Source organism: Alteribacillus sp. JSM 102045 (assembly GCF_041949975.1).
GTDB lineage: Bacteria > Bacillota > Bacilli > Bacillales > Marinococcaceae > Alteribacillus.
Window position 1 is genome coordinate 57476 of record NZ_JBHFQG010000002.1, and the last position, 57671, is coordinate 115146.

The window sequence follows — 57671 nt, forward strand, 5'->3', positions numbered from 1 at the left end:
AGAAAGAACATGGACATGCTTTTATTGATGAAGCTTCTGATGAAGTGACATTTGAAATGAAAACGATAGGCAATGAAAACACGGAAGAATATTCCCAATATGAAATTGCTCATATTATCGAGCCGCGTTTAGAAGAGATATTAGAGCTGGTTGATGATGAAGTATATAAAATGGGTTTTTCTGATCTTCCTGGAGGTTATATACTCACGGGAGGTTCTGTCATGGTGCCGGGAGCCCTGGAACTAGCCAGGGATGTGCTCCGGCATAGTGTGCGGATGGCTGTTCCTGATTATATTGGAGTTAGAGAACCGGTGTATACAACAGGAATCGGTCTGATTGAATTTGCTCACCGAAATGTTAAAATTCAGGGTAAGGAAACAGCTGCTTCGGTTACTCCTGCTAAAAATAACGAACCAGAAGAGAAGCCAAGTCAGCAAAAAGCACCAAATAAAGAGAAAAACCCTGAAGATCCAGGCATGAAAAGCAAGGTGAAGAACTTTTTCAAAGTCTTTTTTGAATAAGAAACTACAATCTGCTGTGCGTTTTGAGCGAAGGCAGAAAGGCAGCGCAAAGTGAACGATACAGCTCAAATGTTATTGATTAGAGCACTTGCCCATCTCTTTTTAGGTGCATGGTTGAATGGATAGATTTGATGAATTAGGAGGACCTTGAATGTTGGAATTTGAAATGGATATGGAACAACTAGCGCAAATTAAAGTAATAGGTGTTGGCGGCGGCGGCTCCAATGCCGTGAATCGTATGATTGAAAATGGACTCCAGGGAGTAGAGTTTATTGCGGTGAACACAGACGCTCAGGCACTCCAACTATCAGAAGCTGAAACAAAACTGCAGCTGGGCGGTAAATTGACGCGGGGCCTTGGTGCAGGGGCTAATCCTGAAATTGGAAAGAAAGCAGCAGAAGAAAGCAAAGAACAAATTGAAGAAGCTTTAACTGGTGCAGATATGGTATTTATTACTGCTGGAATGGGAGGCGGAACAGGTACTGGTGCTGCTCCTGTTATTGCTGAAGTAGCAAAAGAAATCGGCGCATTAACTGTTGGTGTGGTAACCAGACCATTTACCTTTGAAGGAAGAAAGCGTTCCGGACAGGCATCTACTGGGATCACATCGTTAAAAGAAAAAGTAGATACGTTAATTGTTATACCTAACGACCGCTTACTTGAAATCGTAGATAAAAATACACCAATGCTGGAAGCTTTCCGTGAAGCTGATAATGTTCTCCGCCAAGGTGTACAAGGTATTTCAGACTTGATTGCTGTACCGGGTCTTATTAACCTGGACTTTGCTGACGTAAAAACAATTATGAGTGAAAAAGGCTCCGCTTTAATGGGTATCGGTATAGCAACTGGTGAAAACAGGGCGGCTGAAGCTGCGAAGAAAGCGATATCCAGCCCGCTGCTTGAAACATCAGTTGACGGAGCGCAAGGCGTCCTGATGAACATTACAGGCGGAACCAACCTGAGCTTGTTTGAAGTTCATGAAGCAGCAGAGATTGTTTCAGATGCCTCTGATCACGAAGTGAATATGATATTTGGTTCAGTAATTAACGAGAATTTGAACGATGAAATTGTCGTGACAGTTATTGCAACTGGTTTTGAAGACAACGAAGAAAAACAGCAAAAACAGCCTCAGCGCCAGGCAGGCATACAGCAAAGACGAAGCCAGCCAACAGCCGGGGTAACACCGCGAATGAATCAGCCTCAGCAAGAACGACCAGTACAAGAAGAAGTTAACGAACCAACCAAAGAACAGCAATCGCAAGAAGAAGAACCAGAAACCCTGGATATACCAACTTTCCTGCGCAATCGCCGTAGAAGGAAATAACAACTGTAAAAAGCAGCAAGGGGCTGTCCCGTAAGCCGATGTTTCGGTTTAGAGGACAGCCCCTTCTTCGTATTATAAGGAGGATATCACCCATAACAGAGGAGAACCCACAGACTCTCAGAAATATATGGTATGACGCAAGGCACCAAAGCAGGGTTGTTGTATCCCAATAAGAAGAAACCGTATTACCGGTCTCTAAGAAAGGGTGTTGGAACCTGAATAAGAGGAATCAAAGGAGGGACGGTAACCAAGCTGGGGTATTGGACACTGGAAAAGAGATAAAAAAAAAGTCGGCGCGGTAATCAAGCGAGAAAGTTGGACCCCGGTAAAGAGAAATTCAAGCTCAAACGGGCTCCAATAGAAGAATGCTGAGACTACATTTAACACTGCAGCACTTTTAGCCGAACATCGGCCTTCCTGCTGCACTTGATCAAGACGCTTCCTTTTTTCTTGTGACAAAATAAGTGAAAAGAAGAGAAAAAAGCTGTCATGAATTGACAGACTTCTAAATAGATTACATATATAATTGGAAATACTCTATTAAAGATGAATGTAAGAAGGTGATATAAATATACTATCTCGATTTACTATGGGGATTAAATGTCATCATTCATCTTGTATTATTTGCCGGTACCGCCCGGTTAATCAAACGGAAACTACCAATAAAGCGATTGTGCGCTGTTTCTATTATCGGATCTTGCAGTATTTTTATTGTATTAACACCGTTTGAAGCATGGCTGGTACACCCGGCAGGGAAATTTTTTCTATCTGTTCTTTTAGTACTCATTGCTTTTGGTTTTCCATCACTCCTTGTTTTCCTACAAAGTTTATTTATGTTCTATATTATGAGCTTTTTAGCAGCAGGAGCCATTACAGCAATAGAAACGATGCGTTTTTCCATGCAGCTCAGAGAAGGTTTTTTATCTGAATATGCATCTTCTATGTACAGCAGTTTCTCCATCATACTTATCGTATTTTCTATTCCTTTATTATGGCTGATGTTTAAATGGACCGATGTCGTTACGTATGCTCGTAAGATGCAATGGTCCAAGTTAGCGACTGTTACCGTGCAGGTAGAAAATGCACTTTGGAAAGGGGAGGCATTGATTGACACCGGCAACCAATTGAAGGATCCGATTACGAGGGCGCCTGTTATGGTAATGCAAGCTTCTTTGTTGAAAAATGAGCTGCCTGATGAAGAATATAAACAGCTTCAGGCTATGCTTCATTACAAACGTGTCGAAGACTTAGAGCATATAAACTGGTGGGAAGGGAGATGGAGGCTCATCCCTTATAAAACCGCCGGTCAGAATATGCAGATGATGTTTGCCTTTAAACCAGATAACATAACCGTAAATTATGATGAAAAACAAATCAGCTTTGATTCTGTGTTGGTCGGCCTTGAAGAAAATTCCTTATCGTCAAATGAAGATTTTCAAATGATATTCCCATCTGATCCTCTGCAGGCTTCTGCCAATGCTAGTGCATAAAAATTTTCTGGAGGAGGTCGTTGATTTGCTGAAACTAAAATTTAAATTGTTATGGTACAGACTATTACAAAAAATCGGTTTGAAACCGGACGAACTGTATTACATTGGAGGAAGTGAAGCTCTTCCGCCTCCCCTTTCTAAAGAAGAAGAGGCCCATTTAATCAGTTTACTGCCAAAAGATGATGAAGCAGCGCGCTCGGTACTGATTGAACGAAACTTACGGCTTGTCGTATACATTGCCCGCAAGTTTGAAAACACAGGTATTAACATTGAAGATTTGATCAGTATCGGTACGATAGGGCTCATAAAAGCTGTAAATACTTTTAATCCAGAGAAAAAAATAAAGCTTGCCACATATGCATCTCGCTGTATTGAAAATGAAATACTCATGCACTTGCGACGCACAAATAAATTACGCTCAGAAATATCTTTTGATGAACCGCTTAATATTGATTGGGACGGGAATGAACTGCTTCTTTCTGACATTCTCGGTACAGAAGAAGATATCATCACAAAGGGCATTGAAGATAAAGTGGACCGCAGGCTTCTGCGAAGGGCTCTCAGCACTTTGAATCCAAGAGAAAAACAAATCATGGAAATGCGTTTTGGTCTTGCTGGGAAACCGGAGAAAACACAAAAAGATGTTGCTGATTTATTAGGAATATCGCAATCATATATTTCTCGATTAGAAAAAAGAATTATTAAAAGATTACGAAAAGAATTTAATAAAATGGTGTGATTCCTCCTCTTTAGGATAGAGGCTGTCTAAAAAATTTTTTCAGGTCAAATAATAGCGGCCATAAAGGCTTTGTACCACTTATTTGACTCTCGAAAATGGAGGACAGCCTCCTTTTAGGTCATTTGTCACCTGCATAATTTTTCCCTCCTCGGAAATACTGAACATGAACATACAAGAATATCGGGATGTAACACACATCCCTTACATCATTGCTTGGGAGGGACTGATGGTGGCACGTGGCAAGGTGGAGATTTGTGGTGTTGATACTTCGAAACTTCCCGTTTTAAAAAATAAAGAAATGAGAGAGCTCTTTAAACAAATGCAGCAAGGAGATGAACAAGCTCGAGAAGAACTAGTAAATGGAAATCTGCGTCTTGTTCTAAGTGTCATTCAACGATTTAATAACCGCGGTGAACATATGGATGATTTATTTCAGGTTGGCTGCATAGGATTAATGAAGTCTATTGATAACTTTGATCTTTCGCAGAATGTACGGTTTTCTACGTATGCAGTCCCTATGATTATCGGAGAGGTAAGACGTTATCTTAGAGATAATAACCCGATCAGGGTTTCTAGATCCTTAAGGGATACAGCTTACAAAGCTTTGCAAGTTCGCGACCAGTTAATGGCTGAAAGAGCGCGTGAAGAGGAACCTACAGTCCAAGAAATTGCTGCTAAATTGGAAATGCCAAAAGAAGAAGTCGTGTTTGCTCTTGATGCTATTCAGGATCCCGTATCGTTATTTGAGCCGATTTATAATGATGGCGGTGATCCGATCTATGTTATGGATCAAATCAGCGACGATAAAGAACAGGATAAAAAATGGCTGGAACACCTTGCCCTGAAAGAAGCAATGGTACAGCTGACATCGAGAGAAAAAATGATATTAGATTTGAGGTTTTTTCAAGGAAAAACCCAAATGGAAGTTGCAGATGAAATTGGAATTTCTCAGGCTCAAGTTTCTAGACTTGAAAAAGCAGCCATTAAACAAATGAATCGTTCTGCAAGCATTTAAAATGATTCTCCCGTCTAGATGAAGGCGGGGTTTTTTTGTTGTTTAAAAAATTAAAATTTTTTCTATTATGGATAACTATCTCCATATTATTTGATCCGCATCTAGCTTCAGCGCCCAGCCTCTCGGAGGCCCACACGAGGTGGGTTAGTTCGACGTTGTCACAGGACGTGGCGCTCTTAGTCGAACATCTTTAGGAACCTTCTGCTAAATTCGCACACGTCTTGTGTGCAACGCAGAAGTCAGCCCATCCAGGGCAAGCCAGTTCGGCGTAGTCACAGGACGTGACGAACTTAGCCGAACGTCATTTGAAATAGGCGCTTGTGCTTTTGTTCATTAAAAGCTTTTATAAAAGCTAAGTTTTTCAAAGATGAGGATATGTTCTCTGAAGTACCTACATATAATGAATTAATCTACTTTTGCGCAAAGGGGTCGGGAATATGAGAATTTCAGATTTACAAGCAAAAGATATCGTGAACATGCATACCGGTAAAAGGCTTGGTCATGCAGGGGATGTGGATATCAATGTAGAAACTGGTCAAGTGGATGCGATCATTGTAGGCGGGGCGACAAAAATGATGACAATTTTTAATCGTGACAATGAATTTGTCGTTCCTTGGACTCAGATTGTCAAAATAGGTTCTGATGTTATTCTAGTAAATTTATACGAAGGGGACCCAAAGTAAAAAGTATTATCTCAAAGACACCTTAAGCTTAAAGGATTTTCTATGGCAATAACATAAAATATGTTAAAATAAGTAGACTGGTTTTGACGATTTTTTACGAAAGAAGAGGTATAATGAAAAAAATTCCTTTTTCTAGAAAAAGTGAAAGTATTCTCACCGTTAACAGAAAGCCATTTACAGAGGAATCTTCTCTTGTCGCAGGAATGACGACTAGAAAAGGGGGCGAGGGTGTTCAGCCCTTTGATACGTTAAACACAGCTTTTCATGTTGGAGATGATCCTCAAACGGTTGTTGAAAACAGAAAGCATGTCGGAAGGGAAATCGGATTTCCTCTGTCAAGTTGGACAGCTTGTGAACAGATTCATGGAAATGAGATCATAAAAATTAACAATAAAGATAAAGGAAAAGGTGCTCTTTCTCGAGACTCAGCAGCTGGTGAGGCAGACGGCATATATACAAAAGAAAAAGGATTACTTCTCGTAAGTTTTTATGCCGATTGCGTCCCTTTGATTTTTTACGCACCGGCTGCCGGTTATATAGGACTTGCTCATGCAGGCTGGAAAGGAACGGCTCTGAACATTGGAGGCAAGTTCATAAGAACGTGGGCCGGCAAAGAAGGGATAGACCTAGAAGAAATTTATGCAGTCATCGGGCCTTCCATTTCTCAAAATGCTTACGAAGTCGATGATAAGGTGATTTCGAAGATGAAACAAGTTCTACCAGCGAGAGTGCCTGAGCCCTGGTATACTTCGCAGCGTAAAGATAGGTTTCAACTTGATATGAAAGAAATGAACCGGATATTATTAGAACATGAAGGGATTCCACCTGAAAATATTTTTGTCAGCAGTCATTGTACATATAACGAAAACGATTTATTTTTCTCTCATCGAAGAAATAGCGGAGGCACCGGCCGAATGATGACGTTTATCGGTTTTGAAAAAGATCAATAGAAAGGAGACGCAAACATAGTGACCGTAGCAAATAACCTAGCTCAGATTCAGGAGACTATTAAAAAAGCATGCAGCTCCTCCGGCAGAGATCCGGAGAATGTAACAATCATTTCCGTTACAAAATATGTAAGCCTTGAAAAAACAAAAGAAGCGATAGAAGCCGGCATTCATCATATAGGCGAAAACAGGCTGGAAGGAGCACTTGAAAAATGGGAAGCCTTTCAAGGACAGGCCGGCTTTCATTTCATTGGATCACTGCAATCTAAAAAAGTCAAACACCTTGTCGGTAAATATGATTACTATCATTCTTTGGACAGGCTCTCTTTAGCCAAAGAGCTGCAAAAGCGCTGTCCGGAAAATCAAAAACTTCAATGTTTTGTACAGGTTAATGTCTCCGGAGAAGCTTCTAAAGCAGGTCTAGCACCAGAAGAAACAATTGATTTTATAAAACAGCTGAAGAACTACCCCGCTATTCAAGTAATTGGTTTAATGACAATGGCCCCTTTTAAAGAGGATCCAGAAGACACCCGCCCTGTTTTTCGCAGGCTCAGACATTTACGTGATAAAATCCGGGAACTCCGCCTTGAACATGCTCCATGCAATGAATTATCAATGGGAATGTCTAACGACTTTCATGTTGCCGTTGAAGAAGGAGCTACATATATTCGTCTCGGCTCCACACTAGTAGGCCGCGAGTAAAACGGCTAGAGGGAGAAGGAGGGTTAGGATGAGCTTTAAATCTAAATTTAAACGTTTTTTTGAATTGGAAGACGATGTTGTTGAAGAAGAAATAGAGGTTCCAGAGGGAACGCAAACGTATGAAAAAAAAGATGGAAAGAATGTCGTCAGTCTGCAAAGCGTTCAGCAGTCCGCAAAGGTAATGCTTATGGAACCCCGGCAATATGATGAGGCTCAGGATATTGCAGATCATTTAAAAAATAGAAAGTCTGTTATTATTAATGTGCAGCGTATTCAAAGCGACCAAGCCCGCCGAATCGTTGATTTTTTGAGCGGCACCGTTTACGCTATCGGAGGAGACATCCAAAAAGTCGGAACAAATATTTTTCTCTGTACCCCGGATAATGTCGATGTGTCTGGTGCGATTTCAGAGATATTACACGATACCCAGGATTGATTGTAGTAAAGGAGAATGCAGAACATGAACACAATTGGAATGATACTGCTTGCAGGGATGCAGATTTATTCTTATCTTATTATCATTTATATTTTAATGTCGTGGTTTCCAAATGCGCGTGAATCTTCTTTTGGACAAATGTTAGGCTCATTAGTTGAACCATACCTGGAGCCATTTAGAAAGATTATACCACCGCTTGGAATGATAGACATTTCACCTATTGTAGCTATTATTGCTCTTCATTTCGCCCGTTACGGCGTACAAGCATTGTTCTTTTAAGGAGTAATATATGTCTGTATTTGTACATTTCCGAAAAGAAGAACATGCGTTTGTAGAACAAGTAATGGAATGGAAAAAGGCTGTTGAAACAAAGTTTGAGCGAAAGCTGACCGACTTTTTGGACCCGCGTGAACAAGATATTCTTTCCTCTGTTGTTGGAAAAGATGAAACTGTACACCTTTCTTTTTGGGGAGGTGCGGAAGGCTGCGAACGAAAACGTGCGATACTATATCCTTTTTATGAAGAAGTTAATCGAGAAGACTTTGAATTGACTCTGTTTGAAATGACCTATCCTTCTAAATTTGTCACCATCGGCCATCGTGACGTGCTCGGATCACTGACAGGGCTTGGGTTAAAACGAAATAAATATGGTGATATCTTGGAAGGGAGCGGCTGTTTCCAATTTGTTACAGTAGAGGATATAGCCCTATTTATTGAAATGAACCTTCAAAAGATAGGGAAGGCGTCTGTATCTGTGGAGAAAATACCGATGCAAAGCATGCTTCCTATAGAAGATAACTGGGAAGAAGTACAGACAACTGTCTCTTCTTTCCGGCTGGATGTCATGATTGCTGAAATGTATCGTTTATCGAGAAGCAAAGCCGCCCCGTTCATAGAAAAGGGCCGGGTCAAAGTAAACTGGAAAACAGTAGATCAGGCGTCATTTCCTTTACAGGAAGGCGACTATGTTTCTGTACGAGGCTTAGGGCGGAGAAAATTATTAAATTCAGATGGAAAAACCAAAAAAGGACGCTTTAAAATAAGTTATGGAAAAAAACAAGATCCGTAAATAAAAGGCAGGATTTTCAAGTTTGCTGTCGAAATATCATGTTACTGAATAAATAGAAGAATGGAGGTGCGGGATTTGCCTTTAACACCATTAGATATCCATAATAAAGAGTTTACCAGAGGCTTTCGAGGATATGATGAAGACGAAGTTAATGAATTTTTAGATCAAGTCATTAAAGATTACGAAAATGTTATTCGTGAAAAAAATGAGCTGTTTTCCAAAGTAAATGAGTTAGAAGAGCGTTTGGAGCATTTTTCTAATATCGAAGAAACGTTGAACAAATCGATTCTCGTAGCCCAGGAATCTGCAGAAGAAGTACGCCGCAATGCAAAAAAAGAATCACAGCTGATTATTAAAGAGGCTGAGAAAAACGCGGATCGTATTATTAATGATGCTTTAAATAAAGCCCGCAAAATTGAACTTGAAATAGAAGAACTTAAAAAGCAAGCTTCTGTCTACCGGATGCGTTTTAAAATGCTGATTGAAGCCCAGCTTGAAATGTTACATAATGATGATTGGGATACGGTAATAGACACAAAAGAAGAACAAAAGGAAGAAGAGTCAGAAACAGAAAAACAAAGACAGCTTGACTGAGACAGGCTGTTTGTTCTATAATTTTTTCAATCAGAATATTCGAATGCATTCAACCTTACTTTCATCTTGAATGCTAAAGGAATGCACAGTACAAAAGACAATAAAAACGAAGATAGGGACGCGCCGTTTTGTTATTTTTCTATAGCGAGCTGTGGGCGGTGAAAGCACGGTGGAAAATCAAAACAGGACATCACCCTGGAGTTCCGGAACCGAAGTGTGTCACTAGGCTTCCGGCGGTAAATACCGTTAACATAAAAGAGTTGATGCTGTTTTCATGGCAGCATAACTAGGGTGGTACCGCGAGACCTTCTCGTCCCTTGGAGGGATGGGGAGGTCTTTTTTTATACTGAAATATTTCAATGCTTTCACATTTTCAAAATGTGCAGGATATTTGAATGGTTTTAATAAAGGAGGAAGTCAGCTAATGAGTTACAAAGAAACATTATTAATGCCGAAAACCGATTTTCCAATGAGAGGAAACCTTCCCAATCGGGAGCCTGAAAAACAAAAAGAATGGGACGAACAAAACATTTATGAAAAAGTGCAGAAACGCACGAAAGGCCGTCCGCTGTTTGTGCTTCACGATGGTCCTCCATACGCAAATGGAGACATTCATATGGGTCATGCTTTAAATAAAATTTTAAAGGACTTTATCGTACGGTATAAATCGATGAATGGCTATCATGCCCCGTACGTTCCTGGATGGGATACACACGGTCTTCCTATTGAAACAGCTCTTACAAAAAATAAAAAAGTGGATCGTAAAAAAATGACGATCGCAGAGTTTCGAAAAGCATGTGAAGATTATGCTTTAGAACAGCTTGACCGGCAACGTGAACAATTTAAACGTCTTGGGGTACGCGGGGATTGGGATAATCCTTATATTACGCTGACTAAAGAATATGAAGCCCAGCAAATTAAAGTATTTGGGGAAATGGCGAAAAAAGGCTATATCTATAAAGGGAAAAAGCCTGTTTACTGGTCACCATCTTCTGAATCTGCTTTGGCCGAAGCGGAAATTGAATACCACGATAAACGGTCTCCTTCGATTTATGTCAGTTTTGATGTAAAAGAAGGGAAAAATGTGCTTGACGGCGATGAAAAATTCATTATCTGGACCACTACCCCGTGGACCATTCCAGCAAACCTGGCAATTACGGTTCATCCAGAACTTTCTTACGCCGTCGTGGAGGAAGCAAATAAAAAATATGTTGTTGCAGAAGAATTGGTAGAACAGCTGCAAACAGTATTAGAGTGGGAAAATCCAACGGTTGTAAAAACGGTAAAAGGGAAAGACCTTGAGCACATTATGACCTCTCATCCTATTTATGGCCGTGATTCCCTTGTGATTCTTGGAGACCATGTCACCCTTGACGCAGGTACTGGTTGCGTACACACAGCTCCCGGCCACGGGGAAGACGACTATGTTGTCGGTCAGAAGTATGGTCTGGAAACGCTGTGCCCGGTTGATGACAAAGGGCGCTTTACCAAAGAAGCTCCTGGATTTGAAGGGCTTTTTTATGATGAGGCAAACAAACCAATTACACAAAAACTAGAAGAGCTCGGTGCGCTATTAAAGCTTACGTTTATCACGCATTCATATCCACATGACTGGCGGACGAAAAAACCGGTTATTTTCAGAGCAACGGCTCAATGGTTTGCTTCTATTGAGGATTTTCGTGAAGATCTGCTAGAAGCGGTTCGCAATGTTACATGGCTGCCGGAATGGGGCGAAACCCGTCTCTATAACATGGTGCGTGACCGCGGAGACTGGTGTATTTCCCGTCAGCGTGCCTGGGGGGTGCCGATCCCGATTTTTTACGGAGAAGATGGCGAAGAAATTGTAACGGATGAGACGATTAATCATGTTTCAGAGCTATTCCGTAAACACGGCTCCAACATCTGGTTTGAATGGGATACAAAAGATCTTCTACCAGAAGGATATACATCTGTACACAGTCCAAATGGTGAATTCACAAGAGAAATGGACATTATGGACGTATGGTTTGACAGCGGGTCTTCTCATCAAGCTGTACTTGAAGAAAAAGAGCAGCTGCAGCGTCCTGCAGATGTATATCTTGAAGGTTCAGACCAATACAGAGGCTGGTTTAACTCTTCCCTATCGACTAGTGTGGCAACGACCGGAAAAGCACCGTACAAAGCTATCATCAGTCATGGATTTGCTCTTGATGGAGAAGGCCGTAAAATGAGTAAATCCGTCGGAAACGTTGTCGTTCCGAATAAGGTAATGAAACAGCTCGGGGCAGATATTTTGCGTTTATGGGTAGCTTCTGTCGATTACCAGGCTGACGTTCGTATTTCAGATAAAATATTAAAGCAAGTAGCTGAAGCCTATCGAAAACTAAGAAATACTTTCCGTTTTCTGCTTGGTAACCTTCATGACTTTGTTCCGGCAAAAGACCGTGTGGAAGAAAGTGATATGCCTGAACTTGACCGGTATATGCTCGTCAAACTTCAAGATGTGATCAATAAAGCGAAAAAAGGTTATGATGAATATCAGTTTGCTACTGTTTTTCACACGCTTCATAATTTCTGTACCATCGAATTAAGCTCATTTTATATGGACATTGCTAAAGATACGTTATATATTGAAGCGCCGAACAATAAAGGCCGGCGTGCGATCCAGACGGTGATGTATGATACGTTAGTAGCGCTCGTTCGTTTAGTAGCACCAATTATTCCGCACACAGCTGATGAAGTGTGGGCCTTTATTCCAGGCGTTGAAGCAGACAGCGTACAGCTTACTGATATGCCGGAAGAAAAGAATGTCAGCCAGGCGAAGGAATTAAAAGAAAAATGGGATTATGTTATGACGGTTCGAGACGATGTGTTAAAAGCATTAGAGAATGCAAGAAATGAAAAAGTGATAGGAAAATCGTTAACTGCCTCCCTCACTCTTTATCCAGAGCCGGAGCTGAAAAAAGTTTTAGAAGAGGCCGGTGATTTAACGAAATTGTTTATTGTCTCTAGCGCATCGATTGTTGGAGAAAAAGCGGATGCACCGTCTTCTGCAGAAAGCCTGGAACACGTTGCTGTAGAGGTAATGCCTGCAGAAGGAGAAACGTGCGAACGCTGCTGGACCGTTACAGAAACGGTAGGAAAAGATCCGGAACATCCTGGTTTGTGTGATAAATGTACAGATATCGTTAAAGAGCATTACAGCCACGTATAATAAATTCATTAATTATAGTTGTCCGGGGGCCAAGATGTAATATGGTTCCCGGACAGCTTTTACAATGTTTATATTAAGTATGAAGGAGCATATATTTTTGCAGGGTAAGGCAGAAAAGCAGGGTGGATATTAACATGTTAATCATTTATTATATTTTGAGTCTTTTTATTATTGGTCTGGACCAGATAACGAAATTTTTAGTTGTAGAAAATATGGATATTGGTGAAAGTATAGAAGTTATCCCCGGTTTTTTTTATTTAACATCTCACCGTAACGCCGGAGCAGCTTTTGGCATACTCCAGGGGCAGATGTGGCTTTTTTATATTGTCACGGTCATTGTTATTATTGCTGTTCTTTACCATTTACATAAATACGGAAAGGACAGCAAGCTTATAGGTATTCCCCTTGCCCTTATTATGGGCGGTGCCGTTGGAAATTTTATTGATCGTCTCCTTTTTGGTGAAGTCGTTGATTTCTTTAATGTCTATATTTATACGTACAACTATCCCATTTTTAATATTGCCGATTCAGCATTGGTAGTAGGAGTACTTCTCCTCGTAATAAAAATTACAGCAGATGAGTGGAAAGAAAAGAGGAACAAAGCATGAAAGAATTAGAATGGTTTATCGAGGCAGCAGAAGCAGGAGAACGGATTGATAAATATCTTTCTGGAAAACAGGAAGATTGGTCACGAACAACCATTCAAGCATGGATAAAAGAAGGTTTAGTGCTGGTAAATGAAGCCACGATAAAACGTAACTATGTACTGCAGGCAGGCGACAAGATTGCAGTGTATCCGAAAGAACCTGAAGAACCGGAGATAACGGCAGAAAATATTCCTTTAGATATTCGATATGAAGACAGCGATATTGTAGTTGTAAACAAGCCTAGAGGAATGGTCGTTCACCCTGCACCCGGGCATTATTCAGGTACTCTCGTAAATGCGTTAATGTATCATTGCCGTGATTTATCTGGAATCAATGGAGAGTTGCGTCCTGGAATTGTACACAGAATTGACAAAGATACTACAGGGCTGTTGGTAGCGGCGAAGCATGACAATGCTCATGAGAACCTAAGTGTGCAATTACAGGATAAAAAAATAGAACGGTTGTACCGGACCATTGTGCACGGAACGATACCGCACGAGCGCGGCACGATAGAAGCTCCGATAGGAAGAGATCCAAAAGACCGGCAGAAAATGGCTGTCACCGAAAAAAACGCCAAAGATGCTGTAACGCATTTTACTGTTTTAGAACAATGGAAGGACTATACTTTTGTGGAATGCCGGCTTGAAACGGGACGCACCCATCAAATTCGTGTGCATATGGCTTATATCGGCCATCCGGTTGCCGGTGATCCAAAGTATGGAAGAACAAAGACGCTGTCGATAGCAGGACAGGCACTTCATGCAGCGAGACTTGGCTTTGCACATCCTGTAAAGAATGAATATATGGAGTTTGAAACCTCATTACCTGAGGACATGTCAAAAATAATAGAAGATCTTCGAAAAAGGTCTTGACCTTTGAAGCTGGATTTGCCATAATCAATATCAAGAAAACAGCAATAAACAGCAACCTTTAAAGACAGTCCCGTGAGGCTGAGAAGGAGCTTGTGTACAGGCCGCATAATGAAGCGGTATGAGTATGTCTGTATATAGGTACCCCATCCTCTCACCCAGCCGGGCGGGAGGATTTTTTATGGAATACACAATGTAAGAGCCGCATCTCCCTGAAGTTAGCGGCAAGGGTTTTTGGGTAATTAGTTACGCTAGTTAACAAGAAAAAACGATAGGACGGTAGGTTGCCATGGAAACAGAAGAAAGAGTATTACTCGATCAGCAGGCTATACGAAGAGCATTGATTCGAGTTTCTCATGAAATTATTGAAAAAAACAAAGGCATAGATGATTGTATTCTTGTTGGAATTAAAACAAGAGGAATTCATGTAGCCGAACGTCTGGCAGCTAATATTTCTCGCATTGAAGGAAAAGACATTCCAGTAGGGGAAGCCGATATTACGCTGTACCGGGATGACTTAAGCCATCAAACAGAAAGTGCTGACCCAGAACTAAAAGGTACTAATATCCCTGTTACTGTTCATGATAAAAAAATCATTTTAGTAGATGACGTGCTTTACACAGGACGGACAGTCAGAGCGGCAATGGATGCGGTGATGGATCTTGGCAGGCCTTCTCAGATTCAGCTAGCTGTGTTAATTGACAGAGGCCACCGTGAGCTGCCGATCAGGCCAGATTATGTTGGGAAAAATATTCCAACATCCAAAGAAGAAGTGATTGCCGTCAAATTGACGGAAGCAGATAATATTGACGAAGTAACTATTCGACAAAAAAACTAAATGACGCACCTCTTTAAATCAGTCCAGAGAGGCTGAAAAGAGGTATAAATCAAGCGAGGCAGGCCCATGCCTCCCGCGCTTGCGATTTGTACCTCTTTGCCCTCTGCGGCAAGGAGTTTTTTTATACCTTGCTGAGAAAAGGGGCAGCAAAGTGCGATGACAAATCGGGAGGGAAATTATCATGGAAAACGAAGTCAAATTGCATGTAGATGAAGTACCAAAATGGAACCAATGGTTAATATTAAGCTTGCAGCATTTGTTTGCAATGTTTGGAGCTACTATTCTTGTACCGGTTTTAACCGGATTAAGCCCAGCGATCGCCCTTATTTCAAGCGGTCTTGGCACACTAGCGTATTTGATTATAACTAAAGGGCAGATTCCTGCTTATCTCGGCTCTTCTTTCGCTTTCATTATGCCGGTAATTGCAGCTATGTCTATAGGCGGGCCGGAAGGTGTAATGATCGGTTCGTTTACAGCAGGAGTTGTTTACGGTATAACGGCCCTTCTTATTAAATGGACCGGGGTGCAGTGGCTGATGAACCTGCTTCCGCCGATAGTGGTAGGACCGGTCATCATGGTTATCGGTTTGGGGCTTGCCAGTACTGCCATTGAAATGGCAATGAATTTTGATGAAGAAAGCGGAACGTATGTTGAGCCCATGCTTCATTTTAGTGTCGCGCTTGTCACGCTCGCGATAACAATTATAGCGTCTGTCTTTTTTAAAGGATTTTTCAATCTCATTCCTATACTGTTTGGTATTGCCGGCGGTTACACGACAGCAGCATTTATGGGGCTGGTTAACTTTACAGAGATCATCGAAGCACCGTGGCTGCGCGTCCCGGATTTTGTCACACCGTTTGCAACGTTTACCCCGCAATGGTCCTGGAGCATTGTAGCGATCATGGCACCGATTGCCATCGTGACTCTAGCAGAGCATATTGGAGATCAGATGGTGCTAAGTAAAGTGGCAGGGAAGAACTTTGTGAAGAAACCGGGATTGCACCGTTCAATCCTTGGAGACGGTGTAGCAACGATCATCGCTTCTTTTGTCGGCGGTCCGCCTAATACAACCTATGGAGAAAACATCGGTGTTCTCGCTATTACAAGAGTATTCAGCGTATTTGTTATCGGAGGAGCAGCGGTACTTGCCATCATCTTCGGTTTTGTAGGAAAGGTAGAAGCGTTAATAGCAAGCATCCCAGGAGCGGTTATGGGCGGCATTTCGATTCTGCTCTTCGGGATTATCGCTTCATCTGGAATGAGAATGTTAATAGATAACCAAATTGACTTTGGCATTAAACGAAACCTTATTATTGCTTCTGTCATCCTGGTGACAGGAATAGGCGGAGCATTCATTCAAATTAGTGACAATCTAGAAATAGCCGGAATGGCATTGGCTACAATGATCGGTATCTTGCTGAATGCCATCCTGCCTGGGAAAAAATATGGCCAAGGAAACGGTGCGATGTTTGCATCGCTAGAAGAACAATTAAAAGAAAAAGAAAATAACAATGCAGCCTGAACCATCCTTTAAAGAAGTACAGAGAGACTCTCAAGGGTGAACATACAGTGCTAGAAAGGTATCGCTTACGAGAAGCATATGCTTTCTAATATCCTTTTTTAAAAGGGAGCACTGTATCTTTAACCCCTGAATAGAGTTTCAGGGGTTTTATTTTTACCTTTACAGGTCAGCTGCCCAAATGTTTAAGTTTAACCATTTTTTATGAGGAGAATGATGATGGAATGATGATGCAAACGGAGCTTGATAGAAAAAGAAAACAGCTGCAGCCGACACACGTATTAACCATGGAAGACTGGGGAGTAAACGAGATTCATAATCTTCTAGATCATGCGGAGAACTTATCAAGGCGGCCTAAGGTATTTCCATCGCAGCGGCTTTTCGCAGCAAATTTGTTTTTTGAGCCAAGTACGCGTACGAAAATCAGTTTTGAAGCAGCTGAAAAAAAATTAGGTCTTGATGTTTTGCCTTTTGAAGCAGACACATCCAGTGTTAAAAAAGGAGAAACTCTTTATGATACGGTGAAAACATTAGAGAGCATCGGTGCAAACGTAGTGGTCATCCGTCATAGCAAAGAGCGTTATTTCGATGGATTAAGAGATCGAATAAATATACCTATCATCAATGGCGGGGACGGCTGCGGTCATCATCCTACTCAGTCTTTTTTAGATCTATTAACAATAAAACAAGAATTTGGAACGTTTGAAGGTTTAAATATAGTGATCGCAGGGGACATCTTTCACAGCCGTGTAGCAAGATCTAATCTCGAAGTACTCGAACGGCTCGGTGCTAATGTGTTTGTCAGCGGACCGAAAGAGTGGATGTCAAAAGAATTGATGCATCGATATGTAACGATGGATGAAGCGGTAGAAAAAGCAGACGTCATGATGATGCTTCGCATTCAGCATGAACGTCACGCAGTCAAGATGGTAGCCGGTCCAAAAGATTATCATCAGCTATATGGACTCACGGTAAGTCGGGAAAAACGGATGAAACAAAAGAGTATCATTATGCACCCTGCCCCGATTAACAGAGATGTAGAAATAGCTGATGAATTAGTGGAATGTGATCGGTCCAGAATTTTTAAACAGATGAGAAATGGTGTATTTGTACGTATGGCCGTATTAAACCAAGTGCTTGATCAACATAAAGGAGGAGTAATTCAATGAACGGTTGGATTAAAGGTGCAGCAATATATACAGTAGAAGGAAAAGTTGAACATAAGGATGTGGAAATAAAAGATGGGAAAATAGCTGCTATAGGAACTGCACCAGATGAAGCAGCAGTACTTCTAGAAGCGGAAGGAAAATTGTTATCACCTGGATTTGTTGATGTCCATGTTCATTTGCGCGAGCCTGGCGGAGAACATAAAGAAACAATTGAAACCGGTACTGCAGCTGCAGCAAAAGGAGGATTTACAACCATTTGCCCGATGCCCAATACGAGGCCTGTTCCGGATACTCCAGAAGAAATGAAGCGGATGTGGAAACGAATTAATGAGAAGGCGCACGTAAACGTTTTGCCATACGCTTCTATAACGACGCGGCAGCTTGGCAAAGAACTGACAGACTTTGAAGGTCTGAAGAATGCCGGGGCATTTGCATTCACAGATGACGGCGTAGGCATTCAGGACGCATCGATGATGCTTGCAGCTATGAAAGAAGCAGCAAGCGTTGGTAAGGCTATTGTTGCTCACTGTGAGGAAAACACACTGATCAATAAAGGAAGTGTTCATGAAGGAAAATTCTCAGAAAAACATCAATTAAACGGAATACCTTCCGTTTGTGAATCCGTACATATCGCGAGAGACGTCCTGCTTACAGAAGCAGCGGGTGCGCATTATCACGTCTGCCACGTCAGTACAAAGGAATCGGTGCGGGTGATTCGTGATGCGAAAAAGGCAGGCATACACGTAACAGCAGAAGTAACACCGCACCACTTACTTCTTTCAGAAGAGGATATACCCGGCCTTGATGGAAATTTCAAAATGAATCCACCGCTTCGGGCAAAAGAAGACCAGGAAGCTTTGCTCGAAGGCTGGCTTGATGGAACGATTGATTTTATTGCGACCGACCATGCTCCTCATGCAGAAGAAGAAAAAGCACAAGGTATGGAAAAATCTCCATTCGGGATAACCGGTTCAGAAACCGCATTTCCTCTCTTATATAAATATTTGGTCGAAAAAGGAGTTTGCACTCTCGAACAATTACTTGACAGTTTAACTCGAAAACCATCGGCTGTTTTTAACCTTGAAGCAGGTTCGCTTACGGCAGGAGCGGCAGCTGATTTAACTCTCATAGATTTAGATAAAGAAGAAGTAATTGATCCAAAAACATTTGAATCAAAAGGAAAAAATAGTCCATTTACAGGGTGGAAAACAAAAGGAACACCGATATTAACCATGGTCGGCGGCAAGGTTGTATATAAAAAGGAAGGAGCGCGACTTACATGAAAAGAAAATTGATTCTAGAAAACGGCACCGTATTTACTGGCGAGGCACTGGGAAGCTCACGCGATACTTCAGGAGAAGTGGTTTTTAATACGAGTATGACAGGCTATCAGGAAATTTTGTCTGACCCTTCTTATTGCGATCAAATTATTACGCTGACGTATCCGCTTATCGGGAACTACGGCATAAACCGTGATGATTTCGAAACGCTGGATCCAACTGCTGGCGGACTGATTGTAAGAGAATCGGCATCGCATCCAAGCAATTTCCGAAGTGCAGCAACCCTTGACGCCTGGCTGAAAGAAAAAGATATACCTGCTGTTGCAGGAATAGATACGAGAATGCTGACCCGTCTCATTCGCAGCCGCGGAACATTATATGGACGTCTTTGCAATGAAAAGGCAGAGGAAGCAGATGTGATTGAAGAGCTGCAAGCCTTTCAGCCATCAAAAGATAAAGTCAAGAAAGTTTCTACCAAAAATGCTTATCATGCTCCCGGTTCAGGGCGGAGAGTCGTTTTAATGGATTACGGAGCCAAACACGGCATTGCGAGGAATCTCATAGAGCGCGGCTGTGATGTGTTTGTGCTTCCATATAATGCAACAGCAGAAGAGGTAATTAAATTAAATCCAGACGGAGTCATGCTGAGCAACGGTCCTGGAGACCCGACGGATGTACCAGAAGCAGCTGAAACATTAAAATCACTTCTTGGCAGGGTCCCGATTTTTGGAATCTGTCTAGGTCATCAGCTTCTGTGCCTCGCTTGCGGTGCCCGCTCGTCCAAACTGAAATTCGGACACCGCGGCGGAAATCATCCAGTAAAAGATGTAAGAAACGGCCGTGTTGATATAACCTCGCAAAACCATGGCTACACGATAAATAGAGATTCTTTAATGGGAACAGATCTTCAGCTGACCCATGTAAATGTAAACGACGGAACGGTAGAAGGGGTATCTCATCACCATTACCCTGCTTTCAGCGTGCAGTACCACCCGGAAGCATGCCCGGGACCAGCTGATTCGAATGATTTGTTTGACGATTTTATTGCGATGATCGATAAGCATCAAGTTGTATCCATCTAAGGGTTAAAGGAGAGAGGAAAATGCCAAAACGTACAGATATAAAGAAAATACTCGTTATAGGTTCCGGTCCGATTGTTATCGGCCAGGCAGCTGAATTTGACTATGCAGGCACACAGGCCTGTCAAGCGTTGAAGGAAGAAGGTTATGAAGTCATTCTTGTCAACTCCAATCCAGCCACTATTATGACGGATACGAACATGGCAGACAAAGTATATATTGAACCGATTACGCTGGAATTTGTCAGCCGTGTCATAAGAAAAGAAAAGCCTGATGCCCTGCTTCCAACATTAGGCGGACAAACGGGCCTGAATATGGCGATGGAGCTTTATAATGAAGGTGTTTTAGAACAATACGACATTTCTCTTCTAGGAACGGAACTTGAAGCGATTCAAAAAGCAGAAGACAGAGAAGCATTCCGTTCCCTTATGAAACAATTAAATGAACCTGTGGCGGAAAGCGAGATCATTCACAATCTCGAAGAAGCAAAAGCATTTGTAGAAAAAATCGGTTATCCGGTTATTGTACGCCCAGCTTACACGCTTGGCGGAACGGGCGGAGGACTCGTGCATAATGAAAAAGAACTTCATGAAATAATAAGCTCCGGTTTAAAATACAGCCCTGTACATCAATGTCTGCTCGAAAAAAGCATTGCCGGTTTTAAAGAAGTAGAATACGAAGTCATGAGAGATGGATCCGGCCAAAGCATCGTTGTTTGTAACATGGAAAACATTGATCCTGTCGGTATTCACACCGGTGACTCTATTGTTGCAGCTCCAAGTCAAACATTATCTGATCGGGAATATCAAATGCTCCGCGATTCATCGCTTAAAATTATTCGTGCCTTAGAAATTGAAGGCGGCTGTAACGTCCAGTTTGCTCTTTCTCCGCACAGCTTCGAGTATTATATTATCGAAGTGAATCCGCGGGTGAGCCGTTCTTCCGCGTTAGCTTCCAAAGCGACAGGCTATCCGATCGCAAAATTAGCCGCCAAAATTGCGGCAGGCTACCGGCTGGATGAACTGAAAAACCCTATCACCGGAACAACGTATGCAAGCTTTGAACCTGCGTTAGATTATGTGGTTACGAAAATACCGCGCTGGCCGTTTGATAAGTTCGAAGCAGCCAACCGCAGACTCGGTACGCAGATGAAAGCGACCGGAGAAGTAATGGCCATCGGCCGCACGTTTGAGGAATCGATCATGAAAGGGGTTCGTTCCCTGGAAATGAACAAACATCATTTGAGTGATCAAGCTTATATGGAATACACCGACGAACAAATCGAAGAAAAACTAGTAAAAGCAGAAGATGAGAGATTGTTTGTGGTTGGAGAAGCTTTCCGCAGGGGCTGGTCGATTGAAACACTTTACAGTCTTACAAAGATAGACCGCTTCTTCCTTGAGAAATTTTCGGGAATCATTACTGCTGGAGAAGAACTGCCCTATCATCCAGGTAATCCGGACATGCTGAATCTTGCAAAACAAATGGGTCTATCTGATTCATTTATTGCTGCGAAGTGGGAATGGACAGAAAAAGAAGTCTATGAAATGAGGAAACGTAAACAAATAATGCCGGTTTACAAAATGGTGGACACATGTGCCGCTGAATTTGAATCAGAAACACCTTATTATTATTCAACCTATGAGCAGGAAAATGAAAGCGGCCGTACAAATAAGCCTTCCGTGTTAGTGCTTGGCTCAGGCCCGATCCGCATTGGACAGGGAATTGAGTTTGATTATGCTACAGTTCATACCGTTTGGGCGCTGCAGGAAGAAGGCTATGAAGCTATCATCATTAATAATAACCCGGAAACAGTATCTACTGATTTCAGTGTTTCTGACAAACTGTATTTCGAACCCCTCACCCTTGAAGATGTAATGCATGTGGTGGAGCAGGAAAAACCAGAAGGGGTTATCGTGCAGTTTGGCGGACAGACCGCTATTAATTTAGCAGACGGTCTTCACGAACATGGTGTGAAAATTCTTGGTACCACACTTGAAGATATGGACAGAGCAGAAGACCGTGATAAGTTTGAGTACTCCTTGCAGCAATTAGGAATTCCGCAGCCATTAGGAAGAACCGCTGTTTCTTCAAAAGAGGCCGTAGGAATAGCCGCTGACATCGGTTACCCAGTATTAGTGCGCCCATCCTATGTACTAGGCGGAAGAGCAATGGAAATTGTAGATAACGAAAATGAACTGCTGTCTTATATGGAGCGTGCGGTAAAAGTAAATGAAAAACATCCCGTCCTGATCGACCGCTACATGATCGGTAAAGAAATTGAAGTCGATGCAGTAGCAGACGGAGAAACGGTGTTTGTGCCGGGGATTATGGAGCATATCGAACGCGCCGGAGTCCACTCGGGAGATTCGATCGCTGTGTATCCACCGCAGACGCTCTCTGAGGAGATCAAGCAAAAATTGGTGGAACGTACCATTGCCATTGGAAAAGGACTCAATATTAAGGGACTCTTAAATATTCAATTTGTCATTCATGACAACGAAGTATATGTTTTAGAAGTAAATCCGCGTGCAAGCCGGACGGTGCCGTTTTTAAGCAAAATCACAGGAGTGCCGATTGCATCCATTGCCACAAGAGTAATGACTGGAAAAAGTCTTATGACTCAAGGATACAGCGACGGACTGCTGCCGGAGAAAAAAGAAGTCTCTGTGAAAGTGCCGGTATTTTCTTTTGCCAAATTACGAAGAGTAGACATTACGCTTGGACCGGAAATGAAATCAACAGGCGAAGTGATGGGGCGTGACGTATCACTTGAAAAAGCATTATACAAAGGCTTAATTGCTTCTGGGATGAACATACCAGAACACGGATCCGTTCTGTTTACGATCGCAGATAAAAACAAACAAGAAGCGCTGACGCTTGCACGCCGCTTTCATCAGATCGGCTACAATCTGCTTGCAACAAAAGGAACAGCGGATTATTTAAGAAAAGAAAACATTCCTGTAACAGTGGTAAATAAGGTCGAAGAATCTTCTCCGAATTTGTTAGACATTATCCGGGAAGGCAAAGCACAATTTGTTATTAATACGCTCACCAAGGGCAAACAGCCTGCACGGGATGGATTCCGGATCAGACGGGAAGCCGTCGAAAACGAAGTGGTTTGTATGACGTCTATTGATACAGCCGATGCGTTATTAAAAGTACTAGAAATGATCACTTTTTCTGCAGAAGCGATGCCTGCCATGGAAAAAAGAGAAGCGGTTCGAGCGAACGGGGTGACAGTGTGAGAAAAGAAGATATGATCGTGCGCTCCAATAAAGAAATTGCCGAGAATATTTTTGAAATGACCCTTCAGGGAGAAATGGTAAAGGAGATAACCGCACCGGGGCAGTTTCTTCATATAAAACCATCGAATCAGTCCACGCCTTTACTTCGGCGCCCGATCAGCATTTGTGCTCACAACAAGCAAAATAACGAGCTGACGATTATTTATCGAACAGAAGGCGAAGGAACGAATCTTTTCTCACAACGCAAGCAAAATGATTCCGTGGATGTTCTTGGTCCGCTCGGCAACGGCTTTTCTTTGGAAGAAGCCGAGCAAGGTGAAACAGCATTAATTGTCGGCGGAGGGGTCGGCGTTCCTCCGCTTTACTCCCTGGCTCTTTCGCTTGCTGAAAAAGGAGTAAAGGTTGTTACAGTGCTCGGTTTTGCTGACGCTGCTTCTGTCTTTTATGAAGAAAAATTTAAAGAAACGGGCGATGTATATGTGAGCACCATGGATGGAAGTGCCGGACATAAAGGTCTTGTCACCGATGTAATAGATAGAGAATCATTACGTTTTGACCGGTTATATGCCTGCGGCCCAATACCTATGTTAAAAGCACTAGAAGATGAATATCCAAACGCGGCAGGGAGCCTTTCCCTCGAGGAGAGAATGGGATGCGGTATCGGTGCTTGCTTTGCCTGTGTCTGCCATACACAAAATGACCCTAACGGAAGTGAATACCGGAAAGTCTGCAGTGACGGCCCTGTATTTCCATGGAGAGAGGTGGTACTATGACTCAGCTTCAAACAAACCTACCCGGATTACCTATGAATAATCCAATCATGCCTGCATCTGGCTGTTTTGGATTTGGAGAAGAGTTTGCCAAATTATATGACTTAAACCAACTTGGAGCTATTGCGTTAAAAGCAACAACCAATCATCCAAGGTTTGGTAATGAGACACCAAGAGTTGCGGAAACACCAGCTGGAATGTTGAATGCAATCGGTCTGCAAAACCCGGGCCTTGAAAAAGTGATGGAAAAATTAAGTTGGCTCGAAACGTATGACACGCCCCTGCTTGCAAATATTGCCGGAACAACAATGGAAGATTATGAGGAAGTAGCAGCTGAATTGTCTGCAACAAACCAGGTAGGGGCTTTAGAGCTGAATATTTCTTGTCCGAACGTAAACGAAGGCGGGATAGCTTTTGGAACAGATCCTGATCTGGCAGCCGAACTAACAAGACGGGTCAAAAAGGTATCCTCCTGCCCTGTTTATGTCAAGCTTTCTCCAAATGTTATGGATATCACTGTGGTGGCAAAAGCAGTAGAACAAGCCGGCGCCGATGGTTTATCAATGATTAATACTTTGTCGGGGATGAAAATTGATATACAATCAGGCAAACCGCTGCTCGCAAATGAAACCGGCGGTCTATCGGGACCGGCTATTAAGCCAATTGCCATTCGGATGATTCATGAAGTTCGAAAGCAGACAGAACTACCTATTATCGGAATGGGTGGTATTTCTACACTCGATGATGTGATTGAATTTATAATGGCTGGTGCGGATGTGGTGGCTGTTGGAACAGCTAACTTTACGAACCCATTTATTTGTCCCGAACTTATTCGCGAACTAGAAGATTGGGTTCATGCGAAAGGATTGGAAAATGTCCAGGATCTCCGAAAAAAAGGAGTGAGATCCCTGTGAATAAACCATTAATTATAGCAATGGATTTTGCAGACAAGCAAACAGCAAATGCGTTTTTATCTTCCTTCGAAAATGAAAAACTATTTCTCAAAGTGGGCATGGAATTATTTTACCGTGAAGGACCGGCATTGGTAGAAAAGTGGAAGGCAGCAGGTCACCAATTGTTCTTAGACCTTAAACTTCATGATATTCCGAACACCGTAAAAGCGGCAGCCAGGCAACTTGCTTCTTTACAAGTTGATTTAATTACAGTACATGCTGCAGGTGGTATAAAGATGATGGAAGCAGCTAAAGAAGGATTATCGGAAGGAGCTCTATCAAAAACTCCTGATTGCATAGCTGTTACCCAGCTGACCAGTACATCAGAGAAGATGATGAAACACGAACTAGCTATTGAAAAAACACTAAAAGATACTGTCATTCATTATGCAAACAATGCCAAACAGGCGGGACTTCAAGGTGTTGTTTGTTCAGCACTAGAAGCGCCGTTTATTAAGCAGCAGGTAGGATCCGATTTTTCTGCGGTCACACCTGGCATCCGGCTTTCAAACAATAAGTCAAATGATCAACAACGGGTGGTAACACCGCAGGAAGCAAGGGAGCTTGGAAGTGATGCCATTGTTGTAGGAAGAAGCATCACACGTGCTGCTGAAAACCCGTACCAGCAATATATAGAAATAAAAAAGCAGTGGGGGAATGAAGCATGAAACAATGGTTAGCTCAAGAATTATTAAAAATAGAAGCAGTCAGTTTAAAACCAGATAACCCATTCACCTGGTCATCAGGAATTAAATCACCGATATACTGCGATAACAGACTTACCTTATCCTACCCTGCGCTTCGTCAAAGCATTGCAGAAGGGTTAAAGACATTGATTGAAACAAAATATCCGGATGCAGACGTTATCGTAGGTACGGCCACTGCCGGAATCCCTCACGCTGCACTGGTTGCTGATAAGATGGAGCTTCCGATGATTTATGTTCGCAGTTCATCCAAATCACATGGAAAAGGAAATCAAATCGAGGGTGTGTTAAAAGAAGGTGCGAAAGCAGTAATCGTGGAGGATCTTATTTCAACAGGTGGAAGTGTTATTAAGGTCCAGGAAGCATTACAGGCTTATAATGCAGATGTACTCGGAACGGCTGCTATTTTTACGTACGGGCTGCAAAAAGGAGTAGACATGCTGAAAGACGCTGACTTAAAGGCCGAGACTCTTACAGACTATAATACCCTTCTTGAAACTGCCCTCAAGGATAACTATATAACAGAACAGCAATTTAGAAGATTAGAGATGTGGAAGAAGGATCCGGAAAGCAGAAAGTGGCTTGAAACAACCATACACGTCAAGTAATTAGAGGATTCAGTTATTTCATCAGGGTGTGATTTTTGTCTTCACACTCTATTTTTTATATGTGCAACCCCGTTCCCAGTCATTGAATTTTTTTCCTTTATGGTATAAGGTGAAAGAAACAACCGTATTATCAGTAATCTTGCATTTTTCTTCAATTATTATTCCATTCAGCTGTAATAAATTCAGTCGTCACTTCCTTCATACTGTAATGTTATTTGTAAAGTAAAACATAATCGTAAGGAGATAAACCATGCGGAAAATGACAGGAAAAGAATTTAGTGAACAAGTAGAATTTTTTGATACTGTGGCGCAAACGAACTGGCTGTCAGGTCTTCACCAAGCATTGAAAGATAAAAGCGGAACCTGGGAGAAAAAAGACGTACTCGATGTTGGCTGCGGTACAGGAAGGTTATTATTGAAAGGTGCAAAAGAAGCAGCTTCCCTTACTGGTATAGACTTATCAGAAGGAATGATAAAAAAAGCGAGAAAGCTGGAAGCTTTGCAGCCTGGGAAAGCTTCGACCACTTTTATAGTGGGAGACGCATACGCTCTTCCTTTTGTGGACCGCACCTTTGATATCAGCATTTCGACGCTGGTTATGTTTTTATTACCAGAGCCGGAGAAAGGAATAAAAGAAATGGCGAGGGTGACGAAGTCAAATGGGATTAGCATATTGCTTAATCCTACTCCTAAAATGGACCCTGTTGCCGCAGAAGAGTATGCAAACGCCCAAGCTTTAGAGGGGTTTGAAAAAGAATCCTTTCTCAAATGGTCGAATGTTTCACCAAGAAGGCACCGATTTGAAAGTGGACAGTTAAGTGAACTTTTATATGAGCATGGTGCCAGTTATATACACCAAGAAAAAGCTCTCGGAGATCTTGCTCTTTTGACAAAAATCGTTTGGAACTAAGAAATAAGGGGTCCAAGAGTGTCTTGGACCCCGTTCTTCGAATATTTCCCCTGGACCAGTCATCAAACGAGTCTCTTGGCTCCCATTCATCGAAAATAATGACAGTGCAGGTCACTAATCGTGCCTCTTGGTCCCCGCCCAATGTATAAATCCTTTGCTTTGGTTACCAAGGGTGTCCCTTGGTGACCGTTTATCCTTTCTTGCACTTGTTTTAGTCATCAAGCCTCTTATGAGAAGAATACTGTCTTTCTTTTAAAAGAAATCGGTTTAATTTCTGGAAGCCCGCAGCTTTAAAACCAAATCCTCATCCGGTGTCACAAAGACCGTAGACTGCTGTTCATAGGTGACAAAGCCGGGTTTTGCACCGTTCGGTTTGCGGACATGCTTTATTTTTGTATAGTCTACCGGAACAGAAGCAGAGTCTTTTGCTTTAGAATAGTACGCTGCGATATTGGCTGCTTCTAGGAGAGTTTGTTCGCTAAACGATTCTCCTCGAATGACGACATGAGAGCCGGGAATATCTTTTGTATGCAGCCACGTATCTTCTTTATGAGCGACCCGGTTGGTAAGGTACTCATTTTGTTTGTTGTTCTTTCCTACCAATATTTCGGTGCCGTCGCTGGAAACATATTTTTCGAGCACTGGCTTTACTGGCTTATTCTTTTTCCTGCCTTTGCCAGGCCTTTTTTTCACATACCCTTGTTCGGATAATTCTTCGCGGATTTCATCAATATCAGACGGAGAAGCAGACTCCAGCTGCTGGATTAGTTGTTCTAAGTAAGTCATTTCTTCCTCGGTCTGTCTGATTTGTTCTTTTCCCATTTCAAGAGATGTTTTGGCTTTATTATATTTACGGAAAAAAGACTGGGCATTTTCTGAAGGAGTCTTCTCAGGGTCAAGCGGAATCATGATCGTACCGCCGTTTTCATCATAATAATCTATTACCTCAATTTCTTTTTCTCCGCCTTTGATCAAGTGCAGATTTGCGGTAAGCAGTTCTCCAAATTTTTGAGCTTCATGTGCTTTTTCTGCTTGCTGTACTGTTTTTTCAAGTTTTTTAATCTTTTTCTTATTTTTTTGCCATTCGTTTCGTAATAGTCGTTCTAAGTCATGGGCCTGCTGTTTTACCCGGTCCCTTTCAGCTTTGCCGGAATGAAAGCGGTCAAGCAGCTCACTGACAGAATCAAATTTTTTCGCGCGGCCTTTTATATGAGTTAACTCTATGACTGAATAAAATTCTTTATCATTTGTTGCTGCTATTTGGGGGTAGTAGCTATGCTCTTTCACATCATTCATTATCTCTAAAAATGAAGCAGCAATGTTTTCAGCGCTTCCCAAACCGGCCCGGTGTACGATTTCCTTTGTTGTTTGCGGCGAAAGACCAGTGAATGCTTGAACAAGCTGTCGGTCGATTTTTCCCTGGTTCGTATCTAATTTACGAAGCACGTCCTCCTTATCTACTTCTAATGGATTGGCTTTATGCTGCTGAGGAGGTCCTACATATTCTCTTCCGGGTAATATCGTTCGATGCCGGTTCACGGATGGAGGCAAATGTTTCATGCTGTCTAAAATTTGGTTGGTTTCTTTATCGACGAGCAAAACATTGCTGTGTTTCCCCATAATTTCTATAATCAGGTACTTAATCGATACATCTCCGATTTCATTTTTTCCTTCAATTACTAACGTGACGATACGCTCCATTCCATCTTGCTTTATTTCCCTGATAAAGCCGCCTTCTATGTGCTTGCGAAGCAGCATGCAGAACATAGGCGGCTCGGGAGGATTATCAAAGGAAGCATTCGTTAAATTCATTCGTGAAAAACTGGGGTTTGCTGATATAAGGAGCTGGTGATTTTTCCGGTTGGCTCGAATCGTTAAAAGAAGATCCATTTTATAAGGTTGTTTGATTTTCGTTACTCTGCCGTTTAATAAGTGCTGTTCACATTCATGGATGACAGCTCGTGTCATAATTCCGTCAAAAGACATATGTGTAGTACATCCTCTCTATTGCTGTAAAACATTTCTTTCAATCAATATAGCCAGGGGCCCTCACTTTTGCTTTTCTTAATAAGTATAGCATGAATTGCGGCTTGTCTGAATATGATGTGATGATACGTTTAACCAGGGGTGAGGGATGGAATGAACTGGCATCAGCAACCAAAAGAAAAACTTGAAAACATATTACAAGTCACTGCTGGGACAGGGCTCGGTGATGGACAGGCTAAAGCTCGTCTGAAACAAGTAGGACCAAATACGCTCGAAGAAAAGAAAAAAGTACCGGGCTGGCTTCTGTTTTTGAACCAGTTCCAGGATACGATGATTCTCATCCTGTTAGGTGCGACTGTGATTTCTGCTGCATTAGGAGAATATATTGATGCCATCACAATTATTTTCATAGTTATAATGAACGGGATACTTGGCTTTATTCAAGAAAATAAAGCAGAAAAATCTCTCGATGCGTTAAAAGAACTAGCCTCACCAACAATAACGGTGAGAAGAAACGGGCAATGGATCACTATACCTTCCATAGAAGTAGTTCCTGGAGATGTAGTAAAACTAGCAGGCGGTGACAAAGTAAGCGCAGATATCCGGCTGTTAGAAGCTAATGGTTTAACTGCAGAAGAATCAGCACTGACGGGCGAATCATACCCCGTTCAAAAAACAGCTGATGTTCTAAAAGAGAGTGACGTTTCTATTGGAGAAAAGCAAAATATGGTGTTTGCAGGTACATTAATTACAAAAGGGTATGCGACCGGGGTTGTTGTTGCTACAGGAATGAAAACAGAAATGGGAAAAATCGCTCATTTGCTTACCTCATCTGAGAAAAATGAAACCCCTCTCCAAAGAAGACTTGCCCACCTAGGGACGATGTTAATTACAGGTGCTCTCTTGCTTACAGGATTAGTCGTTGTACTCGGTATATGGCAGGGACAACCTATGTATAAAATGTTTCTCTCCGGTGTATCGCTTGCTGTAGCAGCTATTCCAGAAGGACTTCCGGCTATCGTTACTGTTGTATTAGCACTTGGTGTCCAGCGCATGATTAAAAGAAATACCATTGTACGACAGCTCCCCGCGGTCGAAACGCTTGGCTGCGCCTCTGTCATTTGTTCGGACAAGACAGGTACCTTAACGCAGAATAAAATGAAAGTCACCGCATTGTGGAATGGAAGCGGGTTATCTCTTCGCAAGCCGAAAAAAGCTTTTCAAAAAACGAAAAATGAAAAACTATTAACCTATGGTGCGCTTTGTACTCAAATTGCTATAGATTCCATTCATTCACCAAATCAACAAAAAAGTGATATGAAAGGAGATCCGACAGAAAATGCTTTACTTGAAGCTGCTTCCTCTTCGGGAATTGAGCCAAGCGAGCTTTTTTCTAACTACACCGTAGTGCGGAATTTCCCGTTTGATTCGGAGAGAAAACGAATGTCGGTGTTAGTTAAAAACAAAAAAGGCGAAGCTTTTATCATTACAAAGGGAGCGCCCGATATTCTGCTAGAAAGAACTTCTCATATTGATTCAAACAACCGAATAGAAAGGCTGTCTTCCTATAAAAAAAATGAAGTCAAACAGACGATTGGCTATATGGCAAATAAAGCATTGCGGACCATTGCCGTGGGGTATCGTCCAGTGCGAACAGGTGAAGTCATAAACAGTGCAGAAGCTGCGGAAAGGCATCTTATTTTACTTGGGGTACAAGGAATGATTGATCCGCCTCGACAGGAAGCAAAAGATGCGATTATGGAATGCCGGCACGCAGGCATTAAAACGATCATGATTACCGGCGATCATAAAGATACCGCTGCAGCAATAGCAAGAGATATAGGGCTGCTGCCCGAATATGGTCTCGTTATTACTGGAAAAGAGTGGAATCAGGCTTCTGATAAGGAAAAACAAAGCCTTATCCAGCGAGCATATGTATTTGCCCGGGTAAGCCCGGAAGATAAATTAAACATTGTAAAAGTGTTAAAAAGTCAAGGCCATATTGTTGCGATGACAGGGGATGGGGTGAATGATGCTCCGGCACTAAAAGCAGCCGATATCGGCATTGCTATGGGGAAAACTGGAACAGATGTGGCGAAAGAAGCCTCTGCTCTCATATTACGGGATGATAATTTTTCTACTATTCGCTCTGCCATAAAAGAAGGGCGTAATATATATGAAAATATCAGAAAGTTTATCCGCTATATGCTTGCTTCCAACGTTGGAGAAATGTTAGTCATGCTGTTTGCGGTTATGTTAGGAATGCCGCTTCCATTAGTAGCTATACAAATATTATGGATCAATCTCATTACTGATGGGCTGCCGGCAATGGCGCTTGGTCTTGACCAGCCAGAAAATGATGTGATGAAACGGCCGCCCCGTTCCTCATCGGAGAGTATTTTTGCACGGGGAATGGGATGGAAGATTATCTCCAGAGGATTTCTGATTGGATGTGTTACATTACTTGGCTTTATGACTGCTCTCTACGAACAGCCGGATGACTTAATTAGAGCCCAGACGATTGCTTTTTCCACTCTTGTGATGGCACAGCTTATTCACGTGTTTGACTGCCGAACGAATCAAACGATTTTTGACAGAAATCCCTTTGAAAATAAATATTTAACAGCAGCCGTTTTATCTTCTGTCATGCTGCTGCTGCTTGTTATTTACACGCCGATACTGCAGCCAATTTTCCACACCACTCCACTGAGTGTTTTGGAATGGGCGCTTGTACTTGCGCTGGCTTCTATTCCTACTTTTGCTCTGGCAGGAAAAACAATGTTCCGTCAAGCGAATGTAAGAAGAGCAAAAGCATAAACAGCCGCAGTACAATGAATAAATTTCAGATTCAGCCGCTTCCCCCTTTTCATTGGCTTGTGGCAGGTGGTAAAATTGGATAGAATAGGAGAAGCGGATGTGATAGACATGTCAGTAAGTATGACAGGATTTGGCCGTTCCATCGTCGAACAGGACGGCGGTCGGATACTCGTTGAAATGAAGTCGGTTAATCACCGTTTTTGTGATATTCAATTCCGGATGCCCAGACAGCTGCTGCCGCTTGAAGGCCGTCTGCGCAAGCTAGTTTTAGAGAAGGTGGAACGTGGGAAGGTCGATGTCTTTATATCGTTGGAAGGAATTTCACCATCTGCAAAACAAGCAAGAGTAGATTGGCCGCTGTTAACGCAAATGATCGATCAGGCGGAAGAACTTGATAAATTAAATGTATTTGATTCCCGTCTTAAGCTGCAGGATTTTTTGCTTCACCCTGACATTGTGGTGATTGAAGAAAGCTCAAATATGGAAAAAGGGTGGCAGGAAGCGATTGAACAAGCTGTTACAAAAGCTGCAAACGGCCTTCATGAAATGAGAACAGAGGAAGGGAAAAGGCTGGAAGCGGATGTGAAAAAACGAATTAATACTATCCACTACCTGACTTCAAGACTGCAGGACCAGGCACCAGCAGTTGTTTCGGCATACAGAGAACGTTTGCATGACAGGATTCGTGAATTAATGGACGGTGAATATGAGCCAGATGAAAGCCGACTATTAACAGAAGCTGCAGTGTTTGCCGATAAAACAAATATTGATGAAGAATTGACCAGACTTTTTTCTCATTGTGATCAATTTATTATCTCTTTGGAAGCTGAAGGAGCCAAAGGAAGAAAATTGGATTTTTTAATCCAGGAAATGAACAGAGAAATGAACACAATAGGATCTAAGGCAAATAATACATCACTAAGCCATCTTGTTGTAGATTTAAAGAGTGAACTTGAAAAAGTAAAAGAACAAGTACAGAATATAGAGTAGTCAGCGAACGCATTTTCGTATATATTTATAGTAATGTGGTAAAAATAGAGCGTAGCTGTCGCTCCTGATGAAGTGAGGGATACTAGTGAACATTAAACTTATAAACATCGGTTTTGGAAATATCGTTTCGGCTAATCGTATTATTTCTATTGTCAGCCCCGAATCTGCACCTATTAAACGAATCATTCAGGAAGCAAGAGATAGAAATATGCTTGTTGATGCGACATACGGCAGAAGAACGCGGGCAGTTATTATTGCAGACAGCGATCATGTCATTTTATCTGCTGTGCAGCCTGAAACGGTAGCTCAGCGTTTAAATACGAAAGATGACGTTTCTGATGATTAAAACTTCTCATAGGATTTTTGGCAAGAAAGGCGTTGGAAAGAATGAAAGATGAAAAAGGGCTGCTGATTGTATTGTCTGGACCGGCTGGAGTGGGAAAAGGAACAGTATGCAACGCCCTCCGAGGTATAGATACCGGAATTGAATATTCTGTTTCTGCTACTACTAGACAGCCTAGAGAAGGAGAAGTTCATGGTGTGAACTACTTCTTTAAAACAAAGCAGGAGTTTGAGCAAATGATTGAAGAAAACAGACTGCTTGAATGGGCCAAATATGTAGACAATTATTATGGCACTCCTCTAGACTATGTGGAAGAGACAATTGAAAAAGGGAAAGACATTATTCTGGAAATTGAAGTGCAAGGTGCCAAAAAAGTCAAAGAAAGATATCCAGAAGGTGTTTTTATCTTTTTAATGCCGCCGAGCCTTGCTGAATTAAGGAGCCGCATCGTTGGCAGAGGAACAGAAAACGAGGACCTCATTAATAAACGGATGACCGTGGCTCGTGAAGAAATTGATATGATGGAAAACTATGATTATGTTGTGGAAAATGATGAAGTTGATAAAGCAGTCGGGAGAATTCAAGCGATTGTCACAGCAGAACACTGCAAAAAAGAACGTTTAATAGAAAAATATAAACAACTTGCGGAGGTTGAATAGCCCATGTTATACCCTTCCATTGACAGTTTAATGAAACATATTGATTCAAAGTACACGCTTGTTACCATTTCAGCGCGGCGCGCCCGCGACTTAAAAGAAGTAGAAGAGACAGATCCTCTTATTGACGATTATGAATCGTCCAAACTAGTCGGTGTGGCTCTAGAAGAAATCGAGCATAGAAAGTTAGGCTATAAACATACAGAGTGAACCGAAGACGACAACAACCTATAAAAGTTATAGGTTGTTGTTTTACTTAAAGAAATCCTTTAGGGAACTTTAAAAGATTCCATAAAACATAGATGGAGAGGAATAAATATGCTGCAAAATAAACATATTTTATTAGGTGTAAGCGGCGGCATTGCAGCTTTTAAAGCAGCAGCGCTCGCAAGTAAACTAACCCAGGCAGGCGCCACAGTGAAGGTTATTATGACGGAGCATGCCAAAGAATTTGTCACACCGTTAACATTTCAGGCTTTAACAAGAGAAAGAGTTTATGACGATACTTTTGCTGAAAAAGATCCAGAAAAAGTGGCTCATATTGATATTGCCGATTGGGCAGATCTAGTTATTATTGCTCCGGCCACCGCGAATCTGTTGGGTAAAGCTGCAAATGGAATAGCAGATGACATGCTTTCCACCACACTGCTTGCCGCCACCTGTCCCGTTTATATGGCACCTGCCATGAACGTAAATATGTATAACCAGCCAGCAGTACAGCAAAATATGGAGACGCTCAAAGGCAGGGGCTGCCGTTTTATTGAACCGGGAGATGGATATCTTGCCTGCGGATGGGTAGGAAAAGGACGCTTAGCTGAACCGGAAGAAATAGTAGCTTTTTTAGAAGCAGAGGAAAAAGTTCACACTTCTTTAGCAGGTAAAAAGATTTTGGTCACAGCTGGTCCCACCTATGAATATGTAGATCCTGTCCGTGTTTTCACCAATCCTTCAACCGGGAAAATGGGTTTTGCTATAGCTGCAGAAGCAGCCGCCCTTGAAGCGGAGGTTACTCTTATTGCAGGTCCGGTGCAGCTCGATGACCCTCCAGGGGTAAAAAGAATCAATGTTACCACTGCAGAAGAAATGTATAACGAAGTCATGAATTTATATCCCTCAACGGATATTGTAGTGAAAACAGCTGCTGTTGCCGATTACAAACCTAAAAATATTCTTTCTCAAAAAGCAAAAAAGCAGGACGGCGATATGGATATTCCTATGGAGCGGACAATCGACATTCTAGCTGAACTAGGCAGGCAGAAAGCTGCTCATCAACTATTAATTGGCTTTGCGGCAGAATCTAATAATATAGCTAATTATGCAGTAGACAAATTAGAACGAAAAAACCTTGATATGGTAGTAGGAAATAATATTACAGCAGAAGATGCAGGATTTCGCTCGGAAACCAATAGAGTCATCATTGTGCAAAAAGGACAGGAACCAGAAGACCTGCCGTTAATGACAAAAACAGAAACAGCAAAAGAAATTCTCCGCCGTGTGGAAATACTTATAAAAAGGGACGCTTAACGATGTATGCCAAAGTAATAGTAGACGTCGCTTCCGGACAGACAAATAGAGCATTTGATTACCGTATTCCAGAAGAACTCCAACGTTTAATACTGCCGGGTATGCGGGTGATTGTTCCTTTTGGGTCGAGAAAAATCCAGGGCTTTGTGTGGGATATTACAGAAGAATCAGATCTTGATAGAGTAAAGCCTATTTCTGAAATGCTGGATCCATATCCCGTTTTAACGAAAGAAATGCTAGAGCTTGGGGATTGGCTTGCAGAAGAGACAGTCTGTTTTCTTATAACTGCTTTACAGTCTATGATTCCCTCAGCGATAAGAGCCAAGCCGAAAAAAATCCTGCAGCTGCGTACAGAAAAACATTACCTGCCACCTGCGCTTCAGGCAGTTTTTGCCGGAAAAAAAGCAGTGGACTGGGCCGAGCTTCCGAACGAAAAAGGAATCTTCTCATTAATAAAACAATCTGTCGAAAAAGGTGAAATCGAAGTAGAGTACCTGGTAAAAGATAAAACCAAAAAGAAAACGATCCAATCCATTAGAATCAACCCAAAATACCAGGGTGCAGCATTTGCTGATATTCTAGGAAACAGAGCTAAAAAACAAATAGCTGTTATGGAATGGCTTTCGGATAACTATCCAGATAAATCGGTACCTATAAAAGACCTGACAGAAACCTTACAAACTTCTAAACAAACCATTCAGCAATTAATAAGTAAAGAAATCTTATTATTAGAATCTATAGAAGAATACCGCGACCCATATAGTGACCGTTCTTTTTCCCCGGCTCCACGTCCCGAACTTACTGGTCAGCAAAGAAATGTACTAGGTCCCGTTCGATCAGCGATTGACTCAAACCAGGATACAACCTTTTTACTGCGGGGAGTAACGGGGAGCGGTAAAACAGAAGTTTATCTTCAAGCAATTGAGAAAGTCCTTGCAAAAGACGAAGAAGCTATTGTTCTCGTGCCTGAAATATCCTTGACTCCGCAGATGGTCGAAAGGTTCAAAGGACGGTTCGGTTCGAAAGTAGCTGTACTTCACAGCGCTTTGTCTGCTGGAGAAAAATATGATGAATGGAGAAAAATTCACCGAAAAGAAGTGCAAGTGGCGGTAGGAGCACGCTCGGCTGTATTTGCACCGTTTGAAAAATTAGGACTGATTATTATAGATGAAGAACATGAAGGAAGCTACAAACAAGAAGACCACCCCAGGTACCATGCCCGCCAGATTGCGATCTGGAGAGGAAGCTATCATAATTGTCCTATCATTTTAGGAAGTGCCACTCCTTCTTTAGAATCTTATGCCAGAGCAAAACGGGGAGTATATAAACTTCTTGAACTGAAAGATCGTGTGAACAAAACGGCTATGCCTGAAGTGAATGTAATAGATATGCGCGAGGAATTAAAAAAAGGCAACCGCTCTGTTTTTTCAGAACTTCTTTTACAAAAGCTGCGAGAAAGACTGGAGTGTAATGAACAAGCTGTTTTGTTTTTAAACAGAAGAGGGTACTCGACATTTGTTATGTGCCGTAATTGCGGCTATACTGCGGAATGCCCTCATTGTGAAATTACGTTAACTTATCATCATACGCAGAGAAAACTGAAATGTCATTACTGCGGGTATGAAGAACCTATGCTGACTACCTGTCCTGCATGTGAGAGTGAGCATATCCGGTTTTTCGGTACAGGGACACAAAAGGTGGAAGAAGAACTGACTAAGCTTCTTCCTGAAGCAAGGGTAATTAGAATGGATGTAGATACGACGTCTAAAAAAGGGTCACATGAAAAATTACTCCAGGCATTTGGCAGAGGAGAAGCAGATATTTTACTTGGAACACAAATGATAGCAAAAGGTCTTGATTTTCCAAGAATTACTTTAGCAGGAGTGTTAGCAGCTGATACGATGCTTCATTTACCCGATTTCAGAGCATCAGAGCGAACGTTTCAGCTTTTAACACAAGTGAGTGGAAGAGCCGGACGGGATAAATTAACTGGAGAAGTTGTCATACAAACGTATACCCCGGACCATTACAGTATCCAGCATGCCAAAACCCACAATTACGAATCTTTCAGCTTAGAAGAAATGGGGCACCGAAAAAGAAGCGGTTATCCACCTTATTATTATTTAGCTCTGGTTACTATTTCTAATGAGGATGCGGTGAAGGTGATGCAGACGGCAGAAAAAATTGCAGCCTTTCTAAGAGAATCGTTTTCTCCTGAAACAAAAGTGCTGGGACCGACTGTTTCACCAATTGCCCGTATAAAAGATAGATATCGTTATCAATGCATGATAAAATACAGAAATGAGCCCAATTTAACTTATGTTTTAAATCAAATAGCCAGCCGGTATCAAAAGGAAATGGCAACTGATAAATTATTTATTTCCATCGATATGAACCCGCAAATGTTCATGTAGTTTCAGCCCCGCTGCCAACCATAACTGCGGGGCTCCTTTTATGAATGAATGAAGGAAGGAAAGGACGGATACGATGAGAGTCATTTTTATGGGAACTCCCGATTTTTCTGTTCCTATTTTGAGAGGATTAGTGGAAGAAGGTTATAACATTGAAGCGGTCGTTACACAGCCGGACCGCCCTAAAGGAAGAAAAAAAACACTGACTCCGCCGCCGGTAAAGGAAGAAGCACTGAAACAAGGTTTAAGAGTTCTGCAGCCGGAAACACTAAAAAAGAAAGAAAACGTGCAAGAAATTTTAAATATACAACCAGATCTAATTATTACAGCTGCTTTTGGGAAGATCCTGCCGGAATCTATTCTAAAAGCTCCGACCTATGGAGCAGTCAATGTACATGCTTCTCTGCTTCCTAAATACAGAGGCGGGGCACCGATTCATCAGGCAGTCATCGACGGAGAAAAAAAGACAGGCATCACCATCATGTATATGGCGAAACAGCTGGACGCAGGAGATATTTTAACTCAACAAGAAGTAGACATTACAGACACCGACACAACAGGAAGTCTTCATGATAAATTAAGCGTAACCGGACGAGATTTATTATTACAAACACTGCCTGATCTTATACAAGGTAAACTGACACCTAAAGCTCAAAATGAGGAAGAAGCAACCTTTGCCCCTAATATTCAGCGCGGGCAGGAAAAAATTGATTGGTCGAAGCCGGGACAGGCTGTTTATGACCACATCCGCGGAATGAATCCGTGGCCGGTGGCTTATTCAACCTACCACGGTAAAGCTTTTAAAATATGGAAGGCAGAAAAAGCAGCATCTTCAAATGATCTGCTTCCTCCTGGGACGATTGAAGCAATAAACGAAGACGGCATCGTAGTAAAAACGGGAGATCATCTATCGATTGAAATTAAAGAAATCCAGCCATCAGGAAAGAAACGAATGAAAGCTGCCGATTTCCTGAGAGGAAATCACGGTTTTAAAACAGGAGAGCAATTTAATAATGGCCAATAAACCTTTTAGCAATGTAAGAGAAAAGGCAATGGATCTCCTGCAAAGGATTGAAAAAGAAGGAGCATACAGCCATTTGCTTTTAAATCATGTTTTAAGCCAGGAAGAAGTATCCAAAAAAGACGAACCCCTGTTGACAGAGCTTGTCTATGGCACGATAAAGCGGAAGAATACGCTAGATTATTATCTTACTCCGTTTATCAAAAAAGGACTGAGTTCTCTTGATCCATGGGTACTGCAGCTGCTCCGCCTTTCTGTGTATCAAATGGTATATCTTGATAGAGTACCAGAGAGAGCTGCTATTCATGAAGCGGTCAATATTGCAAAAAAGCGGGGGCATAAAGGGATCAGCGGTATGATTAATGGCGTGCTTCGTTCTATCCAGCGAAAAGGTCTGCCTCGTACTGATAAACTGACTGGTATAAAAAAATTTGCCGTGGAGACAAGTCATCCCGAATGGCTTCTCGAAGACTGGATAGATTCATATGGAGAAGAAAAAACGAGGGCGATGGCTCTTACAAATTTAGAACCGCCGCCTTTAACTGTCCGGGTAAATCTGTCAAAATCTACAAAAGAAGAAGTAAGAAACAGATTGCTAGAAGAAGGCTGCCAAATAAAAGAAGGTGCTCTGTCTCCGGATGCATTAATCATTGCTTCAGGGCATGTCATCAATACGGAAACGTATAAAAAAGGATATGTTACGATTCAGGATGAAAGTTCTATGCTGGTGGCAAGATTACTTGATCCTGCTCCGGGAATGAATGTCCTTGATGCATGTGCAGCTCCTGGCGGAAAAACAACACATCTGGCTGAACGAATGGAAAATAAAGGCACTGTGAAAGCATTTGACCTTCATAAGAAAAAAGTAAAATTAATAGAAGAACAAGCAGAGCGGCTCGGCATTTCTATCATTGAAGCAAACGCATTGGATGCTAGAGAACTTACCGCTCAAGTAGAAAAAGAGCAATTTGACAGGGTGCTTGTTGATGCTCCGTGCAGCGGTCTTGGAGTTATAAGACGGAAACCTGAATTAAAATGGCAGAAGCAAAGAGCGGATTTAGAGCGTTTTCCTGCTATCCAGGCAGAAATTTTAGCAGAAGCTTCTAAGATGGTGAAGCCAGGCGGCCAGCTCGTATACAGTACGTGTACCGTAAGAAGAGAAGAAAATGAAAATGTAGTGGAGGCTTTTTTAAACCGGAACCCAGCGTTTAAAAGAAAGCCGGATGAATTTTTATCGAACATGTTCCAGGCGGAAAATGGACAGGTAACTATTTTGCCGCAGCAATTTGGAACAGATGGTTTTTTTATGGCACTCTTAAAGAAAGAGGATTCTTAAACATTAGAAAGGAAGAAAATCATGCAGCAATTAAAGAAAAAGGTGAAAGCGGAGGCGCCGGGGAAGACTTCGATATTTACGCTGCAATATGAGCAGCTTCAAAATTGGTTGAAAGAGAAGAATGAACCAGCTTTTCGTGCTGATCAGATATTCGAGTGGCTGTATCAAAAAAGAGTAGAGAGCTTCGAGGAGATGACCAATTTATCGAAAAATCTTCGCCAAAAATTGAAAGGAGAATTTTCGCTCACCGTATTAAAAGAAGCAGCGAGACAGGAATCTGCAGACGGCACGGTAAAATTGTTATTCGAATTGCAGGACGGCTATACGATTGAAACGGTTGTTATGAAACATAATTATGGAAATAGTGTATGTGTCACCACTCAAGTAGGGTGCCGGCTTGGATGTACATTTTGTGCCTCTACGCTTGGAGGATTAAAGCGTAACTTAGAAGCAGGAGAAATTACGGCTCAAGTATTGGAAGCACAGCGCGCTTTAGATGAAACAGGAGAACGAGTAGATTCAGTAGTGGTAATGGGGATCGGGGAACCGTTTGACAACTATGATGAATTAATTTCTTTTCTAAAAGTCATCAATCACGACAAAGGGTTGAACATCGGCGCCCGCCATATCACGGTATCTACAAGCGGCGTAGTTCCTCGTATTTATGATTTTGCCGATGAAAACATGCAGATTAATTTTGCCATATCTCTTCATGCACCTAATACAGAAATCCGCAACCGTCTCATGCCTGTAAACCGGGCCTGGCCGCTTGATAAACTAATGGATTCTATTCGCTACTATCAGAGCAAAACGAACCGCCGGATTACGTTTGAATACGGCTTATTTGGCGGCGTTAATGATCAAGTGGAACATGCAGAAGAGCTGGCAGAATTGATCAAAGGGTTGAGATGTCATGTGAACTTAATTCCTGTGAATTACGTTCCTGAACGTGACTATGTAAGGACGAGCAAAAATGATATTTTTGCATTTGAGCGTACATTAAAAGCGCATGACGTCAATGTAACGATCCGCAGAGAACAAGGCCATGATATTGAGGCGGCATGCGGACAGCTCCGTGCAAAAGAACGTAAACAAGAAACGAGGTGAACCCTATCTGTGGATAGCATATTTTTAACCGATGTTGGAAAGGTTCGCGAGCATAATGAAGATGCAGGCGGCATTTTTCTCAATAAAGCTGGTGAATACCTGGCAGTGGTGGCTGACGGAATGGGAGGCCACCAGGCTGGGGATGTAGCTAGTGGAATGACAACGGAATTGCTGCGCCAGGCATGGGAATCTATGGAAAAATCTTTTACTCCAGAGGAAGCCGGCAACTGGCTGAGCAATAAGATTGCAGAAGTCAATCAAAAAGTATTTGAAAAAGCAAGCGAAAACAGTGGTCTGCAAGGAATGGGAACGACATTAGTTACGGCTGTCTGCACCCCTTCTTTTGTAGTCATTGCCCATGTGGGTGACAGCAGGGCTTATCTTTTAACAGATAAAGAGCTGCAATTAAAAACCCAGGATCATTCTCTTGTTAATGAATTAAGAAAAAGCGGCCAGCTGACAGAAGAAGAAGCAGAGAATCACCCTCGTAAAAATATATTGACAAGAGCGTTAGGTACAGAAATGCATATTAAGAGTGAAGAAATAGCATTAGAATGGAAAGCTGGAGATGCTGTGGTGCTCTGTTCTGATGGATTATCGAATAAAATCACAAATGAAGAAATAAAAAATGAGCTGTTAAGTGATCATTCCCTTCATGAAAGTGCTCAAATTCTTATACATACAGCAAACGGAAGAGGGGGAGAAGATAACATCACGCTCGCTGTTGTTATAAACACCCCGCTTGAAGAGGGGATGATGTAATGTCTGACCTGATTGGCAAAAGAATTAGTGAACGCTATGAAATCCAGGAGATGATTGGCGGGGGCGGCATGGCTCACGTCTATAAAGGACAGGACATTATATTAGAGCGGTCTGTTGCTGTGAAAGTGCTGCAGCCTCAATATAATACAGACGAGGAATTCATACGACGTTTTCACAGGGAAGCTCAAGCGGCGACCAGCTTAGCCCACCCTAATATCGTCAATATTTATGATGTGGGAGAAGAAGAAAATCTCTATTATATTGTAATGGAGTATATTGAAGGGGAAACCTTGAAAGAAAAAATCCAAAAACAAGGTCCACTTCCCTTAGAGCACGCAGTTCAATTGATGGAGCAGATTCTTGGTGCTATCGGACATGCCCATGCTAATGGCATCGTCCACAGAGATATAAAACCGCATAACATATTGCTAAATCATAGCGGAGACGCAAAGGTCACGGATTTTGGCATTGCCCGTGCAGCTTCTGCAGCAACGATTACACATACAAATTCAGTTATGGGTTCTGTACATTATTTATCTCCAGAACAAGCGAAAGGCGGCAGAATTACAGCACAATCTGATATATACTCGCTTGGAGTGGTTCTGTATGAAATGGTTACAGGCTCGCTTCCTTATACCGGTGATTCGGCTGTCAGTATAGCACTAAAGCATTTACAGGAGCCTCTCCCGCTTCCATCTGAAAAAAGGCCCGGCCTGCCGCAAAGTCTTGAAAATGTTATATTAAAAGCAACAGTAAAAGATCCACACGAACGGTACGAAAGTGTTTACGCCATGCAGCACGATTTGAAAACGGTCCTGTCGATGGAGCGCAGAAACGAAGCTCCATATATTATCCCGGCAGATGAAGATGCAACAAAAGCCGTACCAATTATTAAAGACGATAATGGAAATGAAGATGAAACAAAAGTTACGAAAGCGGACACCACGGTTCATAATGAGCCAGTAAACACGCAAAATGCTGCGGCACCCCCCCCTCCTCCTAAAAAGAAAAGAAAGCGCTGGAGGTGGATTCTGCTATTCGTTTTACTCTTCTTCATTGGAGCAGCTGCAGCGGCTTTTACAGTCCTGCCAAACCTGCTTAAAGTGGACGAAGCCGAAGTACCTGACGTACAAAATATGTCAGAAGATGAGGCATTACAAGAGATAGAAGAAGCTCGTTTGGACGGAGAAGTAGAAACAGTTTACGACGATGAGGTAGAGGAAAACCATGTCGTTGGCCAAGATCCGAGAGGCGGTACATCTGTAAAGGTGGATAGTACGGTAACTTTATATATAAGTGAAGGCCAAGAGGAAGTAGAAATGCCTGATCTTGAAGGGGTAAGCCGTGATCGAGCAGAAGAGATGTTAAATGATTACGAAAGCGTAGAGTATTCAGCGTCGGAAACATCTGAGTATCCTCCCGGCCAAATTATTGAACAGACACCAAAAGCAGGAGAAAATATAATAGCTGAAGAAACTACAGTTTATTTAACTTACAGCACAGAACGAGAGTTTTCTTTAGGGAATCTTGAAGGAGAATCAAGAGAAGCGGTAGAAAGATATTTAGAAAATAATAATTTAAGTGGCAGCTTTGAAAACAGTCATTCCGATAATGTAGAGAACGGTCGTGTCATAGAGCATTCACCAGGCCCTTACAGCAATGTGAAAGAAGGAGACGAAATAACTTTTGTCATTTCAGAAGGACCTGAAGAAACAGAAGAATCGGAAGAAGAGGAAGAAAATCCTTCTGAGCAAGTAGAGGCAGTTATACCAGTGGAAGTAGCCGAAAATGATGAAGAAGAAGGCCGGACCTTTGATATCCGGATTGTATATGAAGATGCCACAACAGAAGAAGAAGCTACTTTTATAGAAGAGACGATATCAGAAACGAAAACATACCGGGTGCCATTAGAAGTAACACCAGAAACAGATGGATACTATAAGCTTTTCGTAGATGATGAAGAAGTCCAATCTAATACATTTTCCTACGGAGATGAATAGGAGGCTTTATGGAGGAAGGAATCATCGTAAAAGCACTCAGCGGATTTTATTATGTAGAAAATGAAAAGGGTGTTTACCAATGCCGGGGCAGAGGATTGTTCAGGAAACAAAAAATTAAACCCCTTGTCGGTGATAAAGTTCGGTTTGAAGCAGAACAAAAAGAAGAAGGCTATATTTACGAAATTGCTGAACGGCACAATGAGTTAAATCGTCCTCCTGTAGCTAATATAGATCAGGCTTTTGTCGTATTCTCAGCTGAGGAACCTGCTTTCTCCGCTCTATTACTTGATCGATTTCTTGTTCATATGGAAGCGCTGGATATTAAAGCAGTTATCGTTGTGAACAAAATGGACTTAGCCGATGAGAAACGGAAACAGGAATTGTTTTCCTTTCAACAGGATTATGAAAAAATCGGCTATCAATTTTATTTTGTTTCAGGGAAAAACGGAAATGGTATCGAAGAACTTCCTCCACTTTTAGGTGGTGCAGTTTCTATTGTGGCCGGTCAGTCCGGTGTTGGAAAATCGACATTATTGAACAGCCTTGATCCGGCATTAAAGTTGGAAACGGCTGAAATATCGTCCCATTTAGGAAGAGGAAAGCATACAACCAGACACGTAGAGCTTCTTCCAATGCACAATGGATGGGTAGCAGATACACCTGGTTTTAGTTCTCTCGAGTTTCAATTCGTTGATGAAGAAGACCTTGATGTTTGTTTCCCTGAAATGAAAGAAAGGCTTCCTAACTGCAAGTTTCGCGGCTGCACCCACCGGAGGGAGCCCGGCTGTGCTGTAAAGGATGCATTGGAGAATGGAGATATTCCTTCTTACCGTTATGAACACTATATTTTATTCTATAAAGAAATATCGGAACAACGGAGGTATTAAAAATATGATAAAAATAGCACCATCGATTCTGTCAGCTGATTTTGCTCATCTAAAGGAAGAGATTAAAGATGTAGAACAAGGCGGGGCTGATTATATTCATATTGACGTCATGGACGGTCACTTTGTCCCGAATATAACGATTGGACCGCTTATTGTACAAGCAGTCCGCCCCCATACAAAGCTTCCGCTGGATGTCCATTTAATGATTGAAGAACCGGAACGGTATATTCCGGAGTTTGCTAAAGCAGGGGCGGATATTATCTCTGTTCATGTCGAAGCCTGCCCTCATCTCTACCGCACGATCCATCTAATTAAAGAGCAGGGAGCAAAAGCGGGAGTAGTGCTGAATCCAGCAACACCTGTAGAGATGGTTAAACATATATTAAAAGACGTCGATCTCATTTTGTTAATGACTGTAAACCCTGGATTCGGCGGACAATCTTTTATACCAGAAGTCGTCACAAAAATAGAACAAGTAAAAAATATGCTTTCAGAAATCAACCATAATGCTGAGATTGAAGTAGACGGCGGAGTAAATAAAGAAACAGCTGAAACTTGCAGAAATGCAGGAGCTAACGTATTAGTCGCTGGTTCAGCAATATACAATCAAAAAGACCGTCAAGCAGCCATTGAAGAAATCCGTGGTCTGTAACCCGGGGAAACTTTTAGAAATTATATACCTCACAAAAGGAAGTTGAAAGAGCCCATCTAAAAGGGCTCTTTTTATTTGATATGAAGATGGAACGAAAGGGCTTAGAAATGCACCAAAGTATTTGTTTTTCATAGGCGCCATCTTCTTGCATGCACTAAAAGAACAACTTTCTTCGCAGAATATAAACCTGTCGCCATAAGGTCTTAGAGATAAGCCAACATTTTATAATCATATTTTTTCAAGATTTTCTATGTACTATTTTAAAGTTCCTGAATATACATATAAAAGAATCTCATTTGGGGGACACGATGCCTGAGAATTACAGGCTTTTACCATGCAGTGAAAAAGAGCGTAAGGGAAGCGGCGCGTGCCGCATTAAAGTAAAGGAAAGAGGAGGAGTTAAAATGAAATTTTATACTATTAAACTGCCTAAATTCCTGGGAGGGTTTGTACGCGCCGTTATCGGAACTATTAAGAAAGAATAGTTTAATATAATAATGTTATGTAAACAAAATAAGTATACAGATGGATGTTGCTTTTTGTTTTTAAACTATGAATAACCCCGGAACCTTTCCACCAATAATAGGAAGAGTTCCGGGGTTATTCTTGCATTTCATTTACATTTAAACGCTTTTTATTACACGCGCTGAACTTTGCCTGATTTAAGAGCGCGGGCAGAAACGTAAACACGCTTTGGTTTTCCGTCAACCATAATACGTACTTTTTGAACATTAGCTCCCCAGCGGCGCTTTGTAGCATTGTTTGCGTGAGATCGGTTGTGACCGGACTTCGGTCCCTTGCCTGTCACGTAGCATTTACGTGCCATGACATGCACCTCCTTATACATTCCATCATTCTATATCAAAGCATACTTGAATATTTTAGCATAGTACCCATACCATTGCAATCATAGGTTGGTTACAATAACAGTCCAAAACGTCTGTCTTTAATATTTTTACCCCACCTTTCAAAAAAACAGGGAGTATAGTAAAATAATCTTAGCTCATTGAAGGAAACGGTAAAGGGAGGCTTAATCATGACCATTGAAATGAATTCACAACTTGGCTCAATTGATGTTTCTAAAGAAGTGGTAGCTACTATTGCTGGAGGTGCAGCCGTTGATTGCTACGGAATTGTCGGCATGGCTTCCCAAAAACAAATAAAAGACGGATTATCCGAAATGTTAGGCCGGGATAATTTTTCTCGGGGAGTCGTCATTCGTGAATTGGATGAAGGCATTCATATAGATATGTACATTATTGTCAGCTACGGCACAAAAATATCTGAAGTAGCTTATAACGTACAAAGTAAAGTAAAATACCAGCTTCAGCAAATGCTTGGTTTAACCGTCGATTCTGTAAACGTATACGTACAGGGTGTACGGGTCACACAGTCGTAGGAAGAGGAAGTTAGGAGGAAAATGGCAGTGAATGAAGCAAAAATAGAAGGAAGGCAGCTTGCTTTAATGTTTGAAGAAGGTGCGGCTGTTCTTGGAAAAAATGTAAAAACAGTAGATGCATTAAACGTATTTCCGGTGCCGGATGGAGATACAGGCACCAATATGAATTTGACCATCCAGTCTGGAATAAAAGAAGTACATTCGAACACAAGCAATCATGCTGGCGAAATAGCGAAATCTTTCTCTAAAGGCCTTTTAATGGGAGCACGAGGGAATTCTGGTGTTATTCTTTCTCAGCTTTTCAGAGGTTTTTCAAAAGCTGTCGAGAAAAAGGCCGAGCTAACTACTGCAGATTTGGAAAAAGCTCTGGAAGAAGGGGTAACAACCGCGTATAAAGCTGTCATGAAGCCTGTAGAGGGTACGATTTTAACCGTAGCAAAAGATGCATCGGTGCTTGACCCGGAACAGGCGGGAAGCCAAAGCCCTGCAGAGTGGATGAAATCTGTGGTGGAAAAAGCCGATGCTTCATTAGAAAAAACTCCAGAGCTTCTTTCTGTTTTAAAAGAAGTGGGAGTAGTGGATTCCGGCGGACAAGGGCTCCTGTATATTTATCAAGGCATGCTAAATGCCCTCGAAGGAAAAACATCGGAAAAAGATACTGCATCTAACACTCCTTCTTTAGATGATCTTGTTAAAGTAGAGCACCATCAAAACGCTCAATCTCATCTGGCAACTGAGGATATAGAGTTTGGCTATTGTACAGAAGTAATGGTGAAATTTGAAGAAGATAAGCTGCAGGAGCACCCATTTGAAGAAAACGCTTTTAAAAATGATTTATCGCAGCTAGGTGACTCTCTTTTAGTTGTAAGCGATGATGATTTAGTTAAAATACATATCCACGCTGAATACCCGGGTGAAGTGCTATCAAAAGCCCAGATTTATGGCAGCCTTGTTCATGTGAAAATTGATAATATGAGAGAACAGCACCAGGCGCTTGCAGGCAGTGCTGAACATCATGATACAGATGAAAAGAAAGTTGTTCCTCCGTCCAACAGCGCTGAAGGCGATAAAGAAAGTGCGCCGGATGTTTACGGTTTTGTAACGGTATCGATGGGAAAAGGCATCGAAGCATTGTTTAAAGGCCTTGGAGTAAATGAAGTCATTGCAGGCGGACAAACGATGAATCCCAGCACAGAAGACATCGTGAAAGCTATCCGTAATGTGCAGGCCGAACACATATTTGTTCTTCCAAATAACGGAAACATTGTTATGGCTGCAGAGCAGGCAGCTGATGTCGTTGGTTCTCACGTAAAGGTAATCCCGACTAAATCAGTACCTCAAGGATTAAGCGCACTTATTGCTTTCAATGAAGAAGCCGGTGCAGAAGAGAACAATGAAGCGATGGAAGCAGCTCGAAAAGAGGTTAAAACAGGACAAGTCACATATGCGGTACGGGATACAGTGATTGATGGCCTTGAAATTAAAGAAGGAGATTATATGTCAATTGCCGAAAAGGAAATAGTGTCATCTGGAGCTGATTTCGAAAAAGTGACAAAAGATCTTCTTGAAAAAATGATCGACGACGATTCAGAGATTGTGACATTAATACGCGGAGAAGACGCAGATGAAAAAATAGAAGAGAACATAGTTTCTTATATTGAAAGCACGTTTAAAGATGTTGAGGTGGAAGTGCATGACGGCGGACAGCCTTTATATTCCTATATTATTTCTGTAGAATAATCAGGGAAATAAAGGCATGGCGGAAACAGAAAGCAGGAGCGATCAATTCGCACAGTCAGCTTGTGCACCTAGGAAGGGGAATTCATGGTGGCACGCGTTAAAATCGTAACAGACAGTACGGCGGATATTCCGTTAGAATTGGTTAAAAAATATAATATTTCGGTGATACCATTAAAAGTAGTTATGGGGAACGAAACATTTCAGGACGGAGTAAATTTATCTCCTGAATCATTTTATAAAAAACTAGAAGAAGCAGACGACCTTCCTTCCACTTCCCAGCCTACGCCGTATGAATTTGAAACCGTGTATCGGCGTATAGCTGAACAAAATGAGGATAACTTCACAACTATACTTTCGATTCATTTATCGTCTGAATTAAGCGGCACTGTCCAGTCAGCAACACTCGCTGCAGAAGAGGTAAATGACCAAATTAACGTAGAAGTGATTGACTCAAAACGTGCTTCTTATGCAATCGGCATCGTTGTTGTAGAAATAGCCAAATTGGCGCAAGAAGGAGCAAGTTTATCTGAATGTAAAGCAAAGCTTGAATTGCTGCTTAAACATACGAATGTTTATTTCCTGGTTGATACCCTTGAATATTTGCAAAAAAACGGTCGAATTGGAAAAGCATCTGCTTTAATTGGTTCCCTTTTAAAAATGAAACCGGTGCTCAGCTTAACGGAAGACGGACAAGTTTATGCGTATCACAAAGCTAGAGGAAGAAAAAAAGCATTAGCTGTTATTCAGGAAGCACTTAAAAATCAGTATCGAAATCAGCCGGTTCACATCGGCGTTTCTCATGCTGAATCTAAAGAAAGCGGAGAAGAACTGCTTCAAATGGCAGAAGAAGTATTAAATACGCAATCCACTGCGATGTCTAAAATTGGAGCTGTTATTGGTGCGCATACCGGCCGCGGAACGGTGGCCATCTCAGTAACTCCGGCAGATTAAGGATGGGACTGCCCTGGAAAAAACAGAACCAGGTCAGTCCCTTATTTCGTTAAACCGTAGATGAAAAGTGTTAGGAGGTTTCTAATGAAATATCAAAAAATGTCTGTTTACCAGAAAGAAAAAGAACAAAAGAAAGGGCGGGAAACAAAATCTGGCGGGATTTCCCCTGATAGAAAATGAATGGATCACTAAATCAGCCGGTGTCTGTGTTAATAGGAATCGGTGAAGAAAAAGAAAAAGAACTTAACCAGATCGGCTTATTTACGATTGCAGATTTGTTTCAGCATTTTCCTTATCGATATGAAAACCATGAAGTCCTTCCGATCGATCAGCTGCGCCATGACGACCGTGTCACTATATCAGGAGTCATTCAAACCGAGCCTGCCGTCAGATTTTACGGAAGAAAGAAATCAAGAATGACCGTACGTCTCATGGTCGAAAATATCCTTGTCACCGCTGTATTTTTTAATCGAGCTTTTTTAAAAAATAGAATAAAAAGAGGGGACACGGTAACGATCTCTGGAAAATGGGACAAATACAAACTAACGATCACTGTGCAGGACTTTAAACAAGGAGCACCTGATCCAACGAAGCAGCTGGAACCGGTTTATTCTACAGGAGGAAATGTGACTGTAAAACAACTGCGCCGTTTTATTACGTCTGCTCTTGCCGCATATGGAGAACACATTGAAGAGAGCCTGCCTTCTTCATTTTTAAATACTTATAAGCTTCCTTCACGAAAAGAATCCTACAAAGCCATTCACCGCCCAGCGAACAAAGAACAATTGAAGCATGCAAGGCGCAGGCTCGTCTATGAAGAACTTCTACTTTTTCAATTGAAAATGCAGGCATTTAAAAGGCAGGAAAGACTTTCGTCAAAAGGATGCATTCATCAGTTTGATGAAGAAAAAATATCAGCGTTTATAAAAGAACTGCCGTTTTCTTTAACACATGCTCAAAAACGCGTAGTCAATGAAATAATGAAAGATATGAAAGATCCTTTAAAAATGAACCGGCTGCTGCAGGGAGATGTCGGTTCAGGAAAAACAGTTGTTGCTTCTATTACAATGTATGCAGCTTACTTAGCGAAAGCTCAATCCGCGTTAATGGTACCAACAGAAATTTTGGCCGAACAGCATTACCAGGGCATGAAAGAACTGTTTAAAGATACGGGTGTAGTGATTTCTCTTTTAACCGGGTCTACTAAAGGGAAGGCAAGAAAGGAAGTAAACGCTGCTGTGGAGAGCGGCGACTCCCATATTGTTGTTGGCACACACGCCCTTATTCAAGAGGATGTTACGTTTCATAATTTAGGTTTAGTGATTACGGATGAGCAGCACCGGTTTGGAGTGGAGCAAAGACGAGTTCTGCGGGATAAAGGCTACGAACCGGATGTATTGTTTATGACAGCCACTCCGATTCCTCGAACTCTTGCAATAACCGTTTTCGGTGATATGGATGTATCCATCATTGATGAGCTGCCGGCTGGACGAAAGCCCATTGAGACCTATTGGGTGAAACATCAAATGCTTGAAAGAGTATTAAGATTCATTCATAAGGAAATAAACCAGGGCAGGCAGGCGTATGTTATTTGTCCGCTGATTGAAGAGTCAGAAAAACTCGATGTACAAAATGCGATCGATGTACATGCTCAGCTGCAGCAATATTTCACAGACAAACATGTAGGGTTAATGCACGGCAGACTCAGTGCCGAAGAAAAAGACCAGATTATGGAGGCTTTCTCCGAATGTAAGATTCACATTCTTGTTTCTACGACTGTTGTAGAAGTGGGAGTTAATGTTCCTAATGCCACGGTGATGCTTATTTATGATGCAGACCGTTTCGGACTTTCACAGCTTCATCAGTTAAGAGGAAGAGTGGGACGGGGGGCGCATCAGTCCTATTGTATTTTACTCGCTGACCCAAAAGGAGAAACAGGGAAAGAACGAATGCAAATTATGCAGGAAACAGAGGATGGTTTTGCTTTATCCGAAAAAGACCTGGAGTTAAGAGGACCGGGTGATTTTTTCGGCAGTAAACAAAGCGGTCTTCCTGACTTTAAAATAGCTGATGTTGTCCATGACTACAGAGCATTAGAAACAGCACGGCAGGATGCAGCCAGCTTAATAAAAAGCAAGGATTTTTGGACTGCAGAAGAGTTTCAATATCTGCGGAATTATTTAAAACAAAGCGGTGTATTAAGCGGTCAAAAACTAGATTAGGAAAGTGAATCCCTTGAAATTAAAAAAACAGGATTATATACTACTTTTAGTACCTAGTCATAGAAGCGGATGGTGGCGGAGGCGTGAAAAGAAATAAAAAGGAAAGACAACAATTATTAAAAGAAAAAATAGAAGCGGATCCTTTTATAACAGACGAATCTTTGGCTGAAACATTTGGTGTAAGTGTGCAAACAATCCGGTTGGACCGGCTCGAATTATCGATTCCGGAGCTGCGTGAGCGTATTAAACACGTAGCAAGAGAGCATCTCGATGAAGTAAAAGCTCTTCCTTTAGAAGAAGTGATTGGTGAAATTGTTGATTTAAGATTAGATGAAGAAGCCATTTCTATTTTAGATATTGGACAAGAGCATGTGTTTTCACGTACCGGCATTGCTCGTGGCCACTATTTATTTGCTCAGGCCAATTCATTGGCTGTAGCGATCATAAACGATGAATTAGCGCTCACCACAAAGGCATCCGTGCATTTCAGCAGACAGGTAAAAGCCGGGGAAAGAGTGGTTGCTAAAGCTAATGTGACCGAGCCTGGCAAGAGCAAAACCGTCGTCGAAGTAACTAGCCGGGTGAACCGCGAAACCGTGTTTCATGGTGAATTTGTTATGTATCGATCTAATAGATAAAAACATATTGTTCATTTTTTAGAAAAACACGGCTTATCGCCTTTTAAAAGAAACCGGCTGAAGAAAACTCGTTGATTGACATGCCTGAAAGGTAATAGCAGAGGCGTAGTTGCACTTATACTATTTTCTGATTGATATTTCCATTAGATAGTGTGAAATCGCCACGTCTTGTGGTAACGGCGGCATTAGTACGTCCTGACGTTTAAAGCCGTAGTTTTACTTATACTGTTCACCGTAAAAATTCTATACTTTTTAACAGTGTAAAAAAGGAGAAGACATTCATGAAAATTGTAATTGATGCAATGGGTGGAGATCACGCTCCAAAAGCCCAGGTTGCTGGAGCTATGGCTGCAGTTCGCTCCTTTAAGGATTTAGAAATTCTCTTAGTAGGAAATGAATCGGAAATAGCAAAACATTTAACGAAATCAAAAGGTATTTCTGTTTTACATACAGAGGAAATGATTGAAGATGACGACACACCAACAAAAGCTGTTCGAAGAAAACGCAACGCTTCGATGGTGCTTACCGTTCGTGAAGTGAGGGAAGGACGTGCAGATGCATGTATATCTTCAGGAAATACAGGAGCATTGATGACGGCAGGGCTGCTCCATGTTGGACGTATAGGTGGAATTGAAAGACCAGCACTTGCTCCGATGCTTCCAACCGTGGACGGAGAAGGCTTTTTACTTCTTGATGTAGGTGCCAACGTTGACGCAAAGCCGTCTCATTTACTTCAAAACGCCTACATGGGATCCACCTATATGGAAATGGTAAAAAAAGTAAGTCATCCACGAGTAGGACTGGTAAACGTAGGTACAGAAGAAGGTAAAGGTAATGAGCTCACAAAGGAGGCATTTGATCTGCTGTCTGAGGCTCCCCTGCATTTTGTTGGAAACGTAGAAGCAAGGGACCTTTTAAATGGTGTGTGTGATGTTGCGGTATGTGATGGTTTTTCTGGTAATTTGGTTTTGAAATCCATTGAAGGCACAGCAGGGACATTGTTTACATTATTAAAGCAGGAAATGACTTCAAGTTTCTCGAATAAACTGGCAGCTGGTCTTTTACGCTCTAGTTTCAAAAATATTAAAGAGAAAATGAGTTATTCTCATTATGGTGGAGCTGGGTTATTCGGCCTGAAAGCGCCAGTAATTAAAGCACACGGCTCCTCGGATCATACGGCTGTATTTCATGCTATACGGCAGGCCAGACAAATGGTAAATGAAAACGTAACAGATGTAATTAGTAAGGAAGCTGAGAAACAGGAGGAATAGTTATGGCAAAAATAGCGTTTCTTTTTCCAGGCCAGGGCTCACAGCATGCTGGTATGGGAAAAGACATATACGAAAACAATCCAGGTGCGAAACAAAGAATAGACTCGGTAGATGACACATTAGGACACCCTTTGTCGGGCCTTATGCTGAATGGCCCGGATGAACAATTAAAGCGTACGGAAAATGCGCAGCCGTCCTTACTGACAGTGAGCACAGCTCTATTTGAAATGTTAAAAGAAAATGGACTGAAACCAGATTATACTGCGGGGCACAGTTTAGGGGAATATGCAGCACTTGTGGCAGCTGGAGTGATTCCTTTTTCTGATGCGGTAAAACTCGTGCGGCAGCGCGGATTATTTATGGAAGAAGCAGTCCCTTCCGGTGTTGGTGCAATGGCTGCTGTAATGGGAGTAGAAAGAGAAGAGCTTCAGGCCATAACGGACAGCGTCTCTGAAAGCGGAGATGTAGTGCAGCTGGCCAACTTAAATGCTCCCGGCCAGATTGTTATTTCCGGTGCAAAAGAAGGAGTAGAGAAAGCCGGTGAACTTGCAAAAGAAAAAGGTGCTAAAAGAGTGATCCCTCTGCAGGTAAGCGGGCCTTTTCATTCCAAGCTGATGCAGCCGGCTCAGGATAAATTAGAAAGTGTTTTATCTCCCGTGGCTTTTCACCAAGCCGAAGTGCCGGTAGTAGCTAATGTAAACGCGAAGGAAGAAACTGATCCAGAAGTCTTAAAACAGCAGCTTGTGGACCAGGTAACTTCCCCGGTCTATTGGGAAGACACCATCCGGCGCCTCCTAGAGCTCGATGTAACCACCTTTGTAGAAGCAGGGCCGGGAAATGTTCTGAGCGGCCTTGTCCGCCGGGTGCAGCGCAGAGGTGTGAATGTCTATGCTGTTCAAGATATAGAATCCATGGAAAAAGCACTAGAAAAAATAAAGAAGGAGGAATCATAATTGTTAAAAGGTAAATCAGCACTTGTTACTGGTGCGTCGCGCGGCATCGGGAGAGCTATTGCCCTCGAACTTGCAGCAAGTGGAGCAAATGTAGCAGTTAACTATGCCGGCAGCGCTCAAAAAGCAGAAGAAGTGGTGGCAGCTTGTAAAGATCAAGGGGTCGAAGCATTTTCTATCCAAGCAGACGTCTCCAAAGAAGAGGACGTTAAAGCAATGATAAAAGAAGTAACGAACGTCTTTGGAAGCATAGATATTCTTGTGAACAACGCTGGTATCACCCGGGATAACATTGTTATGCGTTTAAAAGAAGAAGATTGGGATGCCGTGATCGATACGAACTTAAAAGGTGTCTTTCAATGTGCGAAAGCAGCTGCCCGCCCGATGATGAAGCAGCGCGGGGGTAAAATTATAAATATTGCTTCCGTCGTAGGAGTTCTTGGGAACGCAGGGCAAGCAAATTACACAGCAGCTAAAGCCGGCGTTATCGGCCTTACAAAATCATTGGCAAGAGAATTTGCTCCCCGCAGCATTCAAGTAAACGCAGTGGCTCCAGGTTTTATAGCAACAGATATGACAGAGGAGCTTCAAGAAGATTCCAAGGAAACTTTGCTGCAGCAAATACCGCTTGGAACACTTGGAGAACCTGAAGATGTGGCGAAAACGGTTCGTTTTCTTGCATCAGAAGACGCAAAATATATAACAGGACAAACATTACATGTAGACGGCGGCATGGCCATGCCGTAAAATGTTTTTTGGAAAGTGAACCTTCTTGCACTTCAACTGGCAAATGAAGGATACTTCTTCTATAATGGCAAGTAGGCAGGAATGTTGAATCCTTTAAAGGAGGTGAATGATATGGCGGATACACTCGACCGCGTGAAAAAAATTGTCGCTGACCGTCTTGGAGTAGAGGAAGCTGAAGTAACAAAAGAAGCTACTTTTAAAGATGACCTTGGCGCCGATTCTTTAGATGTGGTGGAACTCGTAATGGAACTAGAAGACGAGTTCGACCTCGAAATTTCTGATGAAGAAGCAGAAAAGATTTCTACTGTTGCTGATGTTGTCAATTACATAGAAGCACAGCAATAATAGATGAAGCTGTATGAGGCCGTAAAAAGGCTGATAACTTTTTCTCCTTTGAGCGGTCTCTTTTCTTTGCATTGTTAAGTAAGTCTACGGCGGCAAGCCGGGTTATTCTAACAACGTTAGAGAGCATCAAATGGATGGAATGAATTTTCTTCATAAGAAAATACGGTATCCTCACCTTTTATTATTATGATTCTGGTAGAACAAACGGAGGACCTGCTATGGCACACTCATCACAAAGATCTTCAAAAAAATATTCGTCTTCTCGCAGCCGCAAAGCTAGAAAAAAGTTAGTGCTTACTGAAGAACATCGTCAAAAGCTTACCAATATGCTTGAAAAGCTTGGTTTATCCTTCGAAGACGAAAAGCTTCTCATTCAAGCATTTACCCATTCATCCTATGTGAATGAGCATCGTATTCGATCCGTTCATGATAATGAGCGCCTGGAGTTTCTTGGGGACGCTGTCCTGGAGTTGGCTGTGTCACAGCATCTATTTAAACGCTTTGCAACAATGAGTGAAGGAGATATGACAAAGCTCCGTGCAGCGATAGTATGTGAAGCTTCTCTGGCCAACCTTGCCGAAGAGCTGAGTTTTGGAGAACTTGTTTTTCTTGGCAAAGGAGAAGAGATGACAGGCGGGAGAAATCGTCCGGCCTTATTGGCAGATGTATTTGAAGCTTTTGTTGGGGCTTTATATCTTGATCAAGGACTTGAACGGGTATATACCTTTTTGAACCAAACGGTGTATCCAAAGATTGATAACGGTGCTTTTTCGCATATGATGGATTTCAAAAGCCAGCTGCAAGAGCACATTCAAAGAGATAATCTGGGAACTATTCTCTATGAAATAAAAGACGAAATAGGACCGGCGCACAGCCGGGAATTTGTATCTGCTGTATATTTAAATGAAAAAATTCTCGGAGAAGGACGAGGACGATCTAAAAAAGAAGCAGAACAGCATGCTGCCCAGCAGGCATTATCTAAGCTAGAACCTTCTGGGCCAATCAAAGATAAAGAGGATTAAACGCATACCAGCCTTCTTTTCAAATCAAAAACCACGCGAAACTCAAAGGAGTCAGCGTGGTTTTCTGCATTACTTTTCCTTAAGCCTTTTTCAGCTTGCCAAGCTCTGAGACGATAGCGTCCATTTCACTTACGCTGAAGTTGTCTTTACTTTCAACCATTTCATAAATATCTTTAATATCCTCATAATTTTTCATGTCAAAACTCTCACTTTTCATGGCAGCTACGTTCACTATTTGCAATTTCTGGGTGATTTCTTCAACCATAAAGCTCAAGTTTTCCTGTGTTGGTTCTTCTAAATTCATACGATTTTTCCCCACCTTTTCATCTGCTTTTCCATGTTTTCATTTTAGGGGTTTTGATGAAAAAGCGCAAATAGACATTAAGTCCTTTGAATACAGCCTTCTTCGAGATTAATAGTTATGGTAAAATAGTGTAGCCATCTTTACAATAAGCATTGAAGGATCACAGAAACGAGTAGAAAGAAAACAGAGGAGGATACAGAATTGTTCCTCAAACGATTAGAAATAAAAGGTTTTAAATCATTTGCAGAAGAAATGAATATAGAGTTTGTTCCGGGAGTCAATG

The 57671-nt window shown here is 41.9% G+C and carries 55 protein-coding genes and 1 other annotated feature (2 of these 56 running past the window's edge); of the genes, 52 read left to right on the top strand and 3 right to left on the bottom strand.

All coding sequences use genetic code 11. The features are described 5' to 3' along the window. The 26 genes from ftsA to ACE1TI_RS01935 form a co-directional block, all read left to right on the top strand. On the top strand, positions 1 to 521 hold the 3' portion of the coding sequence (gene ftsA / locus ACE1TI_RS01810; protein ID WP_375005865.1) for a cell division protein FtsA. The gene continues 766 nt to the left of window position 1, outside the view; only the last 521 of its 1287 coding nucleotides appear in the window; its start codon lies beyond the left edge, outside the window; the stop codon is at positions 519 to 521. A 151-nt stretch (positions 522 to 672) separates the two neighbouring features. Continuing rightward, positions 673 to 1845, top strand: a complete 1173-nt coding sequence (gene ftsZ / locus ACE1TI_RS01815; RefSeq protein WP_375005866.1) for a cell division protein FtsZ — start codon at positions 673 to 675, stop codon at positions 1843 to 1845. Between the two features lie 608 nt (positions 1846 to 2453). Continuing rightward, a complete protein-coding gene (locus ACE1TI_RS01820; RefSeq protein WP_375006030.1) occupies positions 2454 to 3335 on the top strand; it encodes a sigma-E processing peptidase SpoIIGA in 882 nt (293 codons plus the stop codon). Next, on the top strand, positions 3322 to 4074 hold the full coding sequence (gene sigE, locus ACE1TI_RS01825) for an RNA polymerase sporulation sigma factor SigE (protein WP_375005867.1): 753 nt from the start codon (positions 3322 to 3324) through the stop codon (positions 4072 to 4074). Before ACE1TI_RS01820 ends, sigE begins: the two co-directional genes overlap by 14 nt. A 226-nt stretch (positions 4075 to 4300) precedes the next feature. Continuing rightward, a complete protein-coding gene (sigG, locus tag ACE1TI_RS01830; RefSeq protein WP_375006031.1) occupies positions 4301 to 5089 on the top strand; it encodes an RNA polymerase sporulation sigma factor SigG in 789 nt (262 codons plus the stop codon). A gap of 437 nt (positions 5090 to 5526) precedes the next feature. Next, positions 5527 to 5772: a YlmC/YmxH family sporulation protein gene (locus ACE1TI_RS01835; protein ID WP_375005868.1), complete on the top strand. Its 246-nt coding sequence runs from the start codon at positions 5527 to 5529 to the stop codon at positions 5770 to 5772. A gap of 113 nt (positions 5773 to 5885) precedes the next feature. Further along, a complete protein-coding gene (gene pgeF / locus ACE1TI_RS01840; RefSeq protein WP_375005869.1) occupies positions 5886 to 6722 on the top strand; it encodes a peptidoglycan editing factor PgeF in 837 nt (278 codons plus the stop codon). An 18-nt stretch (positions 6723 to 6740) separates the two neighbouring features. Next, positions 6741 to 7421 carry a YggS family pyridoxal phosphate-dependent enzyme gene (locus tag ACE1TI_RS01845; RefSeq protein ID WP_375005870.1) on the top strand — a complete coding sequence of 227 codons (681 nt, stop codon included), beginning with the start codon at positions 6741 to 6743 and terminating at the stop codon, positions 7419 to 7421. A 28-nt stretch (positions 7422 to 7449) separates the two neighbouring features. Further along, on the top strand, positions 7450 to 7857 hold the full coding sequence (locus tag ACE1TI_RS01850; protein WP_375005871.1) for a cell division protein SepF: 408 nt from the start codon (positions 7450 to 7452) through the stop codon (positions 7855 to 7857). 24 nt (positions 7858 to 7881) lie between these two features. Continuing rightward, positions 7882 to 8136, top strand: coding sequence for a YggT family protein (locus tag ACE1TI_RS01855; RefSeq protein WP_375005872.1), 255 nt, complete (start codon positions 7882 to 7884; stop codon positions 8134 to 8136). 10 nt (positions 8137 to 8146) lie between these two features. Beyond that, positions 8147 to 8926, top strand: coding sequence for a YlmH family RNA-binding protein (locus ACE1TI_RS01860; RefSeq protein ID WP_375005873.1), 780 nt, complete (start codon positions 8147 to 8149; stop codon positions 8924 to 8926). A 75-nt stretch (positions 8927 to 9001) separates the two neighbouring features. Beyond that, positions 9002 to 9520 (top strand): DivIVA domain-containing protein, encoded by a 519-nt coding sequence (locus tag ACE1TI_RS01865; protein WP_375005874.1) that lies wholly within the window; start codon positions 9002 to 9004, stop codon positions 9518 to 9520. A 100-nt stretch (positions 9521 to 9620) separates the two neighbouring features. Next, positions 9621 to 9841, top strand: a binding site (T-box leader). A gap of 103 nt (positions 9842 to 9944) precedes the next feature. After that, positions 9945 to 12713, top strand: coding sequence for an isoleucine--tRNA ligase (gene ileS, locus ACE1TI_RS01870; RefSeq protein ID WP_375005875.1), 2769 nt, complete (start codon positions 9945 to 9947; stop codon positions 12711 to 12713). A 140-nt stretch (positions 12714 to 12853) separates the two neighbouring features. Next, positions 12854 to 13321, top strand: a complete 468-nt coding sequence (gene lspA / locus ACE1TI_RS01875; RefSeq protein ID WP_375006032.1) for a signal peptidase II — start codon at positions 12854 to 12856, stop codon at positions 13319 to 13321. Then, positions 13318 to 14232: an RluA family pseudouridine synthase gene (locus tag ACE1TI_RS01880; protein WP_375005876.1), complete on the top strand. Its 915-nt coding sequence runs from the start codon at positions 13318 to 13320 to the stop codon at positions 14230 to 14232. Before lspA ends, ACE1TI_RS01880 begins: the two co-directional genes overlap by 4 nt. 286 nt (positions 14233 to 14518) lie before the next feature. Further along, positions 14519 to 15067, top strand: a complete 549-nt coding sequence (pyrR, locus tag ACE1TI_RS01885) for a bifunctional pyr operon transcriptional regulator/uracil phosphoribosyltransferase PyrR (protein WP_375005877.1) — start codon at positions 14519 to 14521, stop codon at positions 15065 to 15067. 181 nt (positions 15068 to 15248) lie between these two features. Further along, entirely contained in the window at positions 15249 to 16589 is a 1341-nt protein-coding gene (locus ACE1TI_RS01890; RefSeq protein WP_375005878.1) for a solute carrier family 23 protein, read from the top strand. Between the two features lie 227 nt (positions 16590 to 16816). Then, positions 16817 to 17755, top strand: a complete 939-nt coding sequence (locus ACE1TI_RS01895) for an aspartate carbamoyltransferase catalytic subunit (protein ID WP_375006033.1) — start codon at positions 16817 to 16819, stop codon at positions 17753 to 17755. Further along, a complete protein-coding gene (locus ACE1TI_RS01900; RefSeq protein WP_375005879.1) occupies positions 17752 to 19038 on the top strand; it encodes a dihydroorotase in 1287 nt (428 codons plus the stop codon). Before ACE1TI_RS01895 ends, ACE1TI_RS01900 begins: the two co-directional genes overlap by 4 nt. Beyond that, positions 19035 to 20117, top strand: coding sequence for a carbamoyl phosphate synthase small subunit (locus ACE1TI_RS01905; RefSeq protein WP_375005880.1), 1083 nt, complete (start codon positions 19035 to 19037; stop codon positions 20115 to 20117). The genes ACE1TI_RS01900 and ACE1TI_RS01905 overlap by 4 nt, the downstream gene beginning before the upstream one ends. 20 nt (positions 20118 to 20137) lie before the next feature. Then, positions 20138 to 23362: a carbamoyl-phosphate synthase large subunit gene (gene carB, locus ACE1TI_RS01910; RefSeq protein ID WP_375005881.1), complete on the top strand. Its 3225-nt coding sequence runs from the start codon at positions 20138 to 20140 to the stop codon at positions 23360 to 23362. 11 nt (positions 23363 to 23373) lie between these two features. Further along, positions 23374 to 24135, top strand: coding sequence for a dihydroorotate dehydrogenase electron transfer subunit (locus ACE1TI_RS01915; RefSeq protein ID WP_375006034.1), 762 nt, complete (start codon positions 23374 to 23376; stop codon positions 24133 to 24135). Beyond that, on the top strand, positions 24132 to 25046 hold the full coding sequence (locus tag ACE1TI_RS01920) for a dihydroorotate dehydrogenase (RefSeq protein WP_375005882.1): 915 nt from the start codon (positions 24132 to 24134) through the stop codon (positions 25044 to 25046). Before ACE1TI_RS01915 ends, ACE1TI_RS01920 begins: the two co-directional genes overlap by 4 nt. Then, on the top strand, positions 25043 to 25753 hold the full coding sequence (gene pyrF, locus ACE1TI_RS01925; RefSeq protein ID WP_375005883.1) for an orotidine-5'-phosphate decarboxylase: 711 nt from the start codon (positions 25043 to 25045) through the stop codon (positions 25751 to 25753). Before ACE1TI_RS01920 ends, pyrF begins: the two co-directional genes overlap by 4 nt. Continuing rightward, the gene (gene pyrE, locus ACE1TI_RS01930; protein ID WP_375005884.1) at positions 25750 to 26397 is read left to right on the top strand and encodes an orotate phosphoribosyltransferase; all 648 of its coding nucleotides are present in this window, start codon (positions 25750 to 25752) and stop codon (positions 26395 to 26397) included. The genes pyrF and pyrE overlap by 4 nt, the downstream gene beginning before the upstream one ends. A gap of 250 nt (positions 26398 to 26647) precedes the next feature. Continuing rightward, positions 26648 to 27307, top strand: coding sequence for a class I SAM-dependent methyltransferase (locus tag ACE1TI_RS01935; RefSeq protein WP_375005885.1), 660 nt, complete (start codon positions 26648 to 26650; stop codon positions 27305 to 27307). A gap of 267 nt (positions 27308 to 27574) precedes the next feature. On the opposite strand, the gene ACE1TI_RS01940 is transcribed toward ACE1TI_RS01935, so the two are convergent. Next, on the bottom strand, positions 27575 to 29293 hold the full coding sequence (locus tag ACE1TI_RS01940; protein WP_375005886.1) for an Rqc2 family fibronectin-binding protein: 1719 nt from the start codon (positions 29291 to 29293) through the stop codon (positions 27575 to 27577). Positions 29294 to 29446: 153 nt separating this feature from the next. Here ACE1TI_RS01940 and ACE1TI_RS01945 point away from each other — a divergent pair, with 153 nt between their 5' ends. The 15 genes from ACE1TI_RS01945 (at position 29447) to spoVM (ending at position 46284) form a co-directional block, all read left to right on the top strand. Next, positions 29447 to 32110 (top strand): calcium-translocating P-type ATPase, SERCA-type, encoded by a 2664-nt coding sequence (locus ACE1TI_RS01945; protein WP_375005887.1) that lies wholly within the window; start codon positions 29447 to 29449, stop codon positions 32108 to 32110. A 75-nt stretch (positions 32111 to 32185) separates the two neighbouring features. Continuing rightward, positions 32186 to 33100, top strand: a complete 915-nt coding sequence (locus ACE1TI_RS01950) for a YicC/YloC family endoribonuclease (protein ID WP_375005888.1) — start codon at positions 32186 to 32188, stop codon at positions 33098 to 33100. Positions 33101 to 33185: 85 nt separating this feature from the next. Continuing rightward, on the top strand, positions 33186 to 33446 hold the full coding sequence (remA, locus tag ACE1TI_RS01955; RefSeq protein ID WP_375005889.1) for an extracellular matrix/biofilm regulator RemA: 261 nt from the start codon (positions 33186 to 33188) through the stop codon (positions 33444 to 33446). Positions 33447 to 33487: 41 nt separating this feature from the next. Next, a complete protein-coding gene (gene gmk / locus ACE1TI_RS01960; protein WP_375005890.1) occupies positions 33488 to 34102 on the top strand; it encodes a guanylate kinase in 615 nt (204 codons plus the stop codon). Positions 34103 to 34105: 3 nt separating this feature from the next. Continuing rightward, positions 34106 to 34309 carry a DNA-directed RNA polymerase subunit omega gene (gene rpoZ / locus ACE1TI_RS01965; RefSeq protein ID WP_375005891.1) on the top strand — a complete coding sequence of 68 codons (204 nt, stop codon included), beginning with the start codon at positions 34106 to 34108 and terminating at the stop codon, positions 34307 to 34309. 108 nt (positions 34310 to 34417) lie between these two features. Then, entirely contained in the window at positions 34418 to 35623 is a 1206-nt protein-coding gene (gene coaBC / locus ACE1TI_RS01970; protein ID WP_375005892.1) for a bifunctional phosphopantothenoylcysteine decarboxylase/phosphopantothenate--cysteine ligase CoaBC, read from the top strand. Between the two features lie 2 nt (positions 35624 to 35625). Beyond that, positions 35626 to 38037, top strand: a complete 2412-nt coding sequence (gene priA, locus ACE1TI_RS01975; protein ID WP_375005893.1) for a primosomal protein N' — start codon at positions 35626 to 35628, stop codon at positions 38035 to 38037. A 73-nt stretch (positions 38038 to 38110) separates the two neighbouring features. Next, positions 38111 to 39058 carry a methionyl-tRNA formyltransferase gene (fmt, locus tag ACE1TI_RS01980; protein WP_375005894.1) on the top strand — a complete coding sequence of 316 codons (948 nt, stop codon included), beginning with the start codon at positions 38111 to 38113 and terminating at the stop codon, positions 39056 to 39058. After that, positions 39048 to 40391: a 16S rRNA (cytosine(967)-C(5))-methyltransferase RsmB gene (gene rsmB / locus ACE1TI_RS01985; protein ID WP_375005895.1), complete on the top strand. Its 1344-nt coding sequence runs from the start codon at positions 39048 to 39050 to the stop codon at positions 40389 to 40391. Before fmt ends, rsmB begins: the two co-directional genes overlap by 11 nt. A gap of 21 nt (positions 40392 to 40412) precedes the next feature. After that, positions 40413 to 41498: a dual-specificity RNA methyltransferase RlmN gene (rlmN, locus tag ACE1TI_RS01990; RefSeq protein ID WP_375005896.1), complete on the top strand. Its 1086-nt coding sequence runs from the start codon at positions 40413 to 40415 to the stop codon at positions 41496 to 41498. Between the two features lie 9 nt (positions 41499 to 41507). Beyond that, positions 41508 to 42260 carry a Stp1/IreP family PP2C-type Ser/Thr phosphatase gene (locus tag ACE1TI_RS01995; RefSeq protein ID WP_375005897.1) on the top strand — a complete coding sequence of 251 codons (753 nt, stop codon included), beginning with the start codon at positions 41508 to 41510 and terminating at the stop codon, positions 42258 to 42260. Next, on the top strand, positions 42260 to 44260 hold the full coding sequence (gene pknB, locus ACE1TI_RS02000; RefSeq protein ID WP_375005898.1) for a Stk1 family PASTA domain-containing Ser/Thr kinase: 2001 nt from the start codon (positions 42260 to 42262) through the stop codon (positions 44258 to 44260). Before ACE1TI_RS01995 ends, pknB begins: the two co-directional genes overlap by 1 nt. 8 nt (positions 44261 to 44268) lie before the next feature. Then, entirely contained in the window at positions 44269 to 45147 is an 879-nt protein-coding gene (rsgA, locus tag ACE1TI_RS02005) for a ribosome small subunit-dependent GTPase A (protein ID WP_375005899.1), read from the top strand. Between the two features lie 4 nt (positions 45148 to 45151). Then, on the top strand, positions 45152 to 45799 hold the full coding sequence (rpe, locus tag ACE1TI_RS02010; RefSeq protein WP_375005900.1) for a ribulose-phosphate 3-epimerase: 648 nt from the start codon (positions 45152 to 45154) through the stop codon (positions 45797 to 45799). A gap of 404 nt (positions 45800 to 46203) precedes the next feature. Next, positions 46204 to 46284: a stage V sporulation protein SpoVM gene (spoVM, locus tag ACE1TI_RS02015; protein ID WP_091270301.1), complete on the top strand. Its 81-nt coding sequence runs from the start codon at positions 46204 to 46206 to the stop codon at positions 46282 to 46284. 152 nt (positions 46285 to 46436) lie between these two features. Here spoVM and rpmB read toward each other — a convergent pair whose 3' ends face one another. Continuing rightward, complete coding sequence (rpmB, locus tag ACE1TI_RS02020; RefSeq protein WP_125558762.1) at positions 46437 to 46625, bottom strand: 50S ribosomal protein L28; 189 nt, start codon at positions 46623 to 46625, stop codon at positions 46437 to 46439. Between the two features lie 210 nt (positions 46626 to 46835). Here rpmB and ACE1TI_RS02025 point away from each other — a divergent pair, with 210 nt between their 5' ends. The 10 genes from ACE1TI_RS02025 to rnc all read left to right on the top strand — a co-directional run bounded on the left by ACE1TI_RS02025 (position 46836) and on the right by rnc (position 57084). Beyond that, positions 46836 to 47198, top strand: a complete 363-nt coding sequence (locus ACE1TI_RS02025) for an Asp23/Gls24 family envelope stress response protein (RefSeq protein ID WP_375005901.1) — start codon at positions 46836 to 46838, stop codon at positions 47196 to 47198. Between the two features lie 21 nt (positions 47199 to 47219). Continuing rightward, positions 47220 to 48938, top strand: a complete 1719-nt coding sequence (locus tag ACE1TI_RS02030; RefSeq protein WP_375005902.1) for a DAK2 domain-containing protein — start codon at positions 47220 to 47222, stop codon at positions 48936 to 48938. 84 nt (positions 48939 to 49022) lie between these two features. Next, complete coding sequence (locus ACE1TI_RS02035) at positions 49023 to 49889, top strand: DegV family protein (RefSeq protein ID WP_375005903.1); 867 nt, start codon at positions 49023 to 49025, stop codon at positions 49887 to 49889. Between the two features lie 176 nt (positions 49890 to 50065). Then, positions 50066 to 52111 carry an ATP-dependent DNA helicase RecG gene (gene recG / locus ACE1TI_RS02040; RefSeq protein WP_375005904.1) on the top strand — a complete coding sequence of 682 codons (2046 nt, stop codon included), beginning with the start codon at positions 50066 to 50068 and terminating at the stop codon, positions 52109 to 52111. Between the two features lie 83 nt (positions 52112 to 52194). After that, a complete protein-coding gene (fapR, locus tag ACE1TI_RS02045; protein WP_375005905.1) occupies positions 52195 to 52749 on the top strand; it encodes a transcription factor FapR in 555 nt (184 codons plus the stop codon). A 281-nt stretch (positions 52750 to 53030) separates the two neighbouring features. Further along, on the top strand, positions 53031 to 54020 hold the full coding sequence (gene plsX, locus ACE1TI_RS02050; RefSeq protein WP_375005906.1) for a phosphate acyltransferase PlsX: 990 nt from the start codon (positions 53031 to 53033) through the stop codon (positions 54018 to 54020). Positions 54021 to 54022: 2 nt separating this feature from the next. Beyond that, positions 54023 to 54973 (top strand): ACP S-malonyltransferase, encoded by a 951-nt coding sequence (gene fabD, locus ACE1TI_RS02055; protein WP_375005907.1) that lies wholly within the window; start codon positions 54023 to 54025, stop codon positions 54971 to 54973. Next, positions 54974 to 55717, top strand: a complete 744-nt coding sequence (fabG, locus tag ACE1TI_RS02060) for a 3-oxoacyl-[acyl-carrier-protein] reductase (RefSeq protein WP_375005908.1) — start codon at positions 54974 to 54976, stop codon at positions 55715 to 55717. Between the two features lie 111 nt (positions 55718 to 55828). Next, positions 55829 to 56062: an acyl carrier protein gene (acpP, locus tag ACE1TI_RS02065; RefSeq protein WP_375005909.1), complete on the top strand. Its 234-nt coding sequence runs from the start codon at positions 55829 to 55831 to the stop codon at positions 56060 to 56062. Positions 56063 to 56280: 218 nt separating this feature from the next. Beyond that, entirely contained in the window at positions 56281 to 57084 is an 804-nt protein-coding gene (rnc, locus tag ACE1TI_RS02070; protein WP_375005910.1) for a ribonuclease III, read from the top strand. A 79-nt stretch (positions 57085 to 57163) separates the two neighbouring features. Here rnc and ACE1TI_RS02075 read toward each other — a convergent pair whose 3' ends face one another. Beyond that, complete coding sequence (locus ACE1TI_RS02075) at positions 57164 to 57388, bottom strand: DUF1128 domain-containing protein (protein ID WP_375005911.1); 225 nt, start codon at positions 57386 to 57388, stop codon at positions 57164 to 57166. A gap of 201 nt (positions 57389 to 57589) precedes the next feature. Between ACE1TI_RS02075 and smc the strand changes: the two genes are divergently transcribed. Then, positions 57590 to 57671 carry the 5' end (the start) of a chromosome segregation protein SMC gene (smc, locus tag ACE1TI_RS02080; protein ID WP_375005912.1) on the top strand. 3491 nt of this gene lie beyond the right edge of the window, so 82 of the gene's 3573 nt are visible here — the first part of the coding sequence; it begins with the start codon at positions 57590 to 57592; its stop codon lies beyond the right edge, outside the window.

Excerpts from the sequence above, each read along its gene's own strand:
- ftsZ (WP_375005866.1), top strand. The coding sequence starts at position 673 with ATGTTGGAATTTGAAATGGATATGGAACAACTAGCGCAAATTAAAGTA.
- sigE (WP_375005867.1), top strand. The coding sequence starts at position 3,322 with ATGCTAGTGCATAAAAATTTTCTGGAGGAGGTCGTTGATTTGCTGAAA.
- sigG (WP_375006031.1), top strand. The coding sequence starts at position 4,301 with ATGGTGGCACGTGGCAAGGTGGAGATTTGTGGTGTTGATACTTCGAAA.
- ACE1TI_RS01835 (WP_375005868.1), top strand. The coding sequence starts at position 5,527 with ATGAGAATTTCAGATTTACAAGCAAAAGATATCGTGAACATGCATACC.
- pgeF (WP_375005869.1), top strand. The coding sequence starts at position 5,886 with ATGAAAAAAATTCCTTTTTCTAGAAAAAGTGAAAGTATTCTCACCGTT.
- ACE1TI_RS01850 (WP_375005871.1), top strand. The coding sequence starts at position 7,450 with ATGAGCTTTAAATCTAAATTTAAACGTTTTTTTGAATTGGAAGACGAT.
- ACE1TI_RS01855 (WP_375005872.1), top strand. The coding sequence starts at position 7,882 with ATGAACACAATTGGAATGATACTGCTTGCAGGGATGCAGATTTATTCT.
- ACE1TI_RS01860 (WP_375005873.1), top strand. The coding sequence starts at position 8,147 with ATGTCTGTATTTGTACATTTCCGAAAAGAAGAACATGCGTTTGTAGAA.
- ileS (WP_375005875.1), top strand. The coding sequence starts at position 9,945 with ATGAGTTACAAAGAAACATTATTAATGCCGAAAACCGATTTTCCAATG.
- ACE1TI_RS01880 (WP_375005876.1), top strand. The coding sequence starts at position 13,318 with ATGAAAGAATTAGAATGGTTTATCGAGGCAGCAGAAGCAGGAGAACGG.
- pyrR (WP_375005877.1), top strand. The coding sequence starts at position 14,519 with ATGGAAACAGAAGAAAGAGTATTACTCGATCAGCAGGCTATACGAAGA.
- ACE1TI_RS01890 (WP_375005878.1), top strand. The coding sequence starts at position 15,249 with ATGGAAAACGAAGTCAAATTGCATGTAGATGAAGTACCAAAATGGAAC.
- ACE1TI_RS01895 (WP_375006033.1), top strand. The coding sequence starts at position 16,817 with ATGCAAACGGAGCTTGATAGAAAAAGAAAACAGCTGCAGCCGACACAC.
- ACE1TI_RS01900 (WP_375005879.1), top strand. The coding sequence starts at position 17,752 with ATGAACGGTTGGATTAAAGGTGCAGCAATATATACAGTAGAAGGAAAA.
- ACE1TI_RS01905 (WP_375005880.1), top strand. The coding sequence starts at position 19,035 with ATGAAAAGAAAATTGATTCTAGAAAACGGCACCGTATTTACTGGCGAG.
- carB (WP_375005881.1), top strand. The coding sequence starts at position 20,138 with ATGCCAAAACGTACAGATATAAAGAAAATACTCGTTATAGGTTCCGGT.
- ACE1TI_RS01915 (WP_375006034.1), top strand. The coding sequence starts at position 23,374 with ATGATCGTGCGCTCCAATAAAGAAATTGCCGAGAATATTTTTGAAATG.
- ACE1TI_RS01920 (WP_375005882.1), top strand. The coding sequence starts at position 24,132 with ATGACTCAGCTTCAAACAAACCTACCCGGATTACCTATGAATAATCCA.
- pyrE (WP_375005884.1), top strand. The coding sequence starts at position 25,750 with ATGAAACAATGGTTAGCTCAAGAATTATTAAAAATAGAAGCAGTCAGT.
- ACE1TI_RS01935 (WP_375005885.1), top strand. The coding sequence starts at position 26,648 with ATGCGGAAAATGACAGGAAAAGAATTTAGTGAACAAGTAGAATTTTTT.
- ACE1TI_RS01940 (WP_375005886.1), bottom strand. The coding sequence starts at position 29,293 with ATGTCTTTTGACGGAATTATGACACGAGCTGTCATCCATGAATGTGAA.
- ACE1TI_RS01945 (WP_375005887.1), top strand. The coding sequence starts at position 29,447 with ATGAACTGGCATCAGCAACCAAAAGAAAAACTTGAAAACATATTACAA.
- gmk (WP_375005890.1), top strand. The coding sequence starts at position 33,488 with ATGAAAGATGAAAAAGGGCTGCTGATTGTATTGTCTGGACCGGCTGGA.
- rpoZ (WP_375005891.1), top strand. The coding sequence starts at position 34,106 with ATGTTATACCCTTCCATTGACAGTTTAATGAAACATATTGATTCAAAG.
- coaBC (WP_375005892.1), top strand. The coding sequence starts at position 34,418 with ATGCTGCAAAATAAACATATTTTATTAGGTGTAAGCGGCGGCATTGCA.
- priA (WP_375005893.1), top strand. The coding sequence starts at position 35,626 with ATGTATGCCAAAGTAATAGTAGACGTCGCTTCCGGACAGACAAATAGA.
- fmt (WP_375005894.1), top strand. The coding sequence starts at position 38,111 with ATGAGAGTCATTTTTATGGGAACTCCCGATTTTTCTGTTCCTATTTTG.
- rsmB (WP_375005895.1), top strand. The coding sequence starts at position 39,048 with ATGGCCAATAAACCTTTTAGCAATGTAAGAGAAAAGGCAATGGATCTC.
- rlmN (WP_375005896.1), top strand. The coding sequence starts at position 40,413 with ATGCAGCAATTAAAGAAAAAGGTGAAAGCGGAGGCGCCGGGGAAGACT.
- pknB (WP_375005898.1), top strand. The coding sequence starts at position 42,260 with ATGTCTGACCTGATTGGCAAAAGAATTAGTGAACGCTATGAAATCCAG.
- rsgA (WP_375005899.1), top strand. The coding sequence starts at position 44,269 with ATGGAGGAAGGAATCATCGTAAAAGCACTCAGCGGATTTTATTATGTA.
- rpe (WP_375005900.1), top strand. The coding sequence starts at position 45,152 with ATGATAAAAATAGCACCATCGATTCTGTCAGCTGATTTTGCTCATCTA.
- spoVM (WP_091270301.1), top strand. The coding sequence starts at position 46,204 with ATGAAATTTTATACTATTAAACTGCCTAAATTCCTGGGAGGGTTTGTA.
- rpmB (WP_125558762.1), bottom strand. The coding sequence starts at position 46,625 with ATGGCACGTAAATGCTACGTGACAGGCAAGGGACCGAAGTCCGGTCAC.
- ACE1TI_RS02025 (WP_375005901.1), top strand. The coding sequence starts at position 46,836 with ATGACCATTGAAATGAATTCACAACTTGGCTCAATTGATGTTTCTAAA.
- ACE1TI_RS02030 (WP_375005902.1), top strand. The coding sequence starts at position 47,220 with ATGGCAGTGAATGAAGCAAAAATAGAAGGAAGGCAGCTTGCTTTAATG.
- ACE1TI_RS02035 (WP_375005903.1), top strand. The coding sequence starts at position 49,023 with ATGGTGGCACGCGTTAAAATCGTAACAGACAGTACGGCGGATATTCCG.
- recG (WP_375005904.1), top strand. The coding sequence starts at position 50,066 with ATGAATGGATCACTAAATCAGCCGGTGTCTGTGTTAATAGGAATCGGT.
- plsX (WP_375005906.1), top strand. The coding sequence starts at position 53,031 with ATGAAAATTGTAATTGATGCAATGGGTGGAGATCACGCTCCAAAAGCC.
- fabD (WP_375005907.1), top strand. The coding sequence starts at position 54,023 with ATGGCAAAAATAGCGTTTCTTTTTCCAGGCCAGGGCTCACAGCATGCT.
- acpP (WP_375005909.1), top strand. The coding sequence starts at position 55,829 with ATGGCGGATACACTCGACCGCGTGAAAAAAATTGTCGCTGACCGTCTT.
- rnc (WP_375005910.1), top strand. The coding sequence starts at position 56,281 with ATGGCACACTCATCACAAAGATCTTCAAAAAAATATTCGTCTTCTCGC.
- ACE1TI_RS02075 (WP_375005911.1), bottom strand. The coding sequence starts at position 57,388 with ATGAATTTAGAAGAACCAACACAGGAAAACTTGAGCTTTATGGTTGAA.